Annotated in this window: 54 protein-coding genes (1 of these 54 running past the window's edge); 20 read left to right on the top strand and 34 right to left on the bottom strand. The window is 68.7% G+C overall.

All coding sequences use genetic code 11. The features are described from left to right. On the bottom strand, positions 1–227 hold the 5' end (the start) of the coding sequence (locus J0J01_RS30385) for an amidase (RefSeq protein ID WP_296387379.1). It extends 1,048 nt beyond the left edge of the window; the window shows 227 of its 1,275 coding nt (coding positions 1–227); it begins with the start codon at positions 225–227; the stop codon falls past the left edge of the window. Between the two features lie 45 nt (positions 228–272). Here J0J01_RS30385 and J0J01_RS30380 point away from each other — a divergent pair, with 45 nt between their 5' ends. Together J0J01_RS30380 and J0J01_RS30375 are read left to right on the top strand one after the other, a co-directional pair. Beyond that, positions 273–830, top strand: a complete 558-nt coding sequence (locus tag J0J01_RS30380) for a VOC family protein (RefSeq protein WP_296387378.1) — start codon at positions 273–275, stop codon at positions 828–830. Positions 831–943: 113 nt separating this feature from the next. Beyond that, positions 944–1,117, top strand: a complete 174-nt coding sequence (locus J0J01_RS30375) for a hypothetical protein (protein ID WP_296387377.1) — start codon at positions 944–946, stop codon at positions 1,115–1,117. Between the two features lie 305 nt (positions 1,118–1,422). Here J0J01_RS30375 and J0J01_RS30370 read toward each other — a convergent pair whose 3' ends face one another. Continuing rightward, positions 1,423–4,569 (bottom strand): multidrug efflux RND transporter permease subunit, encoded by a 3,147-nt coding sequence (locus J0J01_RS30370; protein WP_296387376.1) that lies wholly within the window; start codon positions 4,567–4,569, stop codon positions 1,423–1,425. Between the two features lie 4 nt (positions 4,570–4,573). Continuing rightward, entirely contained in the window at positions 4,574–5,635 is a 1,062-nt protein-coding gene (locus tag J0J01_RS30365; RefSeq protein WP_296387375.1) for an efflux RND transporter periplasmic adaptor subunit, read from the bottom strand. A gap of 219 nt (positions 5,636–5,854) precedes the next feature. Here J0J01_RS30365 and J0J01_RS30360 point away from each other — a divergent pair, with 219 nt between their 5' ends. After that, the gene (locus J0J01_RS30360; protein ID WP_296387374.1) at positions 5,855–6,499 is read left to right on the top strand and encodes a glutathione S-transferase family protein; all 645 of its coding nucleotides are present in this window, start codon (positions 5,855–5,857) and stop codon (positions 6,497–6,499) included. Positions 6,500–6,517: 18 nt separating this feature from the next. On the opposite strand, the gene J0J01_RS30355 is transcribed toward J0J01_RS30360, so the two are convergent. From J0J01_RS30355 to queC, 4 genes are read right to left on the bottom strand one after another with little or no spacing between them, the layout of a single operon-like run. Further along, positions 6,518–6,970 carry an ester cyclase gene (locus J0J01_RS30355; RefSeq protein ID WP_296387373.1) on the bottom strand — a complete coding sequence of 151 codons (453 nt, stop codon included), beginning with the start codon at positions 6,968–6,970 and terminating at the stop codon, positions 6,518–6,520. Next, positions 6,970–7,800: a universal stress protein gene (locus J0J01_RS30350; protein ID WP_296387372.1), complete on the bottom strand. Its 831-nt coding sequence runs from the start codon at positions 7,798–7,800 to the stop codon at positions 6,970–6,972. Before J0J01_RS30350 ends, J0J01_RS30355 begins: the two co-directional genes overlap by 1 nt. A 53-nt stretch (positions 7,801–7,853) precedes the next feature. Continuing rightward, a complete protein-coding gene (locus tag J0J01_RS30345) occupies positions 7,854–8,453 on the bottom strand; it encodes a VUT family protein (protein WP_365738837.1) in 600 nt (199 codons plus the stop codon). Then, complete coding sequence (gene queC, locus J0J01_RS30340; protein ID WP_296387371.1) at positions 8,450–9,157, bottom strand: 7-cyano-7-deazaguanine synthase QueC; 708 nt, start codon at positions 9,155–9,157, stop codon at positions 8,450–8,452. The genes J0J01_RS30345 and queC overlap by 4 nt, the downstream gene beginning before the upstream one ends. An 82-nt stretch (positions 9,158–9,239) precedes the next feature. Here queC and J0J01_RS30335 point away from each other — a divergent pair, with 82 nt between their 5' ends. The 6 genes from J0J01_RS30335 (at position 9,240) to J0J01_RS30310 (ending at position 13,688) form a co-directional block, all read left to right on the top strand. Then, positions 9,240–9,671 carry a CBS domain-containing protein gene (locus tag J0J01_RS30335; RefSeq protein ID WP_296387370.1) on the top strand — a complete coding sequence of 144 codons (432 nt, stop codon included), beginning with the start codon at positions 9,240–9,242 and terminating at the stop codon, positions 9,669–9,671. Positions 9,672–9,704: 33 nt separating this feature from the next. Then, positions 9,705–10,085, top strand: a complete 381-nt coding sequence (locus tag J0J01_RS30330) for a hypothetical protein (RefSeq protein ID WP_296387369.1) — start codon at positions 9,705–9,707, stop codon at positions 10,083–10,085. Between the two features lie 349 nt (positions 10,086–10,434). Then, the gene (locus tag J0J01_RS30325) at positions 10,435–11,181 is read left to right on the top strand and encodes an SDR family NAD(P)-dependent oxidoreductase (RefSeq protein WP_296387368.1); all 747 of its coding nucleotides are present in this window, start codon (positions 10,435–10,437) and stop codon (positions 11,179–11,181) included. Further along, complete coding sequence (locus J0J01_RS30320) at positions 11,178–12,188, top strand: P1 family peptidase (RefSeq protein ID WP_296387367.1); 1,011 nt, start codon at positions 11,178–11,180, stop codon at positions 12,186–12,188. Before J0J01_RS30325 ends, J0J01_RS30320 begins: the two co-directional genes overlap by 4 nt. A gap of 16 nt (positions 12,189–12,204) precedes the next feature. Further along, positions 12,205–12,582 carry a fluoride efflux transporter CrcB gene (crcB, locus tag J0J01_RS30315; protein WP_296387381.1) on the top strand — a complete coding sequence of 126 codons (378 nt, stop codon included), beginning with the start codon at positions 12,205–12,207 and terminating at the stop codon, positions 12,580–12,582. Next, positions 12,579–13,688 (top strand): NAD(P)/FAD-dependent oxidoreductase, encoded by a 1,110-nt coding sequence (locus tag J0J01_RS30310; RefSeq protein WP_296387366.1) that lies wholly within the window; start codon positions 12,579–12,581, stop codon positions 13,686–13,688. Before crcB ends, J0J01_RS30310 begins: the two co-directional genes overlap by 4 nt. A 137-nt stretch (positions 13,689–13,825) precedes the next feature. Here the strand turns inward: J0J01_RS30310 and J0J01_RS30305 are convergent, their stop codons facing one another. The 5 genes from J0J01_RS30305 to J0J01_RS30285 all read right to left on the bottom strand — a co-directional run bounded on the left by J0J01_RS30305 (position 13,826) and on the right by J0J01_RS30285 (position 18,439). Further along, complete coding sequence (locus J0J01_RS30305) at positions 13,826–14,527, bottom strand: ABC transporter ATP-binding protein (RefSeq protein ID WP_296387365.1); 702 nt, start codon at positions 14,525–14,527, stop codon at positions 13,826–13,828. Further along, a complete protein-coding gene (locus J0J01_RS30300; RefSeq protein WP_296387364.1) occupies positions 14,520–15,248 on the bottom strand; it encodes an ABC transporter ATP-binding protein in 729 nt (242 codons plus the stop codon). The genes J0J01_RS30305 and J0J01_RS30300 overlap by 8 nt, the downstream gene beginning before the upstream one ends. After that, complete coding sequence (locus J0J01_RS30295; protein WP_296387363.1) at positions 15,241–16,191, bottom strand: branched-chain amino acid ABC transporter permease; 951 nt, start codon at positions 16,189–16,191, stop codon at positions 15,241–15,243. Before J0J01_RS30295 ends, J0J01_RS30300 begins: the two co-directional genes overlap by 8 nt. Further along, complete coding sequence (locus J0J01_RS30290; RefSeq protein WP_296387362.1) at positions 16,188–17,060, bottom strand: branched-chain amino acid ABC transporter permease; 873 nt, start codon at positions 17,058–17,060, stop codon at positions 16,188–16,190. Before J0J01_RS30290 ends, J0J01_RS30295 begins: the two co-directional genes overlap by 4 nt. A gap of 152 nt (positions 17,061–17,212) precedes the next feature. Further along, on the bottom strand, positions 17,213–18,439 hold the full coding sequence (locus J0J01_RS30285; RefSeq protein ID WP_296387361.1) for an ABC transporter substrate-binding protein: 1,227 nt from the start codon (positions 18,437–18,439) through the stop codon (positions 17,213–17,215). 59 nt (positions 18,440–18,498) lie between these two features. Between J0J01_RS30285 and J0J01_RS30280 the strand changes: the two genes are divergently transcribed. Together J0J01_RS30280 and J0J01_RS30275 are read left to right on the top strand one after the other, a co-directional pair. Further along, positions 18,499–19,329, top strand: a complete 831-nt coding sequence (locus tag J0J01_RS30280) for a phytanoyl-CoA dioxygenase family protein (protein ID WP_296387360.1) — start codon at positions 18,499–18,501, stop codon at positions 19,327–19,329. A gap of 14 nt (positions 19,330–19,343) precedes the next feature. Next, complete coding sequence (locus J0J01_RS30275; RefSeq protein WP_296387359.1) at positions 19,344–20,927, top strand: M14 family metallocarboxypeptidase; 1,584 nt, start codon at positions 19,344–19,346, stop codon at positions 20,925–20,927. 358 nt (positions 20,928–21,285) lie between these two features. Here the strand turns inward: J0J01_RS30275 and J0J01_RS30270 are convergent, their stop codons facing one another. Next, positions 21,286–22,209 carry a polysaccharide deacetylase family protein gene (locus J0J01_RS30270; RefSeq protein WP_296387358.1) on the bottom strand — a complete coding sequence of 308 codons (924 nt, stop codon included), beginning with the start codon at positions 22,207–22,209 and terminating at the stop codon, positions 21,286–21,288. 1 nt (position 22,210) lies between these two features. Further along, positions 22,211–23,110 (bottom strand): polysaccharide deacetylase family protein, encoded by a 900-nt coding sequence (locus tag J0J01_RS30265; RefSeq protein WP_296387357.1) that lies wholly within the window; start codon positions 23,108–23,110, stop codon positions 22,211–22,213. Positions 23,111–23,185: 75 nt separating this feature from the next. Here J0J01_RS30265 and xdhA point away from each other — a divergent pair, with 75 nt between their 5' ends. From xdhA to J0J01_RS30240, 5 genes are all read left to right on the top strand, one after another. Continuing rightward, complete coding sequence (gene xdhA, locus J0J01_RS30260; protein ID WP_296387356.1) at positions 23,186–24,568, top strand: xanthine dehydrogenase small subunit; 1,383 nt, start codon at positions 23,186–23,188, stop codon at positions 24,566–24,568. Further along, entirely contained in the window at positions 24,565–26,850 is a 2,286-nt protein-coding gene (gene xdhB, locus J0J01_RS30255; RefSeq protein ID WP_296387355.1) for a xanthine dehydrogenase molybdopterin binding subunit, read from the top strand. Before xdhA ends, xdhB begins: the two co-directional genes overlap by 4 nt. Positions 26,851–26,863: 13 nt before the next feature. Beyond that, positions 26,864–27,661, top strand: a complete 798-nt coding sequence (locus J0J01_RS30250) for an SDR family oxidoreductase (protein WP_296387354.1) — start codon at positions 26,864–26,866, stop codon at positions 27,659–27,661. Further along, complete coding sequence (locus tag J0J01_RS30245; protein ID WP_296387353.1) at positions 27,658–28,611, top strand: hypothetical protein; 954 nt, start codon at positions 27,658–27,660, stop codon at positions 28,609–28,611. The genes J0J01_RS30250 and J0J01_RS30245 overlap by 4 nt, the downstream gene beginning before the upstream one ends. Before the next feature lie 196 nt (positions 28,612–28,807). Next, positions 28,808–29,107 (top strand): hypothetical protein, encoded by a 300-nt coding sequence (locus J0J01_RS30240; protein WP_296387352.1) that lies wholly within the window; start codon positions 28,808–28,810, stop codon positions 29,105–29,107. 111 nt (positions 29,108–29,218) lie between these two features. Here J0J01_RS30240 and J0J01_RS30235 read toward each other — a convergent pair whose 3' ends face one another. Both J0J01_RS30235 and J0J01_RS30230 read right to left on the bottom strand, forming a co-directional pair. Beyond that, the gene (locus tag J0J01_RS30235) at positions 29,219–29,479 is read right to left on the bottom strand and encodes a hypothetical protein (protein WP_296387351.1); all 261 of its coding nucleotides are present in this window, start codon (positions 29,477–29,479) and stop codon (positions 29,219–29,221) included. Positions 29,480–29,489: 10 nt separating this feature from the next. Then, the gene (locus tag J0J01_RS30230; RefSeq protein ID WP_296387350.1) at positions 29,490–30,659 is read right to left on the bottom strand and encodes an acetyl-CoA acetyltransferase; all 1,170 of its coding nucleotides are present in this window, start codon (positions 30,657–30,659) and stop codon (positions 29,490–29,492) included. A gap of 150 nt (positions 30,660–30,809) precedes the next feature. On the opposite strand from J0J01_RS30230, the gene J0J01_RS30225 reads away from it, so the two are divergent. After that, positions 30,810–31,196: a hypothetical protein gene (locus tag J0J01_RS30225; RefSeq protein ID WP_296387349.1), complete on the top strand. Its 387-nt coding sequence runs from the start codon at positions 30,810–30,812 to the stop codon at positions 31,194–31,196. A 1-nt stretch (position 31,197) separates the two neighbouring features. Here the strand turns inward: J0J01_RS30225 and J0J01_RS30220 are convergent, their stop codons facing one another. The 13 genes from J0J01_RS30220 to J0J01_RS30160 all read right to left on the bottom strand — a co-directional run bounded on the left by J0J01_RS30220 (position 31,198) and on the right by J0J01_RS30160 (position 48,401). Continuing rightward, positions 31,198–31,638, bottom strand: coding sequence for a hypothetical protein (locus J0J01_RS30220; RefSeq protein WP_296387348.1), 441 nt, complete (start codon positions 31,636–31,638; stop codon positions 31,198–31,200). Positions 31,639–31,646: 8 nt separating this feature from the next. Further along, the gene (locus J0J01_RS30215; RefSeq protein WP_296387347.1) at positions 31,647–32,759 is read right to left on the bottom strand and encodes a tetratricopeptide repeat protein; all 1,113 of its coding nucleotides are present in this window, start codon (positions 32,757–32,759) and stop codon (positions 31,647–31,649) included. Between the two features lie 3 nt (positions 32,760–32,762). Beyond that, entirely contained in the window at positions 32,763–35,438 is a 2,676-nt protein-coding gene (locus tag J0J01_RS30210) for a virulence factor SrfC family protein (protein WP_296387346.1), read from the bottom strand. Between the two features lie 6 nt (positions 35,439–35,444). After that, the gene (locus tag J0J01_RS30205) at positions 35,445–38,411 is read right to left on the bottom strand and encodes a virulence factor SrfB (protein ID WP_296387345.1); all 2,967 of its coding nucleotides are present in this window, start codon (positions 38,409–38,411) and stop codon (positions 35,445–35,447) included. Between the two features lie 48 nt (positions 38,412–38,459). Then, the gene (locus tag J0J01_RS30200) at positions 38,460–39,962 is read right to left on the bottom strand and encodes an SrfA family protein (RefSeq protein ID WP_296387344.1); all 1,503 of its coding nucleotides are present in this window, start codon (positions 39,960–39,962) and stop codon (positions 38,460–38,462) included. A gap of 9 nt (positions 39,963–39,971) precedes the next feature. Next, the gene (locus J0J01_RS30195; protein ID WP_296387343.1) at positions 39,972–41,243 is read right to left on the bottom strand and encodes a hypothetical protein; all 1,272 of its coding nucleotides are present in this window, start codon (positions 41,241–41,243) and stop codon (positions 39,972–39,974) included. Positions 41,244–41,369: 126 nt separating this feature from the next. Next, entirely contained in the window at positions 41,370–42,170 is an 801-nt protein-coding gene (locus J0J01_RS30190; protein WP_296387342.1) for a heme ABC transporter ATP-binding protein, read from the bottom strand. Continuing rightward, positions 42,171–43,202 (bottom strand): iron ABC transporter permease, encoded by a 1,032-nt coding sequence (locus J0J01_RS30185; protein ID WP_296387341.1) that lies wholly within the window; start codon positions 43,200–43,202, stop codon positions 42,171–42,173. Then, positions 43,199–44,050 carry a hemin ABC transporter substrate-binding protein gene (locus J0J01_RS30180; RefSeq protein ID WP_296387340.1) on the bottom strand — a complete coding sequence of 284 codons (852 nt, stop codon included), beginning with the start codon at positions 44,048–44,050 and terminating at the stop codon, positions 43,199–43,201. Before J0J01_RS30180 ends, J0J01_RS30185 begins: the two co-directional genes overlap by 4 nt. Next, positions 44,047–45,093, bottom strand: a complete 1,047-nt coding sequence (locus J0J01_RS30175) for a ChuX/HutX family heme-like substrate-binding protein (RefSeq protein ID WP_296387339.1) — start codon at positions 45,091–45,093, stop codon at positions 44,047–44,049. Before J0J01_RS30175 ends, J0J01_RS30180 begins: the two co-directional genes overlap by 4 nt. Before the next feature lie 16 nt (positions 45,094–45,109). Next, positions 45,110–45,898, bottom strand: coding sequence for an energy transducer TonB (locus J0J01_RS30170; RefSeq protein WP_296387338.1), 789 nt, complete (start codon positions 45,896–45,898; stop codon positions 45,110–45,112). Further along, positions 45,892–48,069 (bottom strand): TonB-dependent hemoglobin/transferrin/lactoferrin family receptor, encoded by a 2,178-nt coding sequence (locus J0J01_RS30165; protein WP_296387337.1) that lies wholly within the window; start codon positions 48,067–48,069, stop codon positions 45,892–45,894. Before J0J01_RS30165 ends, J0J01_RS30170 begins: the two co-directional genes overlap by 7 nt. Positions 48,070–48,224: 155 nt before the next feature. Then, positions 48,225–48,401 (bottom strand): hemin uptake protein HemP, encoded by a 177-nt coding sequence (locus J0J01_RS30160; protein ID WP_296387336.1) that lies wholly within the window; start codon positions 48,399–48,401, stop codon positions 48,225–48,227. Positions 48,402–48,595: 194 nt separating this feature from the next. On the opposite strand from J0J01_RS30160, the gene J0J01_RS30155 reads away from it, so the two are divergent. Next, positions 48,596–48,988, top strand: coding sequence for a hypothetical protein (locus J0J01_RS30155; protein ID WP_296387335.1), 393 nt, complete (start codon positions 48,596–48,598; stop codon positions 48,986–48,988). After that, the gene (locus J0J01_RS30150) at positions 48,988–49,239 is read left to right on the top strand and encodes a hypothetical protein (protein WP_296387334.1); all 252 of its coding nucleotides are present in this window, start codon (positions 48,988–48,990) and stop codon (positions 49,237–49,239) included. Before J0J01_RS30155 ends, J0J01_RS30150 begins: the two co-directional genes overlap by 1 nt. A gap of 480 nt (positions 49,240–49,719) precedes the next feature. On the opposite strand, the gene J0J01_RS30145 is transcribed toward J0J01_RS30150, so the two are convergent. Continuing rightward, positions 49,720–51,612 (bottom strand): potassium transporter Kup, encoded by a 1,893-nt coding sequence (locus J0J01_RS30145; protein ID WP_296387333.1) that lies wholly within the window; start codon positions 51,610–51,612, stop codon positions 49,720–49,722. Positions 51,613–51,757: 145 nt separating this feature from the next. Beyond that, positions 51,758–52,927 (bottom strand): protein translocase subunit SecF, encoded by a 1,170-nt coding sequence (gene secF, locus J0J01_RS30140; protein WP_296387332.1) that lies wholly within the window; start codon positions 52,925–52,927, stop codon positions 51,758–51,760. Between the two features lie 141 nt (positions 52,928–53,068). On the opposite strand from secF, the gene J0J01_RS30135 reads away from it, so the two are divergent. Beyond that, positions 53,069–53,437, top strand: a complete 369-nt coding sequence (locus J0J01_RS30135) for a hypothetical protein (protein WP_296387331.1) — start codon at positions 53,069–53,071, stop codon at positions 53,435–53,437. Between the two features lie 334 nt (positions 53,438–53,771). On the opposite strand, the gene dapA is transcribed toward J0J01_RS30135, so the two are convergent. The 3 genes from dapA to J0J01_RS30120 form a co-directional block, all read right to left on the bottom strand. Next, positions 53,772–54,722 carry a 4-hydroxy-tetrahydrodipicolinate synthase gene (gene dapA, locus J0J01_RS30130; RefSeq protein WP_296387330.1) on the bottom strand — a complete coding sequence of 317 codons (951 nt, stop codon included), beginning with the start codon at positions 54,720–54,722 and terminating at the stop codon, positions 53,772–53,774. An 11-nt stretch (positions 54,723–54,733) separates the two neighbouring features. Continuing rightward, on the bottom strand, positions 54,734–55,198 hold the full coding sequence (locus J0J01_RS30125; protein WP_296387329.1) for a hypothetical protein: 465 nt from the start codon (positions 55,196–55,198) through the stop codon (positions 54,734–54,736). Between the two features lie 97 nt (positions 55,199–55,295). Next, positions 55,296–55,505, bottom strand: a 210-nt coding sequence (locus J0J01_RS30120) for a TorF family putative porin (RefSeq protein WP_296387328.1), incomplete at its 5' end; no start/stop codon positions are given.

Genomic DNA, 55,505 nt, shown 5'->3' with positions numbered 1-55,505 from the left:
GCCAGCGGGATGCCGTGCAGGGGGCCGACTGGCCGGGCGCGCTTGTCCAGCATGTCGGCCCGCTTGCGCGCGCCCTCGGGGTCGAGCGCCTCCCAGGCATGGACCTGGCCTTCGCGGGCGTCGATGCGGTCGAGGCAGGCCTCCACCAGATCGCGCGCCTTCAGCCGCTTCTCGGCCATCTGTTTGACCGCGGCGCTGGCCGACAATTTGTTGGGCGATCTCGCCATGGGCTACTTTCCCCTCCCGCTGGATTGGCGGCAGAATGCTACCCCATGAGCATTCCCTTCGCCGTCCGTAAAATCGGACACGCCGTGATCTTCGTTTCGGACATCGAACGCTCCAGGCGCTTCTATACCGAGGTGCTGGGCTTCCAGGTCTCCGACATCTACGACGGCTCGATGATGCCGGGCGGCATGGTGTTCCTGCGCTGCAACGGCGATCACCATTGCCTGGCCCTGGTCGGCGACAAGGGTGACGCCGCCAACGGCAAGAGCCTGCACCATATCGCCTTCGAGCTCGCCACGATCGACGAGGTGTTCCGCGCCCGCGACCATCTCGTGGCGCACGGCACCAAGATCACCTTCAACGGCCGCCGCCGCGCGGGCTGCCAGGTCGCGGTCGAGTTCCTCGATCCCGACGGCCATCACCTCGAGCTCTATTGGGGCCTCGACCAGGTCGGCTCCGACGGCCGGGCGCGGCCGTGGGAGGAATGGCGCCAGAAGACCACGCTCGAGGAGGCGGCACGCATCGCGCCGCCGGGCCAGGACACCACGATCCACGACGCCGCGCTGCGCGCGCGGATCGAGGCGGCGACCGACCGGCCCGCCTGACTTGATCGGCGCTAAAGCGCGGGATGAGTTGGGTCGGACTCAGAATTCCTTTCTGCGCGCGTAGCGCGGCGAGGCGACGCGCCGGAGGGGCATGAGCAATACGACGGATGCTCATGACCTCGCCGGGCCCGCCGGGAATTTCTTTTTCGAGTGGGCGTAAATTTTCCGCGGCCGAGCCCGCGATTTTCAGGGAAAAACGCGCCCCGCGCATCGACGGCCCCGATTTCGCGCTCGCGGGCGACGTCATTATGGGCAATGGAACGGTCGATTCGCCTGCGTTTGCTTAAGGATTCGCGCGTTCCATTGCCCATAATAGGTGTACGAGGCGCCCTGGTGCAGGGTGGCGCGCATGATGATGCGCCACGTTACGACCCGTCTCGAAGCGGCCGCTCGCTGCCTGCGCGCGGCCCTTCAGGGACTCTCGAGAGAGTGTTTTTCAGGGGGGTGGGGGTGTCGGTGGATTCGTGGACTCCGGGCCGAAAACGCCGATGGCATCGGCATCGAACCGGTCCACACCCGAGTGGACTCTTGTGGACTCCCGGCGTCCGGGCGGGCAGGCCGGCCCGCCGGACGGAGCTCAATCCATCACGCGCTAGTCGCCCGCGGGGGTCGCCGGCGCCTTCGCCTTGCCGGTGCCCTTGATCTTCTCGCGTGCCCACTGGAACGAGACGTAAAGGCCCGGGATCACGAAGATGCCGAGGAACGACGCCGCCAGCATGCCGCCGAACACCGCGGTGCCGACGGCGCGCTGGGTGGCGGCGCCGGCGCCCGACGAGGTCACCAGCGGCACCAGGCCGAGGATGAAGGCGAACGACGTCATCATCACGGCGCGGAAGCGCAGATGGGCGGCGTTGGTCGCGGCCTTGACGATGTCCTCGCCGTGGGCGCGCTGCTCCATCGCGAACTCGACGATCAGGATGGCGTTCTTGGCCGCCAGCGCGATCAGCACCACGATGCCGATCTGGGCGAAGATGTTGTTGTCCAGCCCGGTCAGGAACAGCGCCAGCACGGCGCCGAACAGGCCGGCCGTCACCGACAGCAGCGCCGCGACCGGGATGGTCGAGCTTTCGTAGAGACCGACCAGGAACAGATAGGCGAACACCAGCGCCAGGCCGAGGATGAAGCCGGTCTGGCCGGCCGCCGCCTTCTCCTGGTAGGCGGTGCCGGTCCATTCGTAGGCATAGCCCGCCGGCAGGGTCTCGCGGGCGAGCTTCTCCATGGCGGCGATCGCCTGGCCGGTCGAGAAGCCCGACGCCGGCGCGCCCTGCATCGTCACCGAGCGCAGGTTGTTGTAGCGGATGATCGAGCCCGGCGCGGTCACGAGCTGCACGTCGGCCACCGCCTGCAGCGGCACGAGGTCGCCGGACGAGGTGCGCAGGCGGACGCGGAAGACGTCCTCGACCTTCTTGCGCTCGTCGGCATCGGCCTGGATCTTCACCTGCCAGGTGCGGCCGAACAGGTTGAAGTCGTTGGCGTAGGTGCCGCCCATCGCGGTCTGCAGCGCCGCGAAGATGTCGGAGATCTGGATGCCCAGCGCCTGTGCCCGCTCGCGATCGAGCTTGAGGTAGATCTGCGGCGTCGCCGCGCCGTAGGTGGTGAACACGCCCGCGAGCGCGGGCACGTTCTGGGCCGCCGCCATCAGGGCGCGGGCGACCTGGGCGAGCTCGACCGGCGGCGCGCCGGCCAGGCTCTGGATCTGGAACTCGAAGCCCGACGAATTGCCCAGTCCCATGATCGGCGGCAGGTTGAAGGCGAAGGCATTGGCCGACGCGATCTGCTGGAACGCCGCATTGAGCTCGTCGAGGGCGGCGAACACCGAGAGCTTGGGGTCCCGGCGCTCGGCGAACGGCTTCAGCGCCACGATCACCAGCGCGCGGTTGGGCTGGGCGAGGCCGTCGAGCAGGCTGTAGCCGCTCACGGTGAAGACGCTCTGCAGCCACGGCTTGCCGGCGATCAGGCTCTCGATTTCGGTCACCGCGTCGAGCGTGCGGCTGGTCGAGGCCGCCTCGGGGAGCTGCAGCTCGGCCATGAAGGCGCCCTGGTCCTCCTCGGGCAGGAAGCCCGACGGCACCAGCGACCCGACGCCGACGGTGCCGAGCGCGAAGCCCGCGACCAGGATCAGGGCGATGAAGGCGCGCCGGGTGATCGGCGTCACCAGCGTGACGTAGCCGTCGCGCGTCCGGTCGATGCCGCCCTGCAGCCAGGCCATCACGCCGGTCGGCTTCTTCTTGTGGCGCAGGATCAGCGAGCACAGGGCGGGCGACAGCGACAGCGCGTTGATCGCCGAGATCACCATCGACACCGACACCGCGACCGCGAACTGCTTGTAGAGCTGGCCGGTGATGCCGGGGATGAAGGCGGTCGGCACGAACACCGACAGCAGCACCAGGGTGATGGCGATGATCGGGCCGGTGACCTGGCCCATCGCCTTCTCGGTCGCCTCGGCCGGCGTGAGGTCGGGCTCGTGCTCGAGGATGTGCTCGACCGCCTCGACCACCACGATGGCGTCGTCGACCACGATGCCGATCGCCAGCACCAGCGCCAGCAGCGAGATGGTGTTGGCCGAGAAGCCCAGCGCCAGCATGACCGCGAAGGTGCCGATCAGCGCCACCGGCACGGCGATGATCGGGATCAGGGTGGCGCGCAGGTTGCCGAGGAAGACGAAGACCACGATCGCCACCAGCACGAAGGCCTCGATCAGCGTGTGCTTGACGCTCTCGATCGTGGCCTCGACGAACACGGTGGTGTCGTACATGACGTCGTAGGCGACGTCCTCGGGCATGCGCGGCTCGAGCTCCTTCATGGCCTTGCGCACCGCCTGCGCGGTGGCGAGGGCATTGGCGCCGGGAAGCTGGAAGATCTGGATGCCGGCCGACGGCTTGCCATTGTAGCGGCCCACGGAGTTGCTGGTCTTGGCGCCGAGCTCGACCCGGCCGATGTCCTTGATGCGCACCAGCGCGCCATCGGGCATGGCGCGCACCACGATGTTCTCGAACTCCTTGACGTCGGTCAGGCGGCCCTGGGTGCTGATGTTGAGCTGGAAGTCGACCGGTCCCATCAGGGGGGCCGCGCCGACCAGGCCGACTGCGGCCTGGACATTCTGCGACTGCACCGCCTTGACCACGTCGCTGGGCGCGATGTCGAGGCTCGACATGCGGTCGAGCTTCAGCCAGACGCGCATCGAATAGTCGAGCGCGCCGAACAGCTCGGCGCTGCCGACGCCCGGCACGCGCTTCAACGTGTCGAGGATGTTGATGGTGACGAAGTTCGACAGGAACAGCGCGTCGCGGCTGCCCTTGGGCGAGGAGAAGGCGACGACCTGCAGCAGCGCCGACGACTGCTTCTTGGTGATCACGCCGTTGCGCTGCACCTCGGGCGGCAGCAGGGCCAGCGCCTGGTTGACGCGGTTGGTGACGTTGACGGTGTTGAGGTCGGGATCGGAGCCGACCGCGAAGCTCGTCGTCAGCGTGTAGCTGCCGTCGCCGCCGGAGACCGACTTCATGTAGATCATCCGCTCGACGCCGTTGACCTGCGCCTCGATCACCTGGGCGACGCTCTCCTCGACCGCCCGGGCCGAGGCGCCGGGATAGGAGGTGGTGACCTGGACCTGCGGCGGCACGATGTCGGGGAACTGCGCCACCGGGAGCGCGGTCAGCGCGATCAGGCCGGCGATGGTGATCACCGTGGAGACGACGAAGGCCAGCCGCGGCCGGCGGATGAAAACCGACGAGATGGTCATGGGATCACCGGCTCGGCATGGACGGCGAGGCGGGCGCCTCGCTGGGCGCGACGGTCATGCCGGCGCGCACGCGCTGCTGGCCCTGGACGATCACCTTCTCGCCGGCCTTGAGGCCCTGCTCGACCGCCAGCAGGCCGTCGCGCGCCGTGCTCGTCCTGATCCGGCGCTGCTCGACCACGTTCTTGTCGTTGACCACGAACAGGTAGGACCCGGCCTGGTCGAGCGCGACGGCGGCTTCGGGGATCGCCACCACCGTCGGCGCCTTCTCGGCCTCGAGCACGACACGCACCGTCATGCCGTCGGTCAGCGTCTGGTTCTTGTTCTCGAACACCGCGCGGATGATCTGGCCGTCGGTCCTTGGATCGACCGTGACGTCGAGGAAGTCGAGCTTGCCCTTCTCGGAATAGAGGCTGTCGTCGGCCAGCCGGAGCTGCACCACCAGCCCGTCGCCGCCGCCGCCGCCTTCGCGGCGCGCCTCCAGGAGCTCGCGCTGCGTCACCGAGAACAGCACGCGCATCGGGCTCTCGGTCACCACGGTCGCCAGCACGCCCGAATCGGGCGAGACCAGGTTGCCGGGCGAGACCGCCGCCTTGCCGATGCGGCCGGCGATCGGCGACTTGATCTCGGTGTAGGAGAGGTTGATCTGGGCGTCGCGCAGTTGCGCCTCGGCCTCCTCGAGGGCGGCCTTGGCCTGCAACTGCTCGCTCTGGCGCTGGTCGTAGACGGCCTGCGTGCCGGTATTGGTGCGCAGCAGCTCGGCGGCGCGCTTGAACTGGATCTCGGAATTGACCAGCGCGGCCTTGGCGGCGTCGCGCTGCGCGATCTTCTGGTCGACCGTCGCCTGGTAGGTGTCGGGCTCGATGGTGAAGACGACCTGGCCTTGCTTCACCGGATCGCCGTCGGTGAACTTGCGCGGGCCGAGGAAGCCCTTCACCCGGGCGCGCAGGTCGACCTTGTCGACGGCGGCGACACGGCCGATGAACTCGGACCGCGCGCCCAAGGGCTTGAGCTCGGCCTTTTGCACGAGGACGGCGGGCGGCGGCGCGCCCTGCTGCGCTTGCGCCACGCCCAAACCGGTCGCGCAAATCAATGCAACGACTGCCAAAAGCCGCATCCTCACCATCTTTGCTCCCCGGCTTCTCGCCTGACGGCGAGACTGCCGGGATTTGCAGAGTCCGTCACTGATTTAGATCAAGCTTTCACAGGCCGGGAAATGGACGCGGCCAGCGCATGGGCGGCGGCGAAAGGTGCGGCTTACCGGCCGTCAAGAGGGTATGAAGCGGGCATGTCGCTCACCCTGTATTTCCATCCCCTGTCGTCCTACTGCCAGAAGGTGCTGATCGCCCTCTACGAGGCCGGCACGCCGTTCGCGACCGTGGTCGTGAACTTCGGCGATGCCGAATCGGCCGCCTCGTTCCGCAAGCTGTGGCCGGTCGGCAAGATGCCGGTGCTGCGCGACGCCGCGCTCGACCGGACGGTGCCTGAATCGAGCATCATCATCGAGTATCTCGGCCAGCACTATCCGCGGGGCACGGCGCTGATCCCGGCCGATCCCGACCAGGCGCTGCGCACGCGGCTCGCCGACCGATTCTACGATCTCTATGTGCACGATCCAATGCAGCGCATCGTCGGCGACCGGCTGCGGCCCGACGGTGCCAAAGACCCCACCGGCGTTGCGGCCGCCCAGGCGATGCTGCGGCAGTCCTACGACGTGATCGACGCGGAGATGGCGGGCCGCACCTGGGCCGCAGGCGATGCCTTCACCCTGGCCGATTGCGCCGCGGCACCGCCCTTGTTCTTCTCCAGCAAGCTGGTGCCGTTCGGCGAACGCCACAATCTGCAGGCCTACTTCCGGCGTCTCAGCCGGCGGCCTTCGGTGGCCCGTGCCTTCAACGAGGCCGAGCCGTTCCTGAAGTTCTTCCCGGGCTGAGGGCCAGCGGGCCCGCCGTCAGAACATCGTGTTGGTGTTGGCGGCGGTCTCGGGGACGTCCTGGATGACGTCCCAGTGCTCGACGATCTTGCCGTTCTCCCGCCGGAAGATGTCGACGATGGCGCGGCCGCGCTGGCCCGGCTCGCGCGTCGAATGGACGTGCAGCACGACCAGATCGCCCTCGGCAATCGCCCGCTTGATCTCGCTTTTCGAGTTCGGGAACTTTTCCTTGAGCAGCGCGACCAAGCGCTGGAGGCCCTCCGGTCCATCGGGGACCAAAGGGTTGTGCTGGATGTAGCGCGGCCCGAAATGCCTGGCCGCGGCCTCGAAGTCCTTCTGGTTCAGGGCCTTCTCGTAAAAGTCGATCACGATCTTCTTGTTGGTCGCGGGGTCGGCGGCAAGCGCCGGCCCCGCGAACCCGACCGCCCAGGCGGCTACGAGAAGCGCGGCCGCGAGAAGGCCGCGCCGCATCAGTGCGCCATCAACAGCGGTACGCGGCAGGACGAGATCACCTTGCCGGTGGCGCCGCCGAGGCCGAGGAAGCTCAGCACCTGGCCGCGGCCATAGGCGCCCATCACCAGCAGGTCGGCGTTCTTGTTGTGGGTGTAGGTGAGCAGCGCGCGGCCGCGGGCGCGGCCCGATACGGCGCCGGGATCGATCGCGTCGATGTTCGCGTTGATGTTGTTGCGCGCGAGGTTGCGCGCCAGGTAGGAGGCGCCGACATCGTCCGGCTTGGAGCCGACCACCAGCAGCGTGACCTTGCTCGCCTTCTCGAGGAAGGGCAGGGCGTATTCCAGCGCGCGGGCAGCCTGGAAGCTGCCGTTCCACGCCACCACGACCGAGTTGAAGTTGCCGTTGCCGGGATTGGGCGGCGCGATCATGACCGCGCGGGCGCATTCGTAGATCGCCGCTTCGACGGTGGCCGGCGCCACGTTCTCGGGATCGGCGCCGGGGCGGCCCAGCACCAGGAGGTCGGAGCAGCGGCCCATCGCCACCATGGCGTCGAGGGTCGCGGTCTTGGCCGCGGTGTAGGTGGCGCCCTTCACCAGCGCCAGCGTGTCCTTGTAGGCGCGCTCGCTCTGCTTGCTGCGCTCTTCCAGCCGCTCGTCGTCGAGGTTCATGATCAGCGGCATCGCCTCGCCGCTCATCGCCAGGCCGCCGACCATGCCGCCGGCCGGCCCGACCGGCAGGTGCAGCGCGTCGACCGCGCCGTCGAATTCCGTCGCCACCCGGGACGCCAGCTTGAACGACATGGCCGCGTCGGGACCACCCTCGGACACGGCCAGGACCGACTTCATCATCTCTCTATCTCCCCCAAAGGCAACGGCTGCAGGTACACGGGCGCAGTTTAGCCTCAATCCGCCACGGCGCCCACACCCTCGCGCGTGCGGATCCATTGCACGATGGGCAATGCCAATAGCACCATCCAGGTCTTGCCGACGATCTGACCCTCGAGGAATTCGAGGCTGCCGAAGGCCAGGTAGAGGAACAGCAGGCTGTCGGCGATCAGGCCGACCACGCTCGACGCCAGGACCGCGATCACCAGCCCGCGCTTCTGCAGCGGCGTGTAGACCGCGAAGTCGGCAAGCTCCGACAGGAAGAACGCGGTCGTCGAGGCCAGCACCAATTGGGGCGGCGCGACCGCGCCCGACAGCACGGCTCCGGCCACGATCGCCAGCAATGCCGCCACGCGGCCCAGCCGGCGCTGCACCAGGTCGCGCAGCACCAGGGCGATGCCGATCATCAAGACGCCCGACGGCGCCATCAAGGGACCGCCCTGCGGACTCCAGGGGAGTACCGGCAACAGGCACGGCACGCCGCTGCCCGGCACGCAGCTCACGCCGACATGGCCGATCATCCAGTTTGCCAGCGGGATGCAGGCCATGAAGGCGAGGAAATAGGCGAGACCCTCGGCCTTGCGCGCGTTGAGCGACATCTTTGGCCTGGCAGTCATGCGAGACTCTTCTGCCACTGCTCGAAGCCGCGCTTGCGCAAGCCGCAGGCCGGGCACTCGCCGCAGCCGTAACCCCAATCGTTGCGCGGCCCGCGCTCGTTGCGATAGCAGGTATGGGTGTGCTCGAGCAGCAGCTCGATCAGCGGCTCGCCGCCGAGCTGATGGGCGAGGCTCCAGGTATCTGCCTTGTCGAGCCACATCAGCGGCGTCTGCAAGGCGAAGCTGCGATCCATGCCGAGATTGAGCGCGACCTGCAGGCTCTTGATCGTGTTGTCGCGGCAGTCGGGATAGCCCGAGTAGTCGGTCTCGCACATGCCGCCGACGAGATGGCGGATGCCGCGCCGCCATGCCACCGCGGCGGCGAAGGTGAAGAACAGCAGGTTGCGGCCCGGCACGAAGCTGTTGGGCAGGCCGTCCTTCTCCATCTGGAAGGCGGTCTCGCGGGTCAGCGAGGTCTCGCTGATCTGGCCGAGAGCGCCCATGTCGACGAAATGGTCGGCGCCCAGCCGCCCGGCCCATTCCGGGAATCGGCGGCGGATCTCGTCCAGCACGACCAGCCGTTGATCGAGCTCGATGCGATGGCGCTGCCGGTAATCGAAGGCAATGGTCTCGACCGTTTCGAAGCGGTCGAGCGCCCAGGCGAGGCACGTGGTGGAGTCCTGGCCGCCGGAGAACAGCACCAGGGCAGAGCGGGAAGCGATCATTTCGGGGTTCATGGCCTGCAACCTTTTGCCGCGCTAGAGTGTTGGAACTTTTGAGAGGGTTTGTATCCGGAAAGGGGGACGCATGTTCGTTTCCGATATCCTGTCTCAAAAAGGCGGTCTGGTGTTCACGGTCTCGCCCGGCACCATCTTGGCCCAGATTGCCCAGCAGCTCAGCGTCCGCCGGATCGGCTCGGTGCTGATCATGGCCGACACCCACAGGGTGGCGGGCATCGTCTCCGAGCGCGACATCGTGCGGGCGATGGCCGACCGGGGCGCGGGCGCGCTCGAGCTCGAGGCGCGCGAGGTCATGACCCGCGAGGTCCAGACCTGCCATCCCGACGATTCGATCGAGCACGTCATGGAGATGATGACGCGCGGCCGCTTCCGCCACCTGCCGGTGGTCGACCACGGGGAGCTGATCGGCCTGATCTCGATCGGCGACGTGGTCAAGGCGCGGCTCGAGGAAACCCGCCACGAGACCGAGGCGCTCAAGGCCTATATCTCCGCCGGTTGATCGGCTCCGCCCGCGTCCGTACCATGGCGGGCGATGCGCGCTGCCCTTGCTCCGACGATGCTTGCCCTGCTGATGGGCGCCTGTACCATCTCGCCGCCGGTCTTCGAAAAACCGCCGCTGGTCGCGAAGATCGACCGGCAGAGGATCGAGCGCGACAACTGCATGCTCGCCAAGGCGCCGCAGTTCGACGACCACAGCGCCGACGTCCGCCCCATCGCCCGGCGGGTCGCCGCCGCCTGCTGGGACGAGACCGAGAAGCTGATGACGATGACAGTTCCCTATGCCGACGATAGGGCGCGTCTCGGCTTCCAGCAGGAAGCCGAGCGGCGCGCCGCCGACATCGTGCTGACCTTCCGCGGCGTCGGCAATCCGGCCGACGGCCGCCCCGGCACGCCGACGCCGTTGTCCAAGTAGCGGCGGAACGCGCTGCAGCCGATGCGGGACGGCGTCGACATCGTGCCGTCGGCGGATCACCTTCTATATCGGCCAGAGCAACGTCGCCTCGTCCTACGGCGCGACGGGGGCGCAGATCTTCCTGCTCGGTGCGGAGTTCAGCCGCGCCTACGCCAGACGCTGCGGGAGTCATGCCAATCCGTGATCGTGTGCTATTGAGCAATCCTCCCCAGTCATCTGGGGAGGTGGCGCCGTCATACGGCGACGGAGGGGTCATGCGCCGCACACGTGCTGTGGCTCATGACCCCTCCGCCCGCGATTCCGCGGGCACCTCCCCCGCCGACGGGGGAGGAAGAGCCGCGGAGAACGCATGTCACAGGCATTGCAAGGGAAGATCGCGCTGGTTACCGGCGGCGGGAAGAACATCGGCCGCGCGATTGCGCTCACCCTGGCGAAGGACGGCGCCACCGTCCTGGTCAACGGACGCAGCGACCGCGAAGCGGTCGAGTCGGTCGTGCAGGAGATCAAGGCCGCGGGCGGCAAGGCCGAGGCCGCGATGGGCGACGTCTCCGACCCTGCGGTGGCGCCGAAGCTCGCCAAGCAGGCCGAGGCGCTGGGCGGCGTCGACATCCTGGTGAGCAACGCCGGGCTGCGCCGCCAGACCTCCTTCCTCGACATGACGTTCGAGGAATGGCGCGAGATCATGTCGGTGGCGCTCGACGGCGCCTTCCTGCTGGGCAAGGCCTTCGTGCCGCAGATGGTGGCCAAGGGCAAAGGCGGCGCTTTCGTCGCCATGTCGGGCGTCTCCACGCACGTAGGCACGCTGAACCGTTGCCACGTCTCGGCGTCGAAGTCGGGTCTCGAAGGGCTGATGCGTGCGCTGGCGCGGGAGCTCGCGCCGCACAAGATCACCTGCAACGCGGTGGCACCCGGCGCCATCGACACCGCGCGCGCCGCCACGGCGGGGCCGCGGCCGATCCAGGGTCGGCCGATCCCGCTCGGACGGCTCGGCAATGTCGAGGAGATCGCCGCCATGGTTCGCCTGCTGGTCGGGCCGGAGGGGCTCTTCATCACCGGCCAGACCATCCACGTGAACGGCGGTGAGTTCCTGACATGAGAAACCTCGTCACCGACGTGCCGGGCATCAAGGTCGGCAGCGCCCACGATGCGCGCGCCGCGACCGGCGTCACGGTGGCGGTGTTCGACAAGAGCTGCGTCGCCAGCATCTCGCGGCTGGGCGGCGCGCCGGGCGATCGCGCGACGGGTTTGCTCGAGCCCGAGATGACTCGCGGCGTGATCGACGCTGTCGTGCTGTCGGGCGGCTCGCTCTACGGGCTCGATGCCGCGGGCGGCGTGTCGGCGGTGCTGTGCAAGCAGGGCAGGGGCGCCGCCTTTGGCGGAATCGTGCTGCCGGTGGCGGTGCAGGCGATCCTGTTCGACCTGATGAACGGCGGCGAGAAGGACTGGATCAAGGCGCCGGTCGAGCACCGGCCGCCCTACTGGGATCTCGGGCGCGATGCCGCGCTGGCGGCCGCCGAGGCGTTCGCGCTCGGTACCGTCGGCGCGGGCTATGGCGGCACCACGGCCAACCTCAAGGGCGGGCTGGGCTCGGTGAGCCAGCGTACCGCGAGCGGCTTCACCGTTGGCGCGCTCGTGGCGGTGAATGCCGTCGGCATGGCGACGATCGGCGACAGCAAGCACTTCTGGGCGGCGCCCTACGAGCAGGGCCGCGAGTTCGGCGGCCACGGCCAGCCCGAGAAGGTGCCGGCCAAGGCGCTGGAGCTGCGCTTCAAGGGCCAGCCGGTGCAGGCGACGGCGACGACCATCGCCATGGTTGCGACCGACGCCACGCTCACCAAGGCCGAGTGCAAGCGGCTCGCCATCATGGCCAACGACGGTCTCGCGCGGGCGCTGCGGCCGGTGCATGCGCCCAACGACGGCGATACGGTGTTTGCCGTCTCGACCGGTCATGCCGGCCCGGGCGGCGAGCCGCCGGTGCTGACCGAGCTCGGTTCCGCTGCGGCCGATTGCCTGGCGCGCGCGGTGGCGCGCGGCGTCTATGAAGCGACGGCGTTGCCCTACGCGACGTCGCTGCCCGATTATCGGGGGCGCTTCGGCGGGTGAGGAGAGGCGGCCGATGATGGGCTACGTGATCGTGTTCCTGGGCGCCGGTGTTGGCGGCGTGATGCGGCATGCCATGAACATCTGGATCGCGCGGCTCGCGGGCACGCATTTCCCGATGCATACGTTCTTGATCAACATCACCGGCTCGGCGGTCATGGGCCTCGTCACGGGATGGTTCATCTTCAGGACCGATCCCGGCGGCCACCTGCGGCTGTTCCTGGCGACCGGCATCCTCGGCGGCTACACGACCTTCTCCGCCTTCTCGCTCGATGCGGTGCTGCTGTGGGAGCGGCACGAGCATCTGCTGGCGGCCTGCTATGTCGGCGGCTCCGTCGTGCTGTCGGTGATCGGCCTGGTCGCCGGCCTGTGGCTCATGAGGATCGCGCTGGCGTGAGCCGGACCTTCGATGTCGTGGTGGTGGGCGCCGGCGCGGCCGGCCTGATGTGCGCGATCCGCGCCGGCCAGCGCGGGCGCAAGGTGCTGCTGCTCGACCATGCCGAGAAGGTCGGCAAGAAGATCCTCATCTCCGGCGGCGGCCGCTGCAACTTCACCAACCTCGAGGCGCGGCCCGAGGCGTTCCTGTCGGGCAACCCGCATTTCTGCAAGTCGGCGTTGGCGCGCTACACCCAGCACGATTTCATCGCTCTGGTCGATAAGCACCGCATCGCCTGGCACGAGAAGACGCTCGGCCAGCTGTTCTGTGACGGCTCGTCCCGCCAGGTCGTGGCGATGCTGCTCGCCGAGGGCGAGGCGGCGGGCGTCGACGTGCGGGTCGCCCACCGCATCACCGCCATCGAGAAGGCCGACCGCTTCACCGTGCGCACCGACAAGGGCGACTTCGCCGCGCCCGCCGCGGTGCTGGCAACCGGCGGCCTGTCGATCCCCAAGATGGGCGCGACGGGATTCGCGCACGAGACGGTGCGCCGCTTCGACCTCAAGATGACGCAGACGCGGCCGGCGCTGGTGCCCCTCACGGCCAAGGTGCCGGAGCTTGCCGGCGTCTCCCTGCCGGTGATGGCGCGCTGCGGCAAGGATCAGTTCCGCGAGGCCATGCTGTTCACCCATCGCGGCCTGTCGGGGCCGGCGATCCTGCAGATATCCTCGTACTGGAAGCCGGGGCAGGAGATCGCCATCGACCTGCTGCCCGACGTCGATGCAACGGCGTTCGTGAAGGAGCGCCGTCAGGCGCGACCGAAGGCCGAGCTGCGCACGCTCCTCGCCGAGGTGATGCCGCAGCGCCTCGCCAACGTTGTCGCAACCGAGCGCGTCGAGACCTTGAACGATTGGCGCATCACGCCGACCGGCACCGAAGGCTACGCCAAGGCCGAGGTGACGCTGGGTGGAGTCGACACCGACGAGCTGTCTCAGCGCACCATGGAAGCGCGCAAGGTGCCCGGCCTGTTCGTGATCGGCGAGGCGGTCGACGTGACCGGCTGGCTGGGCGGCTACAATTTCCAATGGGCGTGGTCGAGCGGCTGGGCCGCCGGCGAGGCGGTGTGAACAATCCTCCCCATTCAGATGGGGAGGTGCCCCGCTCATAGCGTGGCGGAGGGGTCTTGGGCGACAACGGCGCTGCGGCTCATGACCCCTCCGTCAGCGTAAGACGCTGACACCTCCCCATATGAATGGGGAGGAATTTAGTGGCCGAGGTAGCTCTTGCGCAGGCCGGGATGCTCGGCGAGCTCGCGCGCCGGGCCGGACAGGGCGACGACCCCGCCCTCGAGCACATAGGCGCGATGGGCGATCGCCAGCGACTGCACGACGTTCTGCTCGACCAGCAGGATCGACAGCCCCCCGGCATTGAGCCGGCCGATCAGCGCGAACATCTCCTCGACCAGCAGCGGCGAGAGGCCGAGCGACGGCTCGTCGAGGATCAGGAGCTTGGGTTCGCCCATCAGGCCGCGGCCGATCGCCAGCATCTGCTGCTCGCCGCCGGAGAGCGTGCCGGCGGGCTGCGTCCAGCGCTCCTTGAGGCGCGGGAAGATCTCGACCACGTGGGCGAGGTTCTTCTGCCGGCCGCTGCGGCCGCGGCGATAGCTGCCGAGCTCGAGGTTGTCGCGCACCGACAGGGTGGGGAAGATGCGGCGGCCTTCCGGCACCTGCACCAGTCCGGCCTCGACGATGCGGGTCGACCGCGCGCCGGTGATGTCGCTGCCCCCGAACCGCACCGTGCCGCCGAACGGGCGGTAGAGGCCGCAGACGTTGTTGTTGAGGGTCGACTTGCCGGCGCCGTTGCTGCCCAGCAGGGCCACGATCTCGCCCGTGCCGACCGCGAGATCGACGCCGCGCAGGATCTCGATCGCGCCGTAGCCCGCGCGCAGGCCCTTTACCTCAAGCACGCAGCACCTTGGCGGCGCCATGGCCGAGATAGGCTTCGACGACCTCGGGATTCTCGGCGATCGCGGCCGGCGTGCCTTCGGCGATCATGCGGCCCTGGTTCAGCACATAGACGCGCTCGGCAAGCGAGGTGACGGCCTGCATCACGTGCTCGATCAGCAGGATGGTGACGCCGGCGGTGCGGATCTCGCGGATCACCTCGACGATCTCGGCGATCTCCGTCGGGTTGAGGCCGGCCATCACCTCGTCGAGCAGCAGCAGGCGCGGCCGCGTCGCCAGCGCTCGGGCAAGCTCGAGCCGCTTGCGGCCGGCGACGGTCAAATCGGAGCCCTGGCGGTCGAGCTGGCTGGTCATGCCGACCCGCGCCGCGACCGCCTCGGCGAGGTGCATCGCCTCGCGGCGGTCGGCGGTGCGGAAATAGGCGCCGACCATGATGTTCTCGCGCACGCTGATGCGCGCGAAGGGCTGCGTGATCTGGAAGGTGCGCACCATGCCGGCGGCGCAGACCTGGTGCGGCGCCAGCCCGGTGATGTCGTGGCCGGCGAAGGCGATGCGACCCGAATCGGGCGTGTGGAAGCCGGCGATCGCGGCGAACAGCGTGGTCTTGCCCGCGCCGTTGGGCCCGATCAGGCCGACGATCTCGCCCTCCGCCACGTCGAGCGAGGCCTTGTCGACCGCCTTCAGGCCGCCGAACGCCTTGGAGAGTTCGCGGACCTCAAGCATGGCGGCGCTTCAGCAGGCTGGCGAAGCCGTCGGGCAGGCGGGCCACGATCAGGATCAGCATGGCGCCGTAGACGACCAGGCTGAGCGGCTGCACGTTCTTCAGCGCTGGGAAGACGCTCGCGGCATTGCGCGTCAGCTCGTTGATGGTGGTGAGCGCGATCGAGCCGATCAGCGGGCCGAAGATGGTGCCGGCGCCGCCGACCATGGTGACCAGCAGCATCTCGACCGACTTGTCGATGCCGAAGGCGATCGACGGATCGATGTAGAGGTACTTCTGGGCATAGAAGGTGCCGCCCGCCGCGCACATCGCGCCGGAGAGCGTCAGCACCTTCACCTTCTCGGCAAAGACGTCGATGCCTAATGCGCGCGCCGCGTCCTCGTTTTCGCGGATCGCCACCAGGCGGGCGCCGAAGCGGCTGCGGGTCAGCCACCAGGCGATCGCCAGCGACACCAGGCAGAGCGCGAGGGCGAGATAGTAGGGCGCGATCGGTGTCGCGAACTGGAAGTTCTCGAACCGCGAATCGGCCTTGATCAGCATGCCGAGCCCGCCGCGCGTGAAGCCGGCCGAGTTGGCGACGATGCGGAAGACCTCGGCGAAGGCGAGCGTGATCAGCGCGAAGTAGGAGCCGCGCAGGCCCGCTCGGAACGACAGGAAGGCGATGCCGGCGCCGACCAGCCCGCCCATCGCCGTCGCCACCGGCCAGGCGAGCCACGGGTTCCAGCCGTAGCTGACATGCAGGATGGTCGAGGTGTAGGCGCCGACGCCGAAGAACACCGCATGGCCGAACGAGGTCTGGCCGGCGAAGCCGCCGGAGACGTTCCACGACTGGCCGATGAAGGCGGTGAAGAACATCAGCATGCCGACCGTGATCAGGTAGTTCGGCACCAGCAGCGGGTAGACCAGCGCGGCAAGCAAGGCCGCGGCCAGCGCGGCGTTCCTCATGCGCGGGCTCCGAACAGGCCGGTCGGCCTCAGCAGCAGGATCAGGATGAAGATCAGCGAGATGCCGATCTGGCCGAGCTGCTCGCCGAGCAACAGGCCGCCGATCGATTCGGTGATGCCGATCAGGAAGCCGCCGACCGCCGCACCGACAAAGCTGCCCATGCCGCCCAGCACGACGGTGGTGAAGGCGACGAGCACGAAGGCATAGCCCGACTGCGGCGTCACGTAGAAGGTCGGCATCAGCAGGCACGCCGCGGCACCGAGGCAGGCGATGCCGATGCCGTAGGACACGGCGAAGATGTGCTCGACATCGATGCCGACCAGGCGCGCGCCCTGGCGCTCCTTGGCAACCGCGCGGATCGCCTTGCCGGTGTCGCTCCTGGCCATGAACAGGCCGAGCCCCAGGCAGATCGCGATCGCGGCGGCGCAGGAGATCACCTTGGGCAGCGGCAGGAAGGCCGCCCCCAGCTCGATGATCTTGCCGGCATAGGGCACGTCGATCGTCTCGGTGTCGCCGCCGAAGAACAGCAGCGCGCCGTTATCGGCGATGATCGAGACGCCTAATGTGATCAGCAGGATGTTCTCGTCCTTGCCGTGGCTCCAGCGGCCGATCACGCCGCGATAGAGCACGAAGCCGATTGCGAAGGCGCCCGCCGTCACGATCGGCAGCGCCACGTAGGGATCGACGCCCGAGAGCTTCCACAGGAAGAACACCGCGTACATGGCGAGCATCAGCAGGCTGCCATGGGCGAAATTGATGATGTGCAGGACGCCGTAGATCAGCGTCAGGCCGACGGCGACCAGCACATAGATGCCGCCGGCCAGCAGGCCGTTCAGCACGCCGGCGAGGATGATCTGCGGATCGAGCATGACTCCCTACGTCGTCCCGACTCGCGCGGATGAAATCCGCGCTTTAGCGCGCAGCGCGGGGTGGAGGGACCTGTTCTGAGGTTGAGACTCCAAGAAGAGGTCCCTCGACTTCGCTTCGCTCCGCTCGGGACGACGGGCGGGTCTCGTCACGGTCAGCCGAGCTTCGGCTTGGGGAAGACCGGCTTCATCTCGGCGAACTCCGCCGGGGCGATCACCTTGATGTCGCCCTTGTCGGCCTGCAGCACGGCGGCCTTCGCGCCTTCGTTCTGGCCGTTGACGAACTTGGTCGGTCCGTAGGGCATCAGCTCGGCCTTGAAGGTCGAGCTCGCCAGCGCCGCCGTGAGCTTCTCCTTGTCGGCCGAGCCGGCATGCTCCAGCGCATCGGCCAGCAGGCCGACCACGGTGTAGGCGAGATAGACCTCGAAGGTGAACTCCTTGCCCGCGGCCTCGACGCGCTTCTTCAGCGCCTGCGCCTTCTCGGACTTCGGATTGTACCAATGGTTGGTGTCCATCATGTACTGCGACACCTCGGGCTGCTCCTTGGCGAACTTGTAGTTGAAGCCCCCGCCCAGCACCGAGAACATGCCGGCAAGATTGACCTTCTGCTGATGGAGCGTGCGCGCCAGCAGCACGTATTCGTTCTGGTAATTCGACATCATGACGATGTCGGGCGCGCTCGAGCGGATGCGCAGCGCGATGTTGTCGAAGTTGCGTGTCGGGTTGTCGTGCCCGATCAGCTCCTTGGCGGCGATGCCGATCCCGGGCAGCTTGCCGGCCAGCAGCTTGGCGGTGCCGGTGCCGAACTCGCCCGACTCGTGCACGATCACCGCGGTCTTGGCGACGCCGCCGGCCGCCTTGTTCATCGCGCCGAGCGCCTCGATGCCTTGGTCGACGCAGACGCCGAAGCCCGGCTTGATGCGGAACACGTTCTTGAGGCCGCGGCTCACGATCAGGTCGGAGGCGCCGACATCGATCAGGAACGGCGTGTTGTACTTGGCGGCGGCCTGGCTGGCGGCGATGCCGACCGGGCTCTGGTAGCAGCCGATATAGGCCGCGACGCCGGCCTCGTTCATCTTCTCGACCTCGGCCACGCCGACCTCGACCTTGGACTGGCTGTCGCCGAACAGCGGATCGAGCTTGGCGCCGCCCATCGCCTTGATGCCGCCCGCCTTGTTGATGTCCTCGACCGCCATGGTGGCGCCGAAGCGGCCCTGGGAGCCGGCAAAGGCCACGAAGCCGGTCACCGGATGGATGATGCCCACCTTGACACCCGCCGGCTGCGCCCCGCCGATCAGCGGGAAGCCCATGGTTCCGGCAAGCGCGGTCGAGCCCGCCATGAACCCGCGTCGCGAAACCGGCATTTTCTGCTTCTTGGCCATTCTCTGCCTCCCTGATCAGCGCGCGCGACGCTACGATAGCGCCCGCAAAGGAACAACCCATGCCGAAGATTCTGACGCAGGCTCAGGCCGACCAGTACGCGAACGAAGGCTACGCATTTCCCGTGCCGGCGCTGTCGGCGGACGAGGTCCGCTGGATGCGCGCCGACCTCGAAGCGTGGGAGGCCAAGCAGGGCCATCCGCTCGACTTCCCGGAGAAGAGCAAGTCGTACCTGCTCTATGGCTGGGCCGACGCGCTGGTTCACCATCCGAAAGTGCTCGATGCGGTCGAGGACGCGATCGGGCCCGACATCCTCGTCTATCACTCGACCATGTGGATCAAGGAGGCGCACACGCCCGCGCATGTGCGCTGGCACCAGGACGGCGCCTACTTCTTCCTCGATCCGCTGGAGCATGTCACCGCCTGGGTGGCGCTCTCCGAGGCGTCGGAGAAAGCAGGCTGCATGCGGGTGGTCCCGGGCACGCATCGCCTGCCGATGATCGAGCACGACGACAAACCCTCGCCCGACAACATGATCAAGCGCGGCCAGGGCATCAGCGACCGCTTCGATCAGGAGACCGGCGTGTCGATGCCGCTTCGCGCCGGCGAGCTGTCCTTGCACCACACCGCGCTGGTCCATTGCTCGCCGGGCAACGGCAACGACGACCGCCGCATGGGGCTGGGCATCAGCTTCATCCCCGCGCACGTGAAGCCGCTGGGGCCGGTGAAGCCCAGCGCGCTGCTGGTGCGCGGCCGGGACCGCTATGGCCATTTCGTGCCCGAGACGCGGCTCAAGGTGCCGATGTCCGCCGACGCGCAGGCCGCGCATGCCGACGCGGTAAGGCTGTTCCGCCTGCGCCAGGACCAGGGCTTCAAGACCGCCGCCGAGTAAAGCCGATAATAATAATGGCGCGTTGGCTCCTCCTTCTTCTCGCCCTGCTGCTGCTCCCGGCGGGGGCAGAAGCGCAGCCCGGGCCGTATCGCCAGACGGCGAGCGTGCTGTCACACTATCCCGATGTGGCCGGCATGACGCTCGACTGCCCCGCTTTCCGCGCGCCCGAGCCGTCGCTCACCCGCCAGGAAGCGATGCTCGATTTCCTCACGGCGCTTGCGCGCGAGTCCGGGCACGCGCGCCTCGCCAGCATCGGCCGCTCGACCCAGGGCCGCGACATCCCGGTGGTCTATCTCACGGCCGAGGGGCTCGACGATCCCGCCGCGATCCGCCGGCTCGGCCGGCCGGTGATCTGGCTGATCGGTCAGCAGCACGGCAACGAGCCGGCGGGCGGCGAGGCGATGCTGGCGCTGGCGGCGGCACTCGGCCGCGGCGAGCTCGGCACCTTGCTCTCGAAGATCACCGTCGTGATCGTGCCGCGCGCCAATGTCGACGGGGCGGCGGCCGACAAGCGCGTGCTGGCCTCGGGCGCCGACAGCAACCGCGACCACCTGCTGCTGAGCCAGCCCGAAGTGCGGGCGGTGCACGCGGCAATGAGAGTCCTGCCACCCGATGTCGTGTTCGACCATCACGAGTTCAGCGTCGCCTGGCGCTGGGTCGAGAAGTTCAACGGCCTGCAGGGCTCGGACGTGATGATCCTCGAGGCGACCAATCCGTCGATCCCGAAGGCATTGTCCGATATCGCGCGCAACCTCTACCGGCCGGCGCTCGAGGCGGCGATCAAGAAGCAGGGCCTGACCAGCTTCGACTATGTCACCACCGATCCAACCGCCGACAGGCGGGTGTCGCTCGGCGGCACCGCGCCGGGCATCGCGCGCAACACCTTCGGCCTGCGCGGCGCGGTCTCCTACCTGATCGAGACGCGCGGCGTCGGCATCGGCCTGCAGAGCTACCAGCGCCGCGTCTCGACGCATTTCCTGCTGGCCCGGGCGGTGCTCGAGGTGAGCGCGGCCGATCCCGCCGGCCTGCTGCGCCAGCTCGCCGCGGCACGCGCTGCCGCCGCATCCGATCGCGCCGACCTTATCGTCAGCCACGACCAGGGCGAGCGCGAGGTCGACCTGCCGCTGATCAACGCCGAGAGCGGCGCGCCGATGCCGACGCCGGTGCGGCTGATCGACAGCCGCGACATCCGCCCGGTCGACGTGCGATCGCGGCCGGCCGGCTATCTCGTGGTGCGGGCGTCGGCCGACGTGGCCGAGCGCCTTGGTCTCAACGAAGTCAAGGTGCACGAGGTGGCGGCCGGCAGCGCCCAAGACGTCGAGGCTTACCGCGTCAGATGGACCGGCAGCCGCAAGCGCCGCGAGGCGATCAATCCCGACCAGTCGGTGCAGGTAACCATCGAGAAGAAGACGATGGACGTGCCGGCCGGCACGCTGTTCGTGCCGATGGACCAGCCGGCGGCCGGCATCGTCGCCGGCGCGCTCGAGCCCGATTCGCCGGGCAGCTATGTCGGCGTCGGCGTCATCCCGATGGCCGCCGACGAGATCGAGGCGCCGGTCTACCGCGTGATGGACGCCTCGAGCCTGACGCTCAAGTGAGGTCGCCCGAAGACCGACGGCGGCAGGGGGTAGCGCGCCAGCGCTAACAGCGCCAACTCGCCCCCGTCCCACCCGTCCAAAGGGAGTGTGGGACGGGTCGGATGCCGATGGCATCGGCATCGGAGGCCTGTGAGTCCCAAATTTTTTTGAGCGAATTCCCCGGTTCGCGTTTTGCTTCGCCGGCGCATCGCATACAAGGCCAGCATCATCATGCGGGCGACTCTGCATGAGGGCGCGCCAAACACCTATTATGGGCAATGGCCGCTCGCGTTCCCTAGGGAATCAGGAGCGAGACTCGCGTTCCATTGCCCATAATGAGGCGCGCGCGTGACGGCTTATCCACAGCCACCGTACGTCGTCACATCATCGTCGTCCTGTAGTGCTGGGCGATCTCGCCCGGCGTCGCCTGCCAGATGTTGCCGAAGCGCTCGATCCGGCGCAGCGCCTCGTCGAGATACTTGATGCGATGCGCCATGCCCATCAGCCAGGGATGGACCGACAGGTTGAACACCTGGCCGCCCTCCTGGTGCAGCCGCTCGAAGGCATCGCCCACCAGGTCCGGATAGCGCGGCGTGGCGATCCGGCGCAGCCAGAGCTGCTGCACGTCGTCCCATTCCGGCTGGTTGGGCATCGACACGAACGGCTTGCCGACCTTCATCGGGTAGGGCTGGTCGTCGTTGGGCCAGTCGAGCACGTAGTCGAGGCCGGCATCGGCCAGGAGCTGCGGCGTGCGCTGGCTCTCGCCGTATTCCTGGCCGAGCCAGCCCTTGGGCCGCACGCCCGAGACCTTCTCGACCTCGGCGATGGCGGTGCCGATCTCCGAGCGCTCCTCTTCCTCGCTCATCTTGGACGAGATCATGCGGTTGGCCGACACGCCGTGGGCGATGAACTCGTACTTCCGCTTCTTGAGCTGCTCGATCAGGAAGGGATAGCGCTCCGCCGCCATGGCATTGACCGCGACGCCGGCGCGGATCTGGTAGCGGTCGAGCACGTCGAGCACGCGGAAGATGCCGGTGCGGTTGCCGTACTCGCGCTGCGTCCAGGTGCGGTAGTCGGGGGTGTAGTTGCCGAACTCGCCGACGAAGCGGCTGTCCTTGACCACGTTCTCGGCCGGCAGCAGCTCGTAATATTCGAGCGTCAGCACGACACAGAAGGCGACGCGCGTGCTCTTCGGCCAGGCGAGCTTGGGCCGTGCCGGGAACGGCGCGTAGTCGTACCAGGGATTGTCCATCCCGGGCTGGAGCGGCGGCGGGTTCTTCGGGACCTTGGGAGGAACGTTCATCCTACGCCTCCTTCCCGAGATGCTGCTGGTAGGCTTCGAGCCCGTTCTCGGTGTACCAGTCGAGGATCTCTTCGGCGGTGCAGATCCAGGCATCCTTGTGCTTGCGGATGTAGCCGAGCGCCCGGTCGAGATATTTCAGCCGGTGCGGCGCGCCCATCATGTAGGGATGCAGCGCGATGCACATCACGCGGCCGTTCTCGCTGCCCTCGCGATAGACCGTGTCGAAGTGGTCGACGATCATCTGCGCGAATTCCTCGGCCTCGACCGGCTGGCGGTAGATCATCGCGTCGTTGAGATCCATCGAGTAGGGCACGTGGATCAGCGGCCCGTGCCGGGTCGCGAGCGGCGTCGGCTGGTCGTCGTGATAGAAGTCGCAGAAATACTCGAGCCCTGCCTCCTTGACGATGTCCGGCGTGACGAGCGTGTTGGACACCGCGGGCGAGAACCAGCCGCGCAGCTTGCGGCCGGTCAGGCGCAGGTGCGTCGCCTTGCTGTGCTCGATCACCTCGCGTTCTTCCTCGGGCGAGTAGCCCCAGTGGTAGCGCGTGTTGAAGTAGCCGTGGCTCATATACTCCCAGCGCCGCGCCTCCATCGCCTCGAGGATCTCGGGATACATCTCGATCACCGACATCGACAGCGAGACCGTGCAGCGGACGTTGTGCTTGTCGAGCACCTCGAACATCCGCCACAGGCCGACCCGGTTGCCGTAGTCGCGGCCGCCATAGCCCAGCACGTCGGGATGCGGCATGCGCGGCCACGGGTTGCGGACGCGCACCTCGGCCGGCTGGTACTCGTAGTGCTCGATGTTGGGGCAGACCCAGACGGCGACCCGGGCGCCTTTCGGCCACGAGAGCTTCGGTCGCGAGAGGATGGGGGAATAGCCGAACCGGTAGGGGTCCATGCAGGATCCTTCTTCTTGGGGCCGCGAGTGCATCACGCAGTTGACGGCGACGCAACAGCCGCCATGCTGATTCGCATGGCGGATAACGTTCGCTTCACGCTCAACGGCGAACCGGTCGACGTCATCGGCCCCTCGCCGATGACGACGCTGCTCGACTGGCTGCGCGACCATCGCGGCCTCAGGGGCACCAAGGAGGGCTGCGCCGAGGGCGACTGCGGCGCCTGCACCGTGGTGCTGGAGGGCGACGAGTGTCACCACGAGGCGATCAATTCCTGCATTGCCCTGCTGGGCCAGATGGACGGTCAGTCGATCCGCACCGTCGAGGGATTGATAGGCAAGGACGGTGCACTCCATCCCGTGCAGCGCGCCCTGGCCGAGTCCGATGCCACGCAATGCGGCTTCTGCACGCCGGGCTTCGTGATGTCGGCCTATGCCTTCGCCTCGGGCGGCGAGCCGCCCGAGATGGAGCTCATCCACGATGCGCTGGCCGGCAATCTCTGCCGCTGCACCGGCTACCGGCCGATCGTCGATGCGATGAGGAAGGTGGCGGGTTTGGCGACCGACTCGGCCGCGCCGCCGCCGGCCCGCACCGTGTCGCCGGTGTTCGACGGCATCTTCTTCGCGCCGCGCTCGCTCGCCGAGCTCGTGGCCTTGCGCGCCGAGCATCCCGACGCCCTGCTGCTCGCGGGCGGCACCGATCTCGGACTTCTGGCCAGCCGCGCGCGCAAGCCGCCAACGGCCGTGATCCATGTCGCGCACGTGCCCGAGCTGAACGTCGTCGAAGCCGGCGAGAAGCATCTCGCCTTCGGTGCCACCGTGACCTACGCGCGGGCGATGCCGATCCTGGTCGAGGCTTTCCCGCCGCTGCGGACCTATCTCGCGCGGCTCGGCTCGCGGCAGATCCGCACCCTGGGCACGATCGGCGGCAACCTCGGCAACGCCTCGCCGATCGGCGACATGCCGCCGGTCCTGCTGGCCCTGGAGACGACGGTCAAGCTGGCCTCGCGCCGCGGCGTGCGCGAGCTGCCGCTGGAGGACTTCTTCGTCGGCTATCGCAAGACCGCGCTGGCACCCGACGAGGTCATCCAGAGCTTCCGACTGCCGCGCCTGTGGCCGGGCGAGACCTTCCATTGCGACAAGGTCAGCAAGCGGCGCGACCAGGACATCTCGACCGTCGCCGGCGCCTACCGCCTCCGCGTCCGCAACGGTCGCATCGAGGAAGCGCGGCTTGCCTTCGGCGGCATGGCCGCGACGCCCAAGCGCGCCCGCCACGCCGAGGCCGCGCTCCTGAAGGACGGCTTCGACGCCGCGCGCGCCGCGCTGGCGCAGGACTTCCAGCCAATCGACGATTGGCGCGGCACGGCGGCCTATCGCTTGCAGGTCGCCGCCAACCTGCTGCGTCGGTTGGAGCTGCGTCTCGCCGAGCCGCAGCGGCCAGTCGAGGTGGAGGCGCTGTGAAAGGCGTCCATGCCTCGCTGCGCCACGATTCGGCGCTGAAGCACGTTACCGGCCAGGCGCTGTATATCGACGACATGCCGGAGCCCGCCGGCACGCTGCATGCCGCGCTCGTGCTGAGCCCGATCGCCCACGGCCGCCTTCGGAAGGTCGAGGTGCCGTCCTCGCCGGGGGTCGTCGCCGTGCTCGGCCCGGATGATATCCTCGGCAAGAACGACGTGGCGCCGGTCGGCAGCGACGAGCCGCTGTTCGCGACGACCCACGTCTTCCATGCCGGCCAGCCGCTCCTGATGGTGGTGGCGACGACCCTCGACGCAGCGCGACATGCGGCGGAGCGGGCGACCATCGAGATCGACGCCGAGCCCGCCATCCTCGACATCGAGACAGCGCTGGCGGCCAAGGCTTATGTGCAGGCGCCGTCGACGGTGCTGCGCGGCGATCCCGACGCGGCGATGAAGGCGGCGCCGCACAGGCTCAGTGCCGAGTTCACCGTCGGCGGGCAGGAGCACTTCTACCTCGAGGGCCAGATCGCCTTCGCCCAGCCGGGCGAGGATGGCGACACCGTCGTGCACAGCTCGACCCAGCATCCGACCGAGGTGCAGCACATCTGCGCCCGGGTGCTGGGCTGCGACTACAATCGCGTGACCGCCGTGGTGCGCCGGCTGGGCGGCGGCTTCGGCGGCAAGGAGAGCAATGCGTCATGGGTCGCGGCCGCGGCGGCGCTGGCGGCGAACCACACCGGCAAGCCGGTGAAGCTCCGCCTGCCGCGCGAAACAGACATGATCGCGACCGGCAAGCGCCATCCCTTCCTCTACCGCTACACCGTGGGCTTCGACGATGAGGGCCGCGTGCTGGCGCTCGATGCCATGCTGGCGGCGGATGCCGGCTGGAGCCTCGACCTCACGCCCGGCGTGGTCGGGCGCGCGCTGACCCACACCGACAACGCCTACTGGATCCCGCACTTCCGCGCCGTCGGCTATGCCTGCAAGACGCACAAGCAGTCGAACACCGCGTTCCGCGGCTTCGGCGGCCCGCAGGGCGTGGTGGTGATGGAGGATGCGCTCGACCGCATCGCCCATCGTCTCGGCCGCGATCCCGTCGAGGTGCGCGCGCTCAATTTCTACAGCGACGCCGGCGACGAGACGCCCTATGGCCAGAAGGTCGAGGGCAATCTCCTGCCGCGCGTCTGGGCAGAGGTGAAGCAGGAGGCGGATTGGGAACGCCGCCGCGCCGAGGTCGATGCCTTCAACCGGACGAGCCCGGTGCTGAAGCGTGGGCTCGGCCTGTTCCCGCTGAAGTTCGGCATTTCCTTCAACATTCCGCACATGAACCAGGCGGGCGCGCTGGTGCACGTCTATACCGATGGCTCGATCCGCCTGAATCATGGCGGCACCGAGATGGGGCAGGGACTGTTCATCAAGGTGGCGCAGGTCGTGGCCGAGGTCTTCAAGGTCGATATCGACCGCATCCGGGCGAGCGCGACCTCGACCGCCGAGGTGCCCAACACCTCGCCGACCGCCGCGTCGACCGGTTCCGATCTCAACGGCTGGGCGGCCTATGCGGCGGCCAACACCATCAAGCAGCGCATGATCGCCTTCGCCGCCGAGCATTTCGGCGTGGCCGAGAGCGAGATCGAGTTCGCCGACAGTACCGTTCGCATCGCCAAGCCGGGCAGCAACCAGGTGGTGAGCTTCAACGAGCTCGCCAAGCTCTGCTATCTCGGCCGCGTGTCGCTCAGCTCGACCGGCTACTACAAGACGCCGAAGATCCACTGGGACGGCGCCAAGATGAAGGGCCGGCCGTTCTTCTATTTCTCCTTCGGCGCGGCGGCGGTCGAGGTGGCGATCGACACCTTGACCGGCGAATCCCGAGTGCTGCGCGCCGACCTGGTGCAGGATTGCGGCCAGTCGCTCAATCCGGCGATCGATCTCGGCCAGATCGAGGGCGCCTTCGTGCAGGGCCAGGGGTGGCTGACCTGCGAGGAGCTGTGGTGGGACACGGAGGGCCGCCTGCGCACCGTCGGTCCCTCGACCTACAAGATCCCCGGCAGCCGCGACGCGCCCGCGATCTTCAACGTGAAGATGCTCGAGAATGCGCCCAACCTGGAAGCGACGATCTTCCGCTCCAAGGCGGTCGGCGAGCCGCCGCTGATGCTGGCGACCGCCGTCTGGACCGCGCTCAAGGACGCCATCGCCGCCACCGGCGACGGCAGGACCGCCGTGCGATTGGATGCGCCGGCAACGCCCGAGCGCATTCTCGCGGCGATCGCTAAGCTCAGGACCTAACCCGGAGGAGACAATGGACGTACGCATGGATGGCCGCGTGGCCGTGATCACGGGCTCGAGCACGGGCCTCGGGCTCGCGATGGCCAAGGAATTCGCCGCCTCGGGTGGCTCGGTGGCGCTGCTGGCGCGCAAGGCCGACGCGCTCGCCGCGGCCAAGGCCGAGGTACAGAAGGCCGCCGGCAAGTCGAACGGCCGCTTCGAGGCTTATTCCTGTGACGTGTCCAAGGCCGAGCCGATCGCCGAGACCTGGAAGAAGGTCGAAGCCGACTTTGGCAAGGTCGATATCCTGGTGAACAACGCCGGCATCAGCCATGCCAAGCCGTTCGAGACGGTGACCGACGAGGACTGGCAGGGCGATCTCGACCTCAAGCTGTTCGCCGCCATCCGCCTCTGCCGGCTGGCGCTACCCGGCATGAAGCAGCGCAAGTGGGGCCGCATCGTCAACGTGCTCAATATCGGCGCCAAGGCGCCGGGCGCCGACTCGACGCCGACCAGCGTCAGCCGCGCCGCGGGCCTCGCCCTCACCAAGGCGATGTCGAAGGAGAACGCGCCGCACAACGTGCTGGTGAATGCGATGCTGGTCGGCCTGATCGAGAGCGACCAGTGGGCGCGCCGCCACAAGGGTCCGGCCGGCGCCGGCAAGAGCTACCAGGAGTTCCTCGACGGCATGGCCAAGGGCCGCATCCCGATCGGCCGCATGGGCAAGGCCGAGGAGTTCGCCCGCATGGCCTGCTTCCTCTGCTCCGACGCCGGCTCCTTCATCACCGGCGTGGCGATCAACGTCGACGGCGGCGCGAGCCCGGTCGTGTGACGGAACGGCATCGCTTCATCCTGCAGGCGTACCATCCGGAGTATGCCTGCCCGACCTTCGAGACGATGTTCATGGTCGAGCGTCTCGACGAGCTGCAGGCGCTGCTCGGTCCCGATGCGCGAAGCGATCCGGAGATCCAACAGCTTTATTGGCTCGAGCCGGCGGACCTCGTCGCCCTCTCGGCGCGTTTCGGCGTCACGTTCGATGGCGGCGATCGCGATGTCGCTCTGCGCAGATGGCACAGCACCCGCGAGCCTCCTTATCTCGTCCACACCGGTTACGAATTGCCGCTGCTATTGGACGGGCGCAAGAAACTCGCGCGCTTCCATCACGAATACCCGCCGCATCAGCATGGCTGGGAAGACCAGTTCGACCACTTCGTGGCGCAGGGCCTGCTGCACAAGGAGGTCGACGTCGAGGCGTTCGACAAGCCGCACCGGCACGCCAGCGGGCCTGTCTTCGAAGGCCTGCGTACGGCCTGGTACGCGCCGAAGGGCGAGGAATGGCGGATCGCGGCGTTTCGCCTGATCGAGAAGACCAAGGGCGGCTGGAACGACACGCTCGAGCGGCTGGAGGGCATGCTCTACGGCTACGAGGATTGGCAGAACGACTGGTGGGCCGACTATCGCCGGCGCAAGCTCAGCCAGTTCGGCACCTCTCTCGTCTATGCCGCGCTTTCGCCGGCCGAGCTGGCAGCGGTCGAGTTCGCCGGCTTTCGCTCCCTGCCGGCGCTTGATCGTCCTCTACCGGTGATCAGCTCGTTCGATGACGATCTGACGGAAGACGAGCGGCAACGCCTTGGATCGATCTTGATTCGCTTCCGGGTCAAGGCGGCGCCCTTCCTCAGTCTGATGGCGAATCCGCGGGAACGCGGCCATGTGATGCGCGCCGACCAGATCAAGGACGTCAACGGTCTCCTCTTGGAGAAAATCGAAGTCGTGGCGCAGTAACTCCGGACGACCGAACGAGGTTGCTGCCGACTTCTCCTTGATATGAACCGCACACAGGGTTGACCGCGCGTGCCGCACGCCTAGCTTGGTCGAAGCGTAGCGGTCGCGCGAACGACGTTCGATACCCAACCACGCACGCCGTGGGAGGCCGCTCTACGAAGCTGGATCGATTCCGACCCTCAACACGGAGCGTGCGATGAGGCTGAATACCACGCAGATCGAGCAGACCCTGACCCAGTTCCCGGCCGAGCCGATACCCGCCGATCATCCGGCGGCGGCCAAGCTGGAAGGCCTGTTCGGCGATCACACCTTCTTCCTCGACGGCAACGGGTTGAACATCGTCGAACCGCTCGACAAGGAAGAGCGCAACGGCGGTCCGTCCTGTGTCGTGCTGAATGTCGCGAGCTGGGCCGACTCCTCCGGGCAGAGCCTGCAGCCGCACGAGCCCGAATCGACCGACCGGACGGTCTTCCTCGAGTTCGAGGAACCGCACTGAGCGGCTAAGGAGAGCGACCCGGCGGCGTGACGTTCCAGCCGCGCCGCAGCGCCTCGAGGTCGCGCTCGACCCATTGCCAGACGTCCCAGCCGGGAGCAAACAGGTCGATCGTCATCTCGCGGCCGCCATGATGGCGAGATATTTTACCGCTTCCGGGCCGAGCGCGGGGTCGTCCTTCGGCGCCGTCAAGAGATCCGGCGGCTCGATGCCGGGCAGGTCGCCGACGTCGAACGCCTCGTGCCGCAGGAGATAGTGGCCCGCGGCGACGACGCTGGCGGCGTGGCTGAGCGGTCGTCCGCCGGCCAGCGCCACCTGGCGCATGGCGCCCAGGACGGCGTCGCTTTCGTGCAGGCCGACGGGCCGCATCGTCACCTGAGCGGCCCTACCTCAGGGGTTCGAGGATGCTGACGTAATTGGCGACAGCGGCGCCGCCCATGTTGAACACGCCGCCGACCTTGGCGTTCGAAAGCTGCAGCGCGCCGGGGGCGCTGCCATGGAGCTGCATCGCCGTCATGACGTGCATGCTGACGCCGGTCGCGCCGACCGGGTGGCCCTTGGCCTTCAGCCCGCCCGAGATATTGACCGGCAGCTTGCCGTCGCGCTCGACCCAGCCTTCGTGGATGGCGCGCTCGCCCTCGCCGGGCGCGGCGAGGCCCATGGCCTCGTACTCGATCAGCTCGGCCGATGTGAAGCAGTCGTGGCTCTCGACGAAGGAGAGATCGAGCAGGTCGAGCCGGGCCTCGGCCAGCGCCTGCTTCCAGGCGAGCGCCGGGCCTTCGAACTTGATGATGTCGCGCTTGCTCATCGGCAGGAAGTCGTTGACGTGGCAAGCGGCGCGGAAGGCGATCGCCTGCTTCATGCCGAGCGCCGTGCCGACGTCGGCCAGCACCACGGCGGCCGCACCGTCGGTCACCGGCGAGCAGTCGGTGCGCTTCAGCGGCCCCGCGACGAACGGGTTCTTGTCCGAGGGCGTGCGGCAGAACTCGTAGGCGAACTCCTTCTGGAAGTGCGCATAGGGGTTCTTGGCGCCGTTCTTGTGCGCCTTGACCGCGATCTTGGCGAGTGCGTCGGACTTGTCGCCGTAGCGCTGGAAGTAGGCCGAGGTGATCTTGCCGAAGATGCCGGCGAAGCCCGCCTCGATGTCGGCCTCCTCGGCGACGTACGAGGCCTTGATCAGCACCTCGCCGGCCTGGGCCGAATTGAGCTCGGTCATCTTCTCGACGCCGACCACCAGCACGAAGCGCGCCTTCTTGGCGGCGAGCGTATTGAGCCCCATGTGGATCGCGGCCGAGCCGGTGGCGCAGGCGTTTTCGACGCGGGTGCTGGGCTTGAAGCGCAGGTCGGGATGGGTCTGCAGCGCCAGCGAGGAGTGGAACTCCTGGCGCACGAAGCCGCCGTTCATGTTGCCGACGTAGATGACGTCGATGTCCTTCGGCGAGAGGCCGGCATGGGCGATCGCCTCGGACGCCGCCTTCACGATCAGCGATTCGCTGGTCTCGCCGTCGAGCTTGCCGAACTTGCCGTGGGACCAACCGACGATACAGGCCGTCATGGGAGCACTCCTTTTGCCATGTGCATATACACTTAATCCGGACGCCCAGGCGAGCAAGCCGTGCGCGCAGGAGAATAGCTCATTGCAGCCCTATTTCCGCCTCCCCGGGGGTATTGACTGCGACCCTCAACCGGAGCGCAAAATCACCTCATGGCCGACACGCCGCCGACCCCTGAGCAACGCCCCAGCCCCCGCTGGCCGCTGATCCTGGGCGGGCTGCTGGGCGGCTTCCTGCTGGTCGCGGCCGGCCTGGGGCTGGGCTGGTACATCTTCTACCGGCCGATCGTGAACGTGGCGGTGCAACTGCCGCCGCCTCCGCTGCCGCCCGCGCCGCCGGGCCCCGACCAGGCGCAGCTCAAGGCGCTCGAGGACCAGATCGACAAGCAGAAGTCGGCCAACAAGCAGATCGAGGACCAGATCGCGGCGCTCAAGAACCGACTGCGCCAGGACGTCTGCACGGCCAAGGACCCGACGGGCAAGGACGGCGGCAAGGAGCCCGCCCAGACCCCGATGCCTCCTGGCGGGCAGAAGACCTAGCCTAGGGCACGCAGTCGCCGCGGTTGCCCGCCGGAATGGGGCTCAGCGGCATATCCATCTTGCAGTGATAGTCGAATGCCGCGCGCAGCGCCGGCGGGACGTGCGCCTTGGCCTGGATCGGCAGGATCCATCGGTTGTTGCGGTGCTCGACCTGGGCGCGGCTGTAGGTGAGGTCGCTGCCGTCGGAGAAGTAGACCGCGAGCGTGCCCTGGCCGCCGGCGAAGGCGATCTCGACGAGCAGCGCGCTGTTCTCCAGGCACTCGAAGCGCGGCGGGCTGCGCAAGGCGCCTTTCTCGGTGGTGCCGGCGACCGTCCAGCTCGTGAGCTGGCCGTCGCGCTTGGCCTCCGCCTTGAACGATCCGCAGGTCAAGCTGTCGCCGGTTTGCGCAAAGGCCGGACCGCATGCCAGCGTCGCTATCAGGGCGCCGGCGAGCAACCTCACTTGGAGCCTCACTTGGGCAGGCTCTCGAGCGCCTTCTTGGCCTCGGCGTCGTTCTGCGCCGCCGCCTGCTGCAGCCACGCCTTGGCGCGGCCTTGGTCGGCCGGCAGGCCGGCGCCGCCCTTGGCGAGCAGCAGCCCGTACTTGCGCTGCGCCTCGGGATTGCCGGCCAGCGCCGCGCGCTCGTACCAGTCGGCGGCGCGTGCGCCGTCGGGCGTGAAGCCGGCCTTGGCGGGCGTCTCCAGCGGATCGTAGAACGAGGCGAGCTCGACCTGCGCCGGCACGCTGCCGGCCTCGGCTGCGCGGCGCCACACCAGGAACGCGGCGTTCATTTCGCCAGCCTGCGCGAACTCCCTGCCCTTGGCCATCATCGCGTCGGGCGCCGGATTGGTCGCGAGATACTCGGCGACGGTCTCGCGCACGGACTTCTTCGGCGCGGCCGGCGTCGGCGCGGGTGTTGCCACCGGCGGCGCTGGCGCTGGCGCCGGCGCGGGCGCGGTGGGCGGCGTCGCCGAGGCGACGGTCTCCTGCGGCGATTCGATGAAGTTGGTGTAGGCATAGTAGCCCGCGCCGGCGAGCAGCAGCACGATCACCGTCGCGATCATCCATTTGGTGCGGCCGCCGCCTTCCGGTTCGACCGGCGGCAAGGGCTCGCGCTCGGCCCGCAGCTCGGGCATCGGCTCGGGTTCGGGTGGCGGCTCGAACGGCGGGGCAGGCGGCGGCGGCGGTTCTTCGACTGGCCGGCCGCGCAAGCGCACCGTGTCGTCGTGGCTGCGGCTCAGCGGATCGACGGCGCCCGAGGTCAGCATCTGCGGCCAGGCGACGACGGTGGTGCCGACCACGCCGATGTCGGGCTCCTGCACCCGCAGGCGAATGGTGGCGATGCCGGCCAGGCGATCGCAGATCTCGGGCCCGAGCTGGAACTCGAGCGTATCCCTGATGCGGACCACGCGGTCAGGCGACAGCCAGGTCTCGCTGCGCCGCCAGCCGTCGTCGGCGAGATGCGACTCCGGCCCCTGCTGGCGCTGGATCGAGATCGTGAGCCCGTCGGGCGAGGCCTCGAGCTCGGTGATCCGGAGGGTCGCGTAGCCGGGATCGGCCAGCGGCAGGACGGCAGCGCGCATCGATCAGGCCGCCATCTGCACCTGGCGCAGGATCAGGCCGAGCTGCTCGTTCTGCTCGGCGGTGATCTCGCGGCCGCCTTCGTAGCCGACATTGTCCATGGCGAGCTGCAGGAAGGCGCGCATCCAGTCGCGGCAATAGTCGGCGTAAATGGAGCTCGGGTCCTCGCTCAATAAAGGCGCGCCGTCCGGCGGCGTCGGGTTCTGGAAGACGCGGCGGGTCGGCGCGCCGGGCGGCAGGCCGGGCCGCTGCTCGACCGGGAGCTGGTCGAAGCCCAGCGCGCTGACATAGCCGTTCAGCGCCGAGGCGGCGGTGCGCACCTGGCGCTCGGCGATGTCCTCCCACTTGGCGTTGGCGGCGTTCTCCAGCGCCCGCACGTCGACCGAGAGCTGGTCGACCAGGCGCAGGCGATGGGCGCCGACCACCAGCTCGTCGATCAGCCAGCCGAGATGCTGTCGGTCGACGCCGAAGTGGGACAAAGCCTTCTCGTCGGCGCCGATGCGCCGCATGTTCTCCAGCCAGTACTCGGCGGCCTCGCGCGCGAAGCGCTCGGCGCGGTCCTCCAGCACGCCGGCCGGCGGCGCCTTGCGCCCGTCCTCATCGCCAAAAACGTCGGCGAATATAGCGCCGAGATCGACGGTGGCGCCGCTCGATTGCGTCACCTGGCCCGGCATCTTGCCGTTCTTGCGCTCGGGCTCGCCCTCGGCGGCGCGGGCGGTGGCGATGCGCAGGTAGATGTCGCGCAGGGCGGAGTCCGCGACCTGCAGGGCGGCCACCAGCTCGCCGAACAGCTGCTGCTGGATGCAGGTGGCGAGGCCGCGCAGCACAGCGTGGACCAGGTCGCGCTTCTTGGCGCGCGCGTCGCCGTCGGCGGCGCTGTGGAAGCCGGCCAGCCGGTCGACCAGGCGATGGAGCTGCACGTCGAGCTGGCCGCGCACCTGGGCGCGCTTGATCGCCGGGTCGCAGACCGGGATCAGGCTGTTCACGAGATAGGAGACGCCGCCGTCATTGGCCTTGAAGGCCTCGTCCCAGGCGCGCGCCGGATTGCCGAAATGGCGCTGCACGTCGAAGTTCTCGACAAAGTGCTGGCGCAATTCGACGGCGCGCTGGGCGAAGGCCTCGGCGACGCCGGTCTCGCGCGTGCCGTCGTGGTCCATCAGGCGCTCGTCGAGGACCGTCGGGTTGCGCAGCCAGAAGGTGTTGTCGAACGGCCGGCCGTTCCAGTTGCCGGGCCATTCGCCGCGGAAGTTGTTGACCAGCGAGTTGTTGAGGCGCGCCGACCAGCGCAGCTTGCGCGATTCCTCGGTCTCGCCCGCCTTCTGCTCGAACTCGCGGTCCATCTTGGTGAGCACCAGGAACAGCGAGTTCTTCTGCTTGACGCGCTCGGCCGGGGTGGCGCCGATCGTCTGGTCGATCCACGCCGTCATCATGTCCGAGAGGTCGCGGACCTCCTGGTTGCCGTCGGGGATGCAGAGCAGGATGGCCGACAGCTCGCGCTCGGCCGAATAGCGCTGGAAGAGATAGGCGACCTTGCCGCGCAGCAGCAGCTCGCGCAGCGGGTTGGCGCCCTCGGCGACGCCCTTGGCCTTGGCGACGTCCTCGAGGTTGGCGAGCTTGAGCCGCGAGCGCGCGCCCGGGAAGTCGAGCAGGTCGGTGTGGTCGAAGAAGTCCCACGGCTTCTCGGCGATCGCCACCGACAGCTCGGCGGTCAGCCCGCAGATCAGCGAGCGCGGCAGGCGCGTGTCCTCGACGCTCTTGCGGTCGGCCGGACGCGGCCGCACCAGCAGCGTGTCGGCGGCATCGGTGCCGAGCTTGTCGAGCGTCAGCACGTCGATGATGCTCTTCTCGCGCGGGATCAGGGCATCCATGCCGAGCAGGGCCTCGGGCGCGAAGGAGAGCTTCTCCAGGCCCTCGTAGAGCATCAGGTAGAGATCGGTGAAGGGCTGGAAGTCGTACCACAGCACCGACCACAGGCGCGCCCTGTCACGGCCGCTGAGCCGCGGCGCCAATTCGATTGCCTCGCGCCAGTACTCGGTGCGGAGCTCGGCGGTGACGCCGGCGAAGAAGGTGTCGAAATACTCGATCAGGTCGAGCACGTCGTCGGCATCGAGGTCGCCCGGCGGCTTGGGCAGCACCTGGGTGCGCAGCTCGGCGAGGCGCTTGCGGATCGCCGTGCCGTCCGGCTTCTCGAACGCGGCCTTCTGGTGGTCGAAGTCGAGCAGGAAGGAGTTGCCCAGGATCTTGACGATGTCGGTCTGGGTCAAAAGCCGCACCCGCACCGGGAAGTCGGGCGTGACGTCGCTGAGGCCGAGGCCGAAGCGGGTGACGAGGCCGGTGGACTCGCGATTGCCCGGCGGGTTGATCTCGCGCAGGAAGTCGTAGCTCTTGTTGCCGAACTTGGCCTGCAGCGGGCGGCCGTCGCGGCTCGCCAGGATCGAGACGAGGTACGACTTGCCGGCCTGGCTGGGGCCGAACACGCCGGCGCACATGCGGCGGCGGGCGGCGCGCGCGAGCTTGCGGCTCTGGTTGCGAACCTTCTGCAGCTCGCTGATCAGCGACGGCGCCTGTTGGGCGACGGTCGGCGACTGGTTGGCGGCATCCTTCAGCCAGGCGACGCCCTCGCTCGCGGCGACCGCCAGCGATTCGCACTCCTGGGCCAGTTTCAGATCGACGGTGTCCATACGTGTTTAACCTGTCTTGAGCATGCCGGTGTCGAGCCAGTAGCCCTCGCGCCGCGGCAGGGTTTGAAGACGAAGCGTGAGCCGATCGAGCGCCACGGCGCGGCCGTCTCGGTTGGTCACCTGGCGAAGGCGGAAGCGCTCGACGTCGCCCGAATCCTTGTCCTTGGGCTTGACGCGAGCCAGAGCAATCCTGAACGGAGTCTCGCGGGCGTGCCGCTCGGCATATTCGGGCCGCGCGAACTCCAGCGCATAGAGCCGCGCCGCCGGCCAGCGCACCAGGTCGAGCTGGCGCGCGCCCAGCCACATCGGTCCGCGGAACTCGAAGGCGATTTCCGGCAGCTCGTACTCGCGATTGTCGAGATCGACATCGGCGTAGACGAGGTCTTCCTTCTGCAGCCGGCCGCCGCCGTCGAGCTTGCCGATGAACTTGGCGATGCTCTTGGAGCGCAGCAGGTCGGAGCGGAAGGAGAAGTCCGGAAGCTGCGACTGCGCCAGCGCCGCGATCATCGCGCCGACCGCGACGGTGGTCTTGGGATCCTCGACCCGCAGGCGGGCGTCGCGGAACGGATACCAGGCGCCGACGCGATACTCGTGCAGCGCGATCACCCGCTCCGGCGGCAGCGGCAGCAGCTCCATCAAGAGCGCGCGGATGCCGGGCAGGCGCGAGGGCCGGCCCGAGAGCAGCAGGATGTCGCAATCGTAGGCGTGCACGATCTCGGCGAGCGGCGCCAGCACGCGCGCCATCTCGGCGCGCACGGTCTTGTCGAGGCCGGGCAGGTCGACCGGGAACACCACGTTGCGGATGTCGAAGTCCTTGGCGCCACGCTTGCGGGCGGCATCGTTGACGAAGTTCACGACCTCCTGCGAGGGCTTGGCGCCGTTCGGGAAGAAGGACTCGTAGGTCCTGGGCTCGGCCGCGATCACGCCCGAGGTCGGGTCGTAGGTCTCGGCGGCGCGCAGCAGCTCCAGCGCGATCGGCTGGGCGATCTGCAGCGCGAACTGCTGGCGCAGGTTGCGCTGGATGGCGTCCTCGCCGCCGCGGTCGCCGCCCACCAGCTCGGCCATCAGGTCGGCCGGGTTGGCGATCCCTGATGTGCGCAACGCACTCTCAATTGGCGGCAGGACATGGGCCTGCACCACGCGCAGCAGGATGTCGTCGCCCGCGACGTTGAAGCCCTCGCGGAACCTCTGCTCGGGGAACAGGGTCACCGACGTGCCGGCGCCCTCGAGGCGGTACTTGTTGATGATCAGGTCGGTGGTGCCGCCGCCGACATCGATGCTGGCGATCGAGATCGTGCCGTCGGCCGGCTTGCCGCGCTTCTTGCCGGCGACCTGGAAGAAGCGGCGGGCATCGCCGCCGAAATTGCGGGCGACCTCGGTGTAGAGATAGACGAGCTGGGTGCACGACGCCTCGTCCCACTCGGTCAGCACGCGCGGCGCGGGGGCGGCGGCATCGTCGAGCTTCCAGCCCAGCATCATCCAGACCAGATCGCGCGCGGCCTCGGCGCGCTTCCTGAAGATCAGGCGCTCGGCGAGCGGCATGCCGGTCGGCAGGGTCAGCACGATGCGGCGCAGCCGCCGCGGCGTCTCGGCATGGGCGCGCCGGCCGCGCTGCTGCGGCGAGTTCATCAAGGTCAGCCCCTGCAGCAGGATCTCGGTCAGCGCGAAGGTCATGATCGAGGAGCGCGAGTAGAGCGGCTCGAACACCGGCAGATGATCGGCGCTGTCGGCTTCCGGCTCGACCAGGTGCAGCGGCTCGCCCTTCTGGTTCACGAGCTGCGCCATCGGGCCGGCCGCGGCCGGCATCGCCGTCTGGTCCTGGGCGTAGGCGATGTTGAAGCGCCATTCGCGCGTCTGGGCTTCCTCGTCCCACAGGTAGCGCTTGGGGCTCGACATGCCGGTGTTGCCCTCGGTGCCGCGACGGCGCGCAGCGAGGCGGGTGGCCTCCGGCCCGACACGGGTCATGGTCGGCCAGACGAAGGCGTCGGCGCGGCCGCCCAGACGCGACAGGTGGTTCTTGCCGAACCAGGCCTGGGCGAACTCGACGCGCGATTCGAACGGCCGCGTATACACGGCCTCCGGATGCGACAGGTCCCGCAGCGCAAGCTCGTAGCTGTCGTTGAGGTTGACGCCCAGCTCGCCGGCCGCCTCGATCAGCAGCCCACAGGTGCGCGAGTTGCCGACGTCGAGGACCAGGTCGACCTCGATCGCGCCGCGGCCCGGCCGCTCGGCATCGCCGACCAGCTTGATCGGCGGGAAGTGGATCGCCTCGGCGAGCAGGCCGAGGAAGGCGAGATAGCGCGCGGTGGCTTCCTGCGGCTTCTGCTTGATGTCGTTCTCGATCTCCTCCGCGGTGGCGCGCGGATGGATCTCGCGGAACAGCTCCTCAAGCCACTGGTTCAGCCAGCCCTGACGCAGCAGCCAGTGGTTGGCGCGCTGCTGCGGCGCCAGCGCGAACAGCGCGCCTGAGGTCACGTCCTTCGACGACGGGGCCAAATAGGCGCGGCCCTCGGCCTCGGCGATCAGGCCGGTGTCGAAGGCGAGCACGGCGCGGTAGCGCCAGCCCTGCTCGTCGCGGAAGCCCTCGCCGAAGCGCTGCTCGAGATCGACGATGCGGAGGCGCGCCCAGTCGGCCGGGCCTTCGCGGAACTGGTTGTTGGGCCGCACCTGCAGGAACGGCACCGGCACCCACTTGTCGAGGAACGGCGCCAGCGCGTCCTTGGCGGTGACCACGAGGTTGGGCTCGGCGGCGCGGCGGCGGCCGTTCTCGACCACCTCGTACTGGCCGCGGCCCTCGTCGAAATCGAGCTGCACCAGATCGTCGACCGACTGGGAGGCGGCGGCGTCATGGAAGCCCCATTCGCGCACGCGCAGCTTGGTCGGATCGAAGCCGAAATCGAGGAACTGGATGCCAGAGCGCGCGATCAGCGTCGTCGGGCTGGGATAGCTCGGCAGGCGGGCAAGGTCGCTCATGGGTACCTGTGCGGAAAATGCGCGTTAGTGGACATCATATGCGGCAAATCAACGGCCAATCTCGACATTGTAGGTGCGCTTGTCACCCGGCTGGCTGCCCTTGCACTGGGCGACGCCATCCTTGTCGACCTCGCAGTTGACGGTGTTGCGCGCATAGGTGCGGCCGTCGGTGCACTTGGGATTGGATTTCTCCTCGATCATCAGCTTGCCGTTGTCCCAGCGCGCCTCGGCCGGTGCCTCGCAGGTGGTGCCATTGGCCTGCACGAAGGAGACCTTGCCCTTGCCCTTGTCGTCGAGCGTGTAGCTGGGGCGGATGTCCTTCTCGCCGGTCGAGGCGGCCAGCCCGGTGCGCGAGCGCCAGTCGCCCTTGAGGAAGCCCAGCTCCTGCTTCTGCTTGGCATCGGGCGGCACGACCATCGGCTTGGGCTTCTCCTTCTCGGCCATCGACTTGTCCTGGCCGTCGGGACCCTTGTTGCCCTCCGGCCCCTTGTTGCCGTCGGGGCCCTTGTTGGCGGGATCCTTCATGTCCGGAGCCTTGTTGTCCGGACCCTTGGCATCGGCGCTCTTGTCGCCGGGCCCTTTGCCGTCGGGACCTTTCTCGTCGGCCTTGCCGACACCGATGCCCGGGGCTTTCTCGTCGGTCGCGGGGCCGCGCTCGATCGGTGCGCTGTTGCCTTCGACGACGCCGACGACACGACCCGGCACCACGACGCCGGCGGCGCAGTCGCCGCCCTTGCGCGCCAGCTCGTCGGTCAGGCGCGCGAGCTCGAGCCGCAGCGTCTCGTTGTCCTGCTGCAAGGTGGCGAGGCGAACGTTCTGCAGCTCCACCGGCTGGCGTACCGAGAAGGCCAGCGCACGATTGCGCGCCTCGGCCTCGAGGCTCGGCTCGAGATGCGGCAGATAAGGCCGCAGCAGCCAGGCGAGGCCGGCGAGCAGAAGCAGGAGCAGCAGCGCCAGCAGCAGCCACTGCCACCAGGTCGCGCGCTCGACCACGATGGCCGGCGCGACGGCAGGCGCCGACGCCAGCACCGCGGCCGGCGGCGCGGCCGCCGCGGCAACCGCCGGCATCGGCACGGCCGGCGCGGCCGCCAGGAATGAGCCCGGAAGCGCTGCGTCGGCCGAGAAGCCCCAGAAGGCCATCACCGGCTTGCCGTCGACGACGTAGAGCGTCTCCTCGCCCGGCGCGGTCAGGGCGTGACGCAGCAGGCGGGCGAAGTTGCGCTCGGCGCCTGAGCGCTGCGGCGCCTCCATCGACTCGGCGAGCGTCGCGAGATCGGCATGCAGGCGATGCACCGCCGCGGTGATGGCGCTGCGTTCGCTCTCGCCGAGATCGGCGAGGCGGCGGACCTCGCCGTCGAACGGCGCGTACCAGTCGATGCGGCGACCCGACGGATCGGCCTCGGGAATGGCGAGCAGGTCGGCATGCTCGCGCGACAGGCGCTGGGCGATCGCGGCGCGCAGCTGCGGCGCGGCGCGCCACACGGGATCGCCCGCAAGACCCAGCGCACGATAGCGCTGCAGCGGCTCACTGGTGAGAAGCGGTCCGGCCATCTGTCCTCCTCAGCGTCCGCCGCGCGGGCAGGACATGGCGTACGTCCAACGCGTGCCCCACATCTCTCCCGTTACGATGACATCGACGGAATAATCCCCCGCCACGGGATTCCAGTTGAAGCCGAAGCCGCCGCGGCCGCTGCGCGGCCCGTGGGTGCCGGCCAGCATCTGGCCGCGATAGACGACTTTGATGTCGTCCGGCCGGACATACAGGTTGTAGTTGATGGTCACGAATCCGGGCTTGTCGCCCAGATAGTGTTTGTTGCGCGTCACGCCTTCGCCGCCCGAATCGCCCGACCAGTCGCACGGCAGCATGCCGGGCGGCGGCCGGTTGGGCGGCGGCGCCGGCGGTGGGGCATGCGCCTGCTGCTGCGGTTGCGGGGGTGGGGGTGGAGGTGGCGGCGCTTTGGCGACCACCGGCGGCGGTGGCGGCTTGGGCGGCTCCAGCGGCTTGCACAGATCGACCTTGTGCTTGAGATCGTCCTGCAGCGCGGCGAGCTCGGCTTTCAGCTTCTTCTCGTCGGTCTGCGCCTCGTCGAGCGAGGCCTTGAGCGCCGGCGTCGGATCGGGCGGCGCCTCGGGCGGAGGCGGTGCCGGCGTCTCGTGCGTCGCGACATTCAACGAAGGATCTACCGGCGCACAGGCACGCAGCAGCCACGAGGCGATCAGCAGCAGAATGAGGAACAGCAGGCCCCACAGCAACGCGCCCCACCAGCGCGACCAGCGAAACGCTCCGGGCACGATCGCCGGCGCGCTCGCGAACACGGCCGCGGGCGCCGGCGCCGCCGCGACGATCGTCGGCACGGCAGCGGGCGTGAAGCCCTGGAGGCTCGCCAGCGCATCGGGCTCGTAGCCCCAGGCGACGATCACCGGCTGTCCGTCGACCAGGAAGATGTAGTCGTCCGACGGCCGGCGCGTGGCGAGGTGCAGCGAGCGGCCGATCAGCCGCGCCTCGTCGCTGGTCTGCGAGCCCACAAGCTGATCGCCCAGGCTGTTGATGGAGGCGAGATGGCCATCGACGGCGGAGAGGGCTTGCGCGCGCTCGGCATCGGAGAGATCGGCGAAGCGGCGGATCTCGCCGCTCTGATGAGCGTACCAGTCGATGCCGTCGCCCGATTCGCGCAACTGCGGCTCGGCGAGAAGATTGGCGGGGCCGTCGCCCAGGCGACGGCGGATGACGGCGAGAAGCTGGCCCGCGACCGCATGCAACGGATCGCCGCGTACGCCCAGCGGTCGCACGCCCAAACGGGTGGTCAGGATCAAAGTGGGGCCGTCGCCCATATCGATTTTCGCCCGCTCGTCGGAAGACACATTATAACAGCGGTCGATTCGGGTTTGTTTATGTCGCTTTGTACACCGATTCAGGGTTCCTTCAGGAAACTGACTTTTTTATTCTAGATCAAAGAGTTAGATGGCATCGTGTCCCTGCTGTGGTTCGCCGGGACTGACGAACGCCGTCGTGGCGCCGGCCTGCAGCCGAAGGATCGGCGTGGCGAAGATCCGCGAGAGGATTTCGGGTTCGAGCACGCGATCGACCGGCCCGATCGCGGCCAGCTCGCCGCTCTCGAGGATGGCGACGCGATCGGCGTACCGCGCCGCCATGGTGAGATCGTGCAGCACCGCGAGGACGCCGGCGCCGCGCCGCGCCCGGCGGCGGGCGCTGGCCAGCGCGACGTGCTGATGCGCGAGATCGAGCCCGGCGATCGGCTCGTCGAGCAGCAGGAACGGCTTGGCTGCCGGATCGGCGTCGCACTGCGCCAGCACGCGCGCGAGCTGCACCCTCTGGCGCTCGCCGCCCGACAGCACGGTGTAGGGCCGATCGGCGAAACCCAGCGCCTCGGTCTCGGCGAGCGTCTGCTCGACGATTGCCTGTTTGCGGCTCTCGCTCAGCCAGCCGCGATGGGCGAGCAGGCCGAGCCGCGCGATCTGCCGGCCGGTGAAGTCGAATGCGACCGACGAATGCTGCGGCAGCACGGCACGGCGATGGGCGAGCGCGCGTTTGCGCCATTGGTCGATCGGATGGCCATCGAGCGCGACGCGGCCGCGCGCGACCGGCCGGTCGCCGGAGAGTGCGCCGAGCAGCGTGCTCTTGCCCGCGCCGTTGGGGCCGATGATCGCGAGCAGCTCGCCCGGCGCGAGCGTGAGCGAGACGTCGCGGATCAGGCTCTTGGTCCCGGCGCACACCTCGATGGCCTCGGCTTGCAGCATCTAGAAGCCTTCCTTGCTGGCGCGGCCCGCCAGCAGCCAGAGGAAGAAGGGGCCACCGACCAAGGCTGTCAGCACGCCGATCGGCAGCTCGGCCGGCACCACCAGCGTTCGCGCGAGCGCGTCGGCCAGCACCAGGAAGGCGCCACCGAACAAGGCCGCCGCCGGCAACAGCGTGCGATGCGACGGGCCCAGCAGCAGGCGCACGATGTGCGGCGCGATCAGGCCGACGAAGCCCACGACGCCGGAGATCGCTACGCCGGCGCCGACGGCGAGCGCGACCTGCGCCACCAGCCGGCGCTTCAGCCGCTCGACATCGACGCCGACATGCCCCGCCTCGCGCTCCCCCAGCGCCAGGGCATCGAGCAGATGCGCCGACGGGAACAGGGTCGGCACGCTGATCGCCAGCACCAGCAGCGCCGGCACGATCGCCGTCCAGGTGACGCCGCCGAAGCCGCCCATGGTCCAGAAGATCAGCGTGCGCAACTGCTGGTCGTCGGCCACGAACACCAGCAGGCCGATGCCGGCCGAGGCCAGCGCATTGATGGCGATGCCCGACAGCAGCAGGGTGCCGATCAGCGCCACGCCGCCGCGATTGGCGACGCGATAGACCATCACCGTCGCCGCGAGGCCGCCGAGGAACGCCGCGACCGGCAGGAGCCACGGCCGAACGCCCGGCGGCACGATGTGCATGACCTTCTCGCCCAGCACGATCACCGACACGGCGGCGAGCGCGGCACCGCTCGACACGCCGAGCAGGCCGGGATCGGCGAGCGGATTGCGGAACAGGCTCTGCATCGCCGCCCCTCCGGCCGCGAGTGCGGCGCCGACCGCAAAGGCCGCCAGCACGCGCGGCGCGCGGATGGCGTAGAGCACTGCCGCCGTCGTCGCATCGAGCGGCTCCGACGACAGGCCGATCGCCGACAGCAACTGGCCGACGCCGACCGGGAAGGCGCCGATGCAGAGGCCTGCGAGCGCGCTGAGCGCCGCGGCCAGGGCGAACAGCGGGATCGGTTGACGCAAGGTGCCGGTCACTTGGCCCGCGCCAGCTCAGGATGGAGCGCGGCCGCAAGCTGCGTCGCGGCCTGCGGCGTGCGCGGGCCGAAGCCCAGCAGCAGCAGGGTGTCGAACTGCAGCACGCGGCCCGCCTTGCCGGCGGGCGTCTGGCCCAGCGCCGGCTGGGCGAGGATCTTCTCGACAGAGCCCATCGCCTCGACGGTCTGGCGCGTCACCAGCACGAAGTCGGCGCGCGAGGCGATCACCGCTTCCGGCGTCAGCGGGCGGTAGCCGTTGTAGCCGTCGATGGCGTTGGCGCCGCCGGCGAGCTTGATGATGCCGTCGGCGGCGGTGTTGGCGCCGGCCGCCTGCGGCGCGCCGCCGCCCATCGACAGCAGGAACAGCACGCGCGGCCGGGCCGGCACGCTCGCGAGCTTTGTCGTCAGATTCGTCATGTCGGCGCGGCCCTGCGCGATCAGCGCCTGGGCTTCGGCTGATTTGCCGGTGATCTTGCCGACCACCTCGATCTTGGCGACCACGCTGTCGTAGTCGTAGTGATCGGGCAGGATCAGCACCTCGATGCCGGTGGCCTTGAGCTGCTCGAGCGTGGTCGAGGGGCCGGCGGCGGTGGTGGCGATCACCAGGGTCGGCTTCAGCGACAGCACGCCTTCGGCCGACAAAGCGCGCATGTAGCCGACCTGCGGCAGGCGGCGTGCCGCCTCTGGATAGAGGCTGGTCGTGTCGACGCCGACCAGCATCTTCTCGGCCCCGAGCGCGTAAACAATCTCGGTGAGCGCGCTGCCCACCGAGACCAGGCGTGGAGTCGCGGCGCGGGCGGGGAGCGCGCCCGCGGCCAGACCCAGCGCCAGGAAAGTGCGGCGAATCACGACGCGGCCTGCTTCTCGAGGCGGGCGACGAGCTGCTGCCAGGCCGGCAGCTCGGGCTTGCCCGGCTTGCGTTCGCCGAACATCAGCAGGATCGTGCGGTCGCAGGCGTCGAAGGCCTCGATCGAGGTGACAACGCCATCCTCGGTCGGCTTGCGCACCGAGAAGACGCGCGCCACTGCCGGCTCCCGCAGATGCAGGTTGAAGTCGGGATCGAGCACGTTCAGCCAGCCGGGCGTGTCGAGCAGCCGCTTGACCGGCCCGGTATGGATCTGGATGCAGCCGCGGCTGCCGACGAAGATCATGACCGGCGTGTGGTCCTGCGTCGCCGCTTCCAGCGCGCCGCGCAGGGCGCGCGCCGGCAGCTCGCGGGCGAACTCCGGGCCGACCAGGCGCAGCGCCTGCACGCGGCCGACCTTGAACGTGCCCAGCATGCCGAAGAACTCGTGGGTGTCGCGCATCGCCGCCCAGGCGGCGCGCAAGCCGGCGACGTCGATCTCGCTGTCCGGCCGATCGACCGGATCGGCCGGCCGCGGTGTCGTGGCGATCGAGGCCGGCACGGCCGCCGCATGGCGCGCGATCAGCGCCTCGAAGGCCGGCCGGTCGGTCTGTTCGGTGGCGTAGATCTTGTGCACGGCGTCGCCCGAGGCGTCGAAGAACTGCAGGCTGAGCCGCTCGCCGCGCTTCTGCGGCTCGCGCACCGCGAAGCCGAAGCGCCATTGGCCGAGGAACAGGCGCAGGTCGATGTCGGCGCCGAGCACCAGCCCGTGCGGGCCGGTGACGCACACGTCCTCGAAACGGCCGTGGCGCTCGTGCACGCAATCCTCGTTGCGCGTCAGGCACATCACGCGGCCGACCTCGGGCATCTCCTGCAGCAGCGCGCGCCAGTCGTTGACCAGCGGCGTGGCGGTCCGGCCGACGCCCAGCGCCACCAGCTCGGCCTCGCTGACGCCGAGCGAGGCGGCGGCATCGCGGATGCGCAAGGCGGGCTTCTCGCCGCGCAGCCGGCTCCAGCGGGCGGCAAGGTCGGTATCGGATGTGAGCATGGTGTCTCCTTTCAGCTCAGCGCAGATGGAAGCGAACAGGGATCTCGACCCAGGCGGCGACGGCGTGGCCGTTGCGCATCGCCGGCATGAACTGCCAGCCGCGCACGGCAGCCAGCGCCGCCTTGTCGAGCAAGTCGAAGCCGCTGCCGCGCCACAGCACGATCTCGCCAGCCGAGCCGTCGGGCTCGAGGCGCACGCGGACCAGCGCCTCGCCCTGATGGCCGAGCTCGATCGCGCGCGGCGGATAGACCGCGGGCCTGGGGGGAACGCGAAAGCGCGGATGATGCTCCCACACGATCGCCGATGGTGGCGCCGCGGCCGCAGTCTGGGTGATCTGGGCGGTGCCGGCGTCGGGTGCCGTCGCGGTCTGGGTCACGGCGGGCTTGGAAGCGGGGCGCGGCGGGGCGGGTTTGGCTTGAGGCGCCGGTGCCGCCTGCGGTTTCGGCTGCGGTTTGGGCGGCAGGGGCGGCTCGATCGGCTTGAGGTCGGCGGTGTCGAGGGGCGGCGGCTCGTCGGGCTGTTGCAGCTCGACGGCGGTCGGCGCGATCTCGCCGGCTTCGACGGGCGGCGGCGGATCGGCCGTCGGCACGTCGATCGCCGACTCGGGCGTCGGCGCGGGCGCGGCCAGGGAGATCTCGACGAGAATGGCAGGGTCCTCGGCGGGCGCGCTGCCGGAGGCGCCGGCGAACAGCAGCGGCACCAGGGCGAGGCCATGCAGGGCAAAAGACAACGCCATCGACGCGCGCGGTTCGCGCGTCGATGGCGCCGGCAGCCGGTCGGCGGAGAGAGACGCCGCGACTACCATTTCACCGTGAGATTGGCGCCGAAGTAGCGCCCGGGCTGGACGTAGCGATCGAGCTGGGTGTTGGTCGCCGCCACGCCGATCACGTCCTGGGAGTTCCAGTACTTGGCGTTGGTGATGTTGAAGGCGCCGACATTCAGCTTCACGCGCTCTTCGAAGGCGTAGCCGACGGTCGCGTCGAGCGTGAAATAGCCCGGCGTCTGGAAATAGGTCGGGTTGCTCACCTGGTCGTGCGCGCCGACGACGGTCGAGATGAGCTGCGCGCCGAAACCCTGCTGGTAGCCGTAGCGCAGCCGCGCCGAGCCCTTCCACGGATCGACCGAATCGATCGGCAGGCCGGTCGCCTGGTCGGTGCCCTTGGCGTAGGCGAAGTAGCCCATCAATGCCCAGTTGGGCATGAAACGCCAGTCGCCGCGCGCCTCGACGCCCCAGATGTTGACCCGGCCGAGGTTGACGTACTGGAACTGCGTGATCGGGCCGGCCATGCCGACCACCACGGTGTCGATGAAGTTGGTGTAGAGGTTGTAGAAGCCCGACAGCTGCCAGCTCGAGCCGTCCTTGTACTTGGCGCGCGCGCCGACCTCGAAGCTGTCGGCGGTCTCGGGCTTGAGGTTGGCGTTGGGCAGGATCTGGTAGAACGAGGTCGTGTTGGTGAACGCGAAGTTGGCGTTGTCGTACGGCGGCGCGCGGAAGCCGCGCGCGTACTGGAAGAAGCCCGAATACTCGTCGGTGAGGCGGTAGAGCAGGCCGAGCTTGGGCGAGGCCGACCAGTAGGTGCTCTGGGTCGGCAGCAGGTTCACCGCACCGCTCGAGCGCCAGAAATCGGCGTCGGGATTGGGATTGAGATTGTAATAGTCGACGCGCACCGCCGGCGTGATGGTGAGGCGGCCGGCCGTGATCTCGTCCTGCAGATAGGCGCCGATCTGCATGGTGTTGGTGTCAGGGAAGTTCTTGTTGGGGAAGGTCTCGCCGCCCGACGTCTGGGTGCTGATGCCGGTCGCCATCGTCACCTGCTGGCGGTTACGCGGCCGGCTGGTCGTGGTGTAGTTGAACGACAGGCCGTAGGTGAAGGTGTTCGCGAGGTCGAGCAGCTTGGTGTTGGTGTTGAGCTGCAGCTCGGCGCCGTAGATGTTCTGGGTGAACCAGTAGGAGGCGAAGCGGTAGTTGCTCGGGGTCCAGCCGTTGTTGGGGCCGCGCAGCTGGAAGGTGTCCTCCTGGCGGATCGACTGGGTGAAGTAGGCCATCAGGTCGATGCGGTCGACGAAGCCGACCGGCGCGTCGTGCACCCACTGGGCACTGACGCGCGAGCGCTTGGAGTAGTCGCGCGCCCATTCGTCGTAGATCTTGGCGACCAGCGAGGGGAAGTCGCCCATGTTCGACAGGACTTCGGTGTTCTGCGTCCGGTTGTAGTACTCGCCGACCAGACGGATGGTGTCGTTCTCGGTCGGCCGCCACACCAGCTTGCCGAGGAAGTTGTTCTCGCCCCAGCTCTCGGGATTGGGGGCGAGTGCCGAGTTGGCGAGCTGCATCGAGCCGCCGTCGCGCCGCGTGTAGATGCCGAGGAACTCGATGTTGCCGGCGCGCACGGCCGCGGTGCCGGTCTCGGCGAAGCTGTTGTCGGCGCCGCTGTAGGCGGCCTTGACGCTGGCGAAGACGTTCTTGCCGCCGAACACCAGGTAGTCGGACGGATCCTTGGTGGTGTAGGCGACCACGCCGCCCAGCGCATCGGAACCGTAGAGCGCCGAGGCCGGGCCGCGCACGATCTCGATCTGCTTGACGCTCTCGAGGTCGACCAGGTCGCGGGTGAAGCCGGTCGGCGAGCCGGCGTTGCTGCCGGGAAAGTCGGGCACGCGCACGCCGTCCGACATGATGACCACGCGGTTGCCGCCGATGCCGCGGATCACGTAGTTGGTGAAGCCGCCGCGCGCCGGCTGGTTGCCGACCGAGACGCCGGGCTCGTTGCGCACGACGTCGCGGATGTCCTGCATGTTGTCGCGGTCGATGTCCTGTGTGGTGATCACCGACACCGTGCCGGGCACCTCGTCGATCGGCCGCTTGGTGCGCGTCGCCGCCGTGGTCACGGCGTCGAGCTGCGTCGGTTGTGCCTGCGGTGTGGTGGAGGGTTGCGCGCTTGGTTGGGCGGGCGGCGTCTGCGCCAGGGCTACGCCGCTCAACGCGGTCGTCGCCAACAGGGAAAGAAGTAGAGAACGGGTCGTCATGGCCAGAGGTCCCCAAATCGGAAAGGAGGCCTGGCTGGCGGTGAGTCCCTCGCGGGACCGGCGGGCTGGGCAGATCGACCGAGGAGCAATCTCCCCGGCGGTTGGTGTTGTTACTTGGTGAGGATGAGCTTGTTCGAAGCGGTGACACGCAGGCGATAGACGTCGTCGCCGTGCCGAATCAGGAGCTCGCGGCGTCCGGCCATCAAGGTGACGCTGTCGACGACGAGCGGCGCCACTCCCGACGGGTCAGGCTCGGCCGCCCGCACAACGCGCGGCTGGTGATTCATTGTCGCTCCTTCCCCAAATCAGTTGCGAGTGATTCGCAATCGCATAAAATGGGCGCACCTGTCAAGCGCGATCAACACTCGGTGAGGCCATGGAAAGCTCGTCAGAACAGAGGCTTAACCACTCTCCAAACCGGCTCACGACCGGCTGCGGTCGCCCCGGTTGTCCCTGCGGCCTGCCCATCAGCGAGCGCTTCGTGCTGTGGGCGATGCGGCAGTGGCAGCATGAACGTGCGCTGCCGGTCGAAGGCTCGCCCTTGCACGAAGGATTCAAGTTGGCCGGCCTGATCGAGGTGCTGCCCGACTTCGCGATCGCGATGGATGCGTTTCTGTTCGGCGCGCGCCGCGCGATCGACATCCATCTGCCGACCTGCGCGATGGTCAGCCGCGACGAGGCGACCCTGGTCGCGCTGTGCGGCCTGGCACAGAGCGATCACGACGGGCCGATGATGGCGTCGCTCGAGCTGCTGATGGCGCCGACGGCGTCGCGCGTCGCCGGCATTCGACTGAAGGCGTTTGCGACGGCGCTCGCGCAGGCCGGCCTGCATCTCGCGCCGGCGCCGGGCGAGCCGGGCGCGCGGTTGAACTGATGACCGATCGCGAGCGTCTGGCCAACCTCAAGCAGGCCATGGAGCTGATCGCCGAAGCGGTCGAGCAGCTTCCCGAAAGCTGCCGCGACCTCGCGGGCAATGCGTTGCTGAACATCGCCGCCGAAGCGGTGGCCGACGATGTCGGCTGCGCCGAAGCGGGCCGCATCTTCGCGCGGCTCGGCGATCTTTTGGGGCAGGGGCATCGGCCGCCGATGAGCGGCGCCCTCTGCCTGTCGGGCTTCGACGCCTAAACCTGGCTCTCCTGAAAATTTCTTTTTCGGGCTGGCGTAAATTTTTCCGCGGCCGAGCCACGATTTGTGGGGAAAATGCATTCCGCGCATCGACGGCCCCCATTTTGCGCTCGCGGCTGACGTCTTTATGGGCAATGGAACGGTCGATTCGCCTGCGTTTGCTTAAGGATGTGCGCGTTCCATTGCCCATAATAGGTGTTGGACGCGCCCTGAGGCAGGGTGGCGCGCATGATGATGCGCTATGTCACGACCATTCCCGCATGGGCCGCCCGCTGCCTGCGCGCGGCTCTGCCGGGACTCTGGATAGAGTGTTTTTTCAGGGGCCCCCCTGAGTCGGCGGATTCGTGGACTCCGGGCCGGAAATGCCGATGCCATCGGCATCGAACCGGTCCACACCCGAGTGGACTCTTGTGGACTCGCGGCGGGCGGGCGGGCAGGCCGGCCCGCCGGACGGAGCTCAATCGATCACGCGCGGGAAGATCAGATCTCGATGCGGCTGCCGAGCTCGACCACGCGATTGTGCGGCAACTGGAAGAAGTCGCCGGCGCTCGAAGCGAGCCGCGCCAGCACCAGGAACAGCTTCTCCTGCCAGCGCGGCAGCAACGGCCGTTCGGCGGCGACGAAGCTGTTGCGGCCGATGAAGTACGACGTGCGCATCGGCTCGACCGGCACGCCGCGCTCGGCGAGCGGCAGCAGATCGCGCGGCACGTCGGGCTGCTCCATGAAGCCGTAGCGCAGCACGACATGGTGCACACCCTTGCCGAAATGGCGGATGCGCGCGCGGTCGTTGGGCGGCACGTAGGGCTCGTCGGGCACCTCGACGGTGAGCAGCACGACCTGCTCGTGCAGCACCTCGTTGTGCTTGAGGTTGTGCAGCAGGCAGTTGGGCGCGTTGCCGGCGAAGGCGGTGAGATAGACGGCCGTGCCCTGCGGGCGGTGGACGCGGCCCGGGTTGATGCTGCCGAGCAAGGTTTCCAGCGGCAGCGCGCCTTCGTTCTCGCGCGCGGCAACGGCGAGGCGGCCCTTCAGCCAGGTCCACATCGCGGTGAAGATCGCGATGGCGAGCACCAGCGGCACCCAGCCGCCCTGCACGAACTTCACCATGTTGGCCGAGAACAGGATGAGATCGATCGCCATGAAGCAGCCGAGCACGCCGATCGCCAGCGGCCAGCTCCACTTCCAGGCGCGCACCGCCAGCACGAACACCAGCAGGGTGGTGACCAGCATGGTGCCGGTCACCGCGATGCCGTAGGCGGCGGCGAGGTTGGTCGACGAGCGGAAGGCGAGCACCAGCGCCACCACGCCGACGAGCTGCATCCAGTTCACCGCCGGCACGTAGATCTGCCCGAACTCGCTGGCCGAAGTGTGCTGGATGCGGATGCGCGGGCTGAGGCCCAGCAGCGCCGCCTGCTGCGCCATCGAGAAGGCGCCGGAGATCGTGGCCTGCGAGGCGATGACGGTGGCCGCCGTCGCCAAAGCCACCAGCGGGTAGAGCATCCAGTCCGGCGCCAGCCGGAAGAAAGGATTCTCCAGCGCCGTCGGGTCGCTCATCAGCAGCGCGCCCTGGCCGTAATAGTTGGCGAGCAGCGACGGCAGCACGAGGCCGAGCCAAGCGCGGCGGATCGGCTGGGCGCCGAAATGGCCCATATCGGCGTAGAGCGCCTCGGCGCCGGTGACGGCGAGCGTGACCGCGCCGAGTGCCACGAAGGCGACGAACTTGTGGCGGATCGCGAAATCGACGGCCTCGAGCGGCGACAGCGCCAGCAGGATCTGCGGCGCCTGGCCGATATGCATCAGGCCCAGCACCGCCAGCACCAGGAACCAGATCAGCATGATCGGCCCGAACCAGCGGCCGACGCCGGCCGTGCCGTGATGCTGGACGGCGAACAGGGCGACGATGACGCCCAAAGCGATCGGCACGACCAGCGGCTCGAAGGCCGGTGTGGCGACGTTCAGGCCCTCGACGGCGCTCAGCACCGAGATCGCCGGCGTGAGCAGGCAGTCGCCGTAAAACAGCGCGGCACCCGCCATGCCCAGCATGATGTAGAGGTTGCGTCGTCGCGGGCCGATCTCCGCGCGGCGCGAGACCAGCGCCATCAGGGCGAGCACGCCGCCCTCGCCGCGGTTGTCGGCGCGCATCACCACCACGACGTACTTCAGCGTCACGATGACGATCAGCGCCCAGGTGATCAGCGACAGGATGCCGAGCACGTCCTGCGGCACCGGCTTCAGCCCGGTGAACTCGCTGAAGCATTCCTTGACCGTGTAGAGCGGGCTGGTGCCGATGTCGCCGAACACCACGCCGAGGGCGGCCAGGGTGAGCTTCGCAGTCCGACTGCGGCCAGCCCGCTGCGGCAGTACCTCGACAGCCATGAAAAGTGTGCGCCCCTTCTCGCGTGCCGGACAGATGGCACGGCGCGGGGGTATTGCGCCCGGTCCGGCCCGGGTCAACCCCGATTCCCGTGAAACTCGAACGGGGGCGCCGCCGCACCAAAATTCCTATGAAATTCCTATATTGTCACGGCGTTTCGCCGACCGGGGCGAGGCTCATCTGCTCGGGTCGCAGCTTCATGTAGACGAGCCCGGCGCAGGCGATCCAGATCGAGGAATAGGTGCCGACGAAGACGCCCCACAGCATGGCGACTGAAAAGCTGTAGAGCGCCGGGCCGGCGAACAGCACCAGCGCGGCCACCGCGACGAACACCGTGCTCGAGGTCATCAGCGTGCGCGCCAGAGCCTCGTTGATGCTGAGGTTCAGCAGCTCGATCAGCTCCATCTTCTTGTAACGCCGCATGTTCTCGCGCACGCGGTCGAAGATCACCACCTTGTCGTTGATCGAGTAGCCGGCGATGGTGAGGATCGCGGCCAGAGCCGTCAGGCTGAAGTCGAGCTGGAAGATCACGAAGATGCCCAGCGTCGAGATCAGGTCGTGCAGCATGGCGATCAGCGCGCCGGCGGCGAACTGCCATTCGTAGCGGAGCCAGACATAGGCGCCGATCGCCGCCAGGGTGGCGAGCGCGGCGAGGACGCCGTCGTGCATCAGCTCCTCGCCGACCTTGGGGCCGACCGATTCGGTGCTGCGGATGTCGTAGCGCCCGCCGATCGCATCCTCGACCAGCTTGATCGCGACCTGCTGGCACCATTCCGCCCGCTGCTCGGGCGACATGTCGATGTTCGCCGCGTTCGACGCGCCGCGCGGCAGCTGGCGCTCCTGGACGGTGAGGCCGACGCGGCTCACCGCGTCGCGCCACCCGGCGGTGTCGAGCGTCGATGGCGAGCTGAAGCCCACGTCGCCCGTTCCGGACCGGCCGGGCTTCACCTGCCAGCCCGCGCCGGCGCGCCTCTGCATCACCTTCTCGGCGCCGCCGACGCAGTGCGCGCCGCCGTCCTGACGCGGGATGCGGATCAGCGCCGTGTTCGGATCGCCGAACTCCTGCAGCGAGACCTCGCCGACGCCGAGGCCGCCCACCGTGCTGCGCAGCTCGTCGAGCTGGGCGGCGCCCTGCCTGGCGCGCACCTGCATGGCGATGCCGCCCTCGAAATCGATGCCGAAGTTGAGGCCGACGAAGGCCACCGCGAGCAGCGCCGCGACGTTGATCGCGGTCGATAGCACCAGGGCGAGCCGGCGCTTGCCGAGGAAGTCGAAGGTGGTGTGTGCGGGGACGATGCGCCGTGGACGCCAGAGCATCCGTGGGCATATAGCGAGCCGGCGCATAGGAATTCCATATCGATGCCAGTGGCCGATGCCAGTGATCGATAAGGGCGTTCCTATGAACGGAGGCGGTTTCCCCTCTGGAATTCCTATGCGCCGGCTTCGCATGATCGCCGCATGCGCAGCCTCTCCCAGGACGAAGCCCGACGGGTCGGCGCCGAGCTCAAGCGCTGGTCACAGCGGCCGCTCGGCCCCGGCAACCTGCGGGCGCTCGGCTTGTACGGCGTCCTCGTGATGCTGATGCTGGCGGCGGCCCAGAGCCTGCCGAGGCCTGCCGAAGTGGTCCGCGGTTTTGCGGCGATGTCGGCCGTCATGCTGGCGACGATGCACTTCGTCGCGCTGGGCATGTTGCGGGGCCTGCGGCGTGCCGGCGTTGCCGAAGCGCAGGATGCGTTGAATGTCATGCGGGAGCCGCGGCGGATCTCCGCCTTCGACATGGCGATGACCTGGCTGCTGGTCGCGGCGATCGCGCCCTACTGCGAGTAGCCGGACTTCGAGTCGATCGTGGTCGGCGTGCAGCCGAAATAGAGCCGGCAGCGCATCCGCGAAGTCTCGGACGGCGCGGGCGCGCGCACGGCGTGTTGCGGTTCGTTCCGCACCGTCGCAACCGGCCGGTCGGGACACGTGACCAGGAGGGCCAGCCCCACGGCCGCCGCCTGGAGCGCCAATATCGGATACATCGTCTAGCTGCCGAGCAGCAGGCGGGTGAGCTCGTCCACGGCGGTGTGACCGCCGTGGAAGTATTCGAAGCCGAAGGTCCGCACGAAAACGACGACCCCTGCCAAGAGGACGAGGCCCGTCATGTGAAGAGGGATACGCATCATGCGGCCCGCGGCGCGATCAGGGGGTGGGCCGCTGCGAAGCGCGCGGCCTCGATCTGCTCGGCCGGCGTGATGCGCTCCAGCACGGCCGCCAGATGGCGCTCGGCCTGCGGCGTCATCGGCGTCAGCGGCAGGCGCAGGCCGTCCTGCATCAGCTTCAGGCGATGCAGCGCGCGCTTCAGCGGGATCGGGTTGGGCTCGAGGAACAGCGCGGCATGGAGCGGCCGCAGGATGCGGTCGAGGCGCTCGATCTCGTCGGGCTGCCGGCGGTCGTGGGCGCGATGCAGCGCCGCGACGAGCGCCGGCACGACGTTGGCGGTGACCGAGATGCAGCCGTCGCCGCCGGCGGCGCGGTACGGCGACTGGGTCGCGTCGTCGCCCGACAGCAGCAGGAACTCGCGGCCGAGGCGGCGGCGCAGGCGGCCGACGCGCGGCACCTCCGCCGTGGCGTCCTTCAGGCCGATGACGCGCGGCAGGTTGGCGAGCCGCCTCACCGACAGGTCGCTCAGCGGGCAGGCGGTGCGCGACGGAACGTCGTAGAGGATCAGCGGGATGCGCACTGCCTCGTGGATCGCGGTGAAGTGGGCAATGACGCCGGTCTGGGTCGGCTTCAGGTAAGCCGGCGTGACGCACAGCAGCGCCGCCGCGCCGGCATCCTCGGCCGCTGAGGCGAGCTCGACGGCGGTCGCGGTGTTGTTGCTGCCGGCGCCGGCGATCACCGGCACGCGGCCGCGCGCGGCGGCGACCGCGGTCGCGATCAGCCGCCGCTGCTCGGCCAGGGTGAGCAGCGCCGCTTCGCCGGTGGTGCCGCACGGCACCAGCGTGGCGACGCCGCGCTCGATCGCGCGATGGCACAGCCCCTCGAAGGCGTCGAAGTCGACGCTGCCGAAGCGGTAGGGCGTGGGCAGCGCCACACCGACGCCGCGCAGGGCGAAGGTTCTGACGGACATGACTCTCTCCTTCAGGCGGCCATTGCCGGCCGATGGACGGTCGCCAGCACGACGCGCGAGGCGACATGGTCGAACGAGACGACATCGAGGCCCTGGGCGACGGCGCGGTCGCGGACCCGGGGCAGGGTGGCCGCGCCTTCGACGATCACGCGGCCGTTGTTGCCGGCGCGCGCGCGCGCGGCGCGCAGGGCGTCGTCGAGCTCGCCGTCGCCGACATCGACGATCCAGGCGAGCTGGGCGGCTTCGCAGTCCGGCGCGGGGGCGCCGGGATGCAGGCTGCGCACCGCGCTGCAGCCGCGCTTGAGGAACTCGAGGACGAGAGGGAGCGTGCGGCGCCCGATGATGGCGACATGCGCGGATGGGCGCAGATGGGCGACGGCCCAGACGCGCTCGACGAGCGCGGCGCAGCGTGCATCGGCGACCAAGGGGGGAGATGGGGGTTCGCCTTCTGCAAGCGCTTCGGACATAACGGTCATGACGGCGTTCTCTCCTTGAGGAGCCGTCATTGTGGGAATTGCCACATAGGCGTTCGAGACGGCTGCAGGCCCGCCGTCATAGCCGCGTCATAGGAACCTAGAACGTCTTGCTGACGGAGAAGACGACGCGGTCCTCGCAGTTGAGGGTGTTGAGGCATCCGGCCTGGTCGATGTTGGTGCCGATATAGGCCAGCGTCAGGTCGACGCCGTAGACGGTGACGGTTGCGCCGAGCTGCCAGTCCCAATAGTCGTTGTTGGGGATGCCGTAGTTGACGTTGCGCTCGACATACTGGCTGCCGATGGTGCC

Origin of the sequence: Reyranella sp., assembly GCF_017305915.1 — a bacterium.
Taxonomy (GTDB): Bacteria; Pseudomonadota; Alphaproteobacteria; order Reyranellales; family Reyranellaceae; genus Reyranella.
This window is presented reverse-complemented; position numbering and strand designations above follow the sequence as displayed.

What these genes read in the sequence shown, in the direction of transcription:
- J0J01_RS30380 (WP_296387378.1), top strand. Translation starts at nt 273, where the DNA reads ATGAGCATTCCCTTCGCCGTCCGTAAAATCGGACACGCCGTGATCTTC.
- J0J01_RS30375 (WP_296387377.1), top strand. Translation starts at nt 944, where the DNA reads ATGACCTCGCCGGGCCCGCCGGGAATTTCTTTTTCGAGTGGGCGTAAA.
- J0J01_RS30370 (WP_296387376.1), bottom strand. Translation starts at nt 4,569, where the DNA reads ATGACCATCTCGTCGGTTTTCATCCGCCGGCCGCGGCTGGCCTTCGTC.
- J0J01_RS30360 (WP_296387374.1), top strand. Translation starts at nt 5,855, where the DNA reads ATGTCGCTCACCCTGTATTTCCATCCCCTGTCGTCCTACTGCCAGAAG.
- J0J01_RS30355 (WP_296387373.1), bottom strand. Translation starts at nt 6,970, where the DNA reads ATGCGGCGCGGCCTTCTCGCGGCCGCGCTTCTCGTAGCCGCCTGGGCG.
- J0J01_RS30350 (WP_296387372.1), bottom strand. Translation starts at nt 7,800, where the DNA reads ATGATGAAGTCGGTCCTGGCCGTGTCCGAGGGTGGTCCCGACGCGGCC.
- J0J01_RS30345 (WP_365738837.1), bottom strand. Translation starts at nt 8,453, where the DNA reads ATGACTGCCAGGCCAAAGATGTCGCTCAACGCGCGCAAGGCCGAGGGT.
- queC (WP_296387371.1), bottom strand. Translation starts at nt 9,157, where the DNA reads ATGATCGCTTCCCGCTCTGCCCTGGTGCTGTTCTCCGGCGGCCAGGAC.
- J0J01_RS30335 (WP_296387370.1), top strand. Translation starts at nt 9,240, where the DNA reads ATGTTCGTTTCCGATATCCTGTCTCAAAAAGGCGGTCTGGTGTTCACG.
- J0J01_RS30330 (WP_296387369.1), top strand. Translation starts at nt 9,705, where the DNA reads ATGCGCGCTGCCCTTGCTCCGACGATGCTTGCCCTGCTGATGGGCGCC.
- J0J01_RS30325 (WP_296387368.1), top strand. Translation starts at nt 10,435, where the DNA reads ATGTCACAGGCATTGCAAGGGAAGATCGCGCTGGTTACCGGCGGCGGG.
- J0J01_RS30320 (WP_296387367.1), top strand. Translation starts at nt 11,178, where the DNA reads ATGAGAAACCTCGTCACCGACGTGCCGGGCATCAAGGTCGGCAGCGCC.
- crcB (WP_296387381.1), top strand. Translation starts at nt 12,205, where the DNA reads ATGGGCTACGTGATCGTGTTCCTGGGCGCCGGTGTTGGCGGCGTGATG.
- J0J01_RS30300 (WP_296387364.1), bottom strand. Translation starts at nt 15,248, where the DNA reads ATGCTTGAGGTCCGCGAACTCTCCAAGGCGTTCGGCGGCCTGAAGGCG.
- J0J01_RS30295 (WP_296387363.1), bottom strand. Translation starts at nt 16,191, where the DNA reads ATGAGGAACGCCGCGCTGGCCGCGGCCTTGCTTGCCGCGCTGGTCTAC.
- J0J01_RS30290 (WP_296387362.1), bottom strand. Translation starts at nt 17,060, where the DNA reads ATGCTCGATCCGCAGATCATCCTCGCCGGCGTGCTGAACGGCCTGCTG.
- J0J01_RS30285 (WP_296387361.1), bottom strand. Translation starts at nt 18,439, where the DNA reads ATGGCCAAGAAGCAGAAAATGCCGGTTTCGCGACGCGGGTTCATGGCG.
- J0J01_RS30280 (WP_296387360.1), top strand. Translation starts at nt 18,499, where the DNA reads ATGCCGAAGATTCTGACGCAGGCTCAGGCCGACCAGTACGCGAACGAA.
- J0J01_RS30275 (WP_296387359.1), top strand. Translation starts at nt 19,344, where the DNA reads ATGGCGCGTTGGCTCCTCCTTCTTCTCGCCCTGCTGCTGCTCCCGGCG.
- J0J01_RS30270 (WP_296387358.1), bottom strand. Translation starts at nt 22,209, where the DNA reads ATGAACGTTCCTCCCAAGGTCCCGAAGAACCCGCCGCCGCTCCAGCCC.
- J0J01_RS30265 (WP_296387357.1), bottom strand. Translation starts at nt 23,110, where the DNA reads ATGGACCCCTACCGGTTCGGCTATTCCCCCATCCTCTCGCGACCGAAG.
- xdhA (WP_296387356.1), top strand. Translation starts at nt 23,186, where the DNA reads ATGGCGGATAACGTTCGCTTCACGCTCAACGGCGAACCGGTCGACGTC.
- J0J01_RS30250 (WP_296387354.1), top strand. Translation starts at nt 26,864, where the DNA reads ATGGACGTACGCATGGATGGCCGCGTGGCCGTGATCACGGGCTCGAGC.
- J0J01_RS30240 (WP_296387352.1), top strand. Translation starts at nt 28,808, where the DNA reads ATGAGGCTGAATACCACGCAGATCGAGCAGACCCTGACCCAGTTCCCG.
- J0J01_RS30230 (WP_296387350.1), bottom strand. Translation starts at nt 30,659, where the DNA reads ATGACGGCCTGTATCGTCGGTTGGTCCCACGGCAAGTTCGGCAAGCTC.
- J0J01_RS30225 (WP_296387349.1), top strand. Translation starts at nt 30,810, where the DNA reads ATGGCCGACACGCCGCCGACCCCTGAGCAACGCCCCAGCCCCCGCTGG.
- J0J01_RS30215 (WP_296387347.1), bottom strand. Translation starts at nt 32,759, where the DNA reads ATGCGCGCTGCCGTCCTGCCGCTGGCCGATCCCGGCTACGCGACCCTC.
- J0J01_RS30210 (WP_296387346.1), bottom strand. Translation starts at nt 35,438, where the DNA reads ATGGACACCGTCGATCTGAAACTGGCCCAGGAGTGCGAATCGCTGGCG.
- J0J01_RS30205 (WP_296387345.1), bottom strand. Translation starts at nt 38,411, where the DNA reads ATGAGCGACCTTGCCCGCCTGCCGAGCTATCCCAGCCCGACGACGCTG.
- J0J01_RS30200 (WP_296387344.1), bottom strand. Translation starts at nt 39,962, where the DNA reads ATGGCCGGACCGCTTCTCACCAGTGAGCCGCTGCAGCGCTATCGTGCG.
- J0J01_RS30195 (WP_296387343.1), bottom strand. Translation starts at nt 41,243, where the DNA reads ATGGGCGACGGCCCCACTTTGATCCTGACCACCCGTTTGGGCGTGCGA.
- J0J01_RS30190 (WP_296387342.1), bottom strand. Translation starts at nt 42,170, where the DNA reads ATGCTGCAAGCCGAGGCCATCGAGGTGTGCGCCGGGACCAAGAGCCTG.
- J0J01_RS30175 (WP_296387339.1), bottom strand. Translation starts at nt 45,093, where the DNA reads ATGCTCACATCCGATACCGACCTTGCCGCCCGCTGGAGCCGGCTGCGC.
- J0J01_RS30170 (WP_296387338.1), bottom strand. Translation starts at nt 45,898, where the DNA reads ATGGTAGTCGCGGCGTCTCTCTCCGCCGACCGGCTGCCGGCGCCATCG.
- J0J01_RS30160 (WP_296387336.1), bottom strand. Translation starts at nt 48,401, where the DNA reads ATGAATCACCAGCCGCGCGTTGTGCGGGCGGCCGAGCCTGACCCGTCG.
- J0J01_RS30150 (WP_296387334.1), top strand. Translation starts at nt 48,988, where the DNA reads ATGACCGATCGCGAGCGTCTGGCCAACCTCAAGCAGGCCATGGAGCTG.
- J0J01_RS30145 (WP_296387333.1), bottom strand. Translation starts at nt 51,612, where the DNA reads ATGGCTGTCGAGGTACTGCCGCAGCGGGCTGGCCGCAGTCGGACTGCG.
- secF (WP_296387332.1), bottom strand. Translation starts at nt 52,927, where the DNA reads ATGCTCTGGCGTCCACGGCGCATCGTCCCCGCACACACCACCTTCGAC.
- J0J01_RS30135 (WP_296387331.1), top strand. Translation starts at nt 53,069, where the DNA reads ATGCGCAGCCTCTCCCAGGACGAAGCCCGACGGGTCGGCGCCGAGCTC.
- dapA (WP_296387330.1), bottom strand. Translation starts at nt 54,722, where the DNA reads ATGTCCGTCAGAACCTTCGCCCTGCGCGGCGTCGGTGTGGCGCTGCCC.
- J0J01_RS30125 (WP_296387329.1), bottom strand. Translation starts at nt 55,198, where the DNA reads ATGACCGTTATGTCCGAAGCGCTTGCAGAAGGCGAACCCCCATCTCCC.